General features: G+C 71.2%; 51 protein-coding genes and 2 CRISPR repeat arrays (1 of these 53 running past the window's edge). Of the genes, 27 read left to right on the top strand and 24 right to left on the bottom strand.

Translation table 11 applies throughout. From position 1 onward, the window contains the following. Positions 1–250, top strand: partial view of a TetR/AcrR family transcriptional regulator gene (locus J5X75_RS39030; protein ID WP_208472755.1) — the final stretch only. The gene continues 371 nt to the left of window position 1, outside the view; the window shows 250 of its 621 coding nt (coding positions 372–621); the start codon falls outside the window, past its left edge; it ends in the stop codon at positions 248–250. Positions 251–257: 7 nt separating this feature from the next. Here the strand turns inward: J5X75_RS39030 and J5X75_RS39025 are convergent, their stop codons facing one another. From J5X75_RS39025 to J5X75_RS39015, 3 genes are all read right to left on the bottom strand, one after another. Further along, positions 258–1886, bottom strand: a complete 1629-nt coding sequence (locus tag J5X75_RS39025) for an ABC transporter ATP-binding protein (RefSeq protein WP_208472754.1) — start codon at positions 1884–1886, stop codon at positions 258–260. Beyond that, positions 1883–3514 (bottom strand): ABC transporter ATP-binding protein, encoded by a 1632-nt coding sequence (locus tag J5X75_RS39020; RefSeq protein ID WP_208472753.1) that lies wholly within the window; start codon positions 3512–3514, stop codon positions 1883–1885. Before J5X75_RS39020 ends, J5X75_RS39025 begins: the two co-directional genes overlap by 4 nt. Before the next feature lie 127 nt (positions 3515–3641). Further along, positions 3642–3830, bottom strand: coding sequence for a tautomerase family protein (locus J5X75_RS39015; RefSeq protein ID WP_208472752.1), 189 nt, complete (start codon positions 3828–3830; stop codon positions 3642–3644). A gap of 176 nt (positions 3831–4006) precedes the next feature. On the opposite strand from J5X75_RS39015, the gene J5X75_RS39010 reads away from it, so the two are divergent. The 6 genes from J5X75_RS39010 to J5X75_RS38985 are packed head-to-tail and all read left to right on the top strand — an operon-like array spanning position 4007 to position 9101. Continuing rightward, on the top strand, positions 4007–5524 hold the full coding sequence (locus J5X75_RS39010) for a sodium:solute symporter family protein (protein WP_208472751.1): 1518 nt from the start codon (positions 4007–4009) through the stop codon (positions 5522–5524). Then, on the top strand, positions 5524–6324 hold the full coding sequence (kduI, locus tag J5X75_RS39005) for a 5-dehydro-4-deoxy-D-glucuronate isomerase (protein ID WP_208472750.1): 801 nt from the start codon (positions 5524–5526) through the stop codon (positions 6322–6324). The genes J5X75_RS39010 and kduI overlap by 1 nt, the downstream gene beginning before the upstream one ends. Further along, positions 6321–7079 carry an SDR family oxidoreductase gene (locus tag J5X75_RS39000; RefSeq protein ID WP_307798556.1) on the top strand — a complete coding sequence of 253 codons (759 nt, stop codon included), beginning with the start codon at positions 6321–6323 and terminating at the stop codon, positions 7077–7079. Before kduI ends, J5X75_RS39000 begins: the two co-directional genes overlap by 4 nt. A gap of 44 nt (positions 7080–7123) precedes the next feature. Beyond that, a complete protein-coding gene (locus J5X75_RS46280) occupies positions 7124–7885 on the top strand; it encodes an IclR family transcriptional regulator (protein WP_208472749.1) in 762 nt (253 codons plus the stop codon). Positions 7886–7942: 57 nt separating this feature from the next. Continuing rightward, positions 7943–8197: a hypothetical protein gene (locus J5X75_RS38990; RefSeq protein ID WP_208472748.1), complete on the top strand. Its 255-nt coding sequence runs from the start codon at positions 7943–7945 to the stop codon at positions 8195–8197. 49 nt (positions 8198–8246) lie between these two features. Further along, positions 8247–9101, top strand: a complete 855-nt coding sequence (locus J5X75_RS38985; protein WP_208472747.1) for a DUF4253 domain-containing protein — start codon at positions 8247–8249, stop codon at positions 9099–9101. Positions 9102–9308: 207 nt separating this feature from the next. Here the strand turns inward: J5X75_RS38985 and J5X75_RS38980 are convergent, their stop codons facing one another. The 5 genes from J5X75_RS38980 to J5X75_RS38965 all read right to left on the bottom strand — a co-directional run bounded on the left by J5X75_RS38980 (position 9309) and on the right by J5X75_RS38965 (position 14139). Next, positions 9309–9905, bottom strand: coding sequence for a hypothetical protein (locus J5X75_RS38980; RefSeq protein WP_208472746.1), 597 nt, complete (start codon positions 9903–9905; stop codon positions 9309–9311). 165 nt (positions 9906–10070) lie between these two features. Then, on the bottom strand, positions 10071–11867 hold the full coding sequence (locus J5X75_RS38975) for a flavin-containing monooxygenase (protein WP_208472745.1): 1797 nt from the start codon (positions 11865–11867) through the stop codon (positions 10071–10073). A 100-nt stretch (positions 11868–11967) separates the two neighbouring features. Beyond that, on the bottom strand, positions 11968–12627 hold the full coding sequence (locus J5X75_RS38970; protein ID WP_208472744.1) for a TetR/AcrR family transcriptional regulator: 660 nt from the start codon (positions 12625–12627) through the stop codon (positions 11968–11970). A gap of 164 nt (positions 12628–12791) precedes the next feature. After that, complete coding sequence (locus tag J5X75_RS45770; RefSeq protein ID WP_274383800.1) at positions 12792–12923, bottom strand: hypothetical protein; 132 nt, start codon at positions 12921–12923, stop codon at positions 12792–12794. A 25-nt stretch (positions 12924–12948) separates the two neighbouring features. Further along, on the bottom strand, positions 12949–14139 hold the full coding sequence (locus J5X75_RS38965) for a TDT family transporter (protein WP_238490741.1): 1191 nt from the start codon (positions 14137–14139) through the stop codon (positions 12949–12951). A gap of 112 nt (positions 14140–14251) precedes the next feature. Here J5X75_RS38965 and J5X75_RS38960 point away from each other — a divergent pair, with 112 nt between their 5' ends. After that, entirely contained in the window at positions 14252–15178 is a 927-nt protein-coding gene (locus tag J5X75_RS38960) for a LysR family transcriptional regulator (RefSeq protein WP_238490740.1), read from the top strand. A 518-nt stretch (positions 15179–15696) separates the two neighbouring features. Here the strand turns inward: J5X75_RS38960 and J5X75_RS38955 are convergent. The 3 genes from J5X75_RS38955 to J5X75_RS38945 form a co-directional block, all read right to left on the bottom strand. Further along, positions 15697–16428, bottom strand: coding sequence for an endonuclease/exonuclease/phosphatase family protein (locus J5X75_RS38955; protein ID WP_208472742.1), 732 nt, complete (start codon positions 16426–16428; stop codon positions 15697–15699). 21 nt (positions 16429–16449) lie between these two features. Next, positions 16450–17124 carry a response regulator gene (locus tag J5X75_RS38950; protein ID WP_208472741.1) on the bottom strand — a complete coding sequence of 225 codons (675 nt, stop codon included), beginning with the start codon at positions 17122–17124 and terminating at the stop codon, positions 16450–16452. Positions 17125–17565: 441 nt separating this feature from the next. Continuing rightward, on the bottom strand, positions 17566–18735 hold the full coding sequence (locus J5X75_RS38945; protein WP_238490750.1) for a sensor histidine kinase: 1170 nt from the start codon (positions 18733–18735) through the stop codon (positions 17566–17568). A gap of 140 nt (positions 18736–18875) precedes the next feature. Between J5X75_RS38945 and J5X75_RS38940 the strand changes: the two genes are divergently transcribed. Next, on the top strand, positions 18876–20981 hold the full coding sequence (locus tag J5X75_RS38940; protein WP_208472739.1) for an MMPL family transporter: 2106 nt from the start codon (positions 18876–18878) through the stop codon (positions 20979–20981). A 410-nt stretch (positions 20982–21391) separates the two neighbouring features. On the opposite strand, the gene J5X75_RS38935 is transcribed toward J5X75_RS38940, so the two are convergent. Next, positions 21392–22360, bottom strand: coding sequence for a DUF5937 family protein (locus J5X75_RS38935; protein WP_208472738.1), 969 nt, complete (start codon positions 22358–22360; stop codon positions 21392–21394). Positions 22361–22427: 67 nt separating this feature from the next. On the opposite strand from J5X75_RS38935, the gene J5X75_RS38930 reads away from it, so the two are divergent. Beyond that, positions 22428–23627, top strand: coding sequence for an MFS transporter (locus J5X75_RS38930; RefSeq protein ID WP_208472737.1), 1200 nt, complete (start codon positions 22428–22430; stop codon positions 23625–23627). 304 nt (positions 23628–23931) lie between these two features. Here J5X75_RS38930 and J5X75_RS38925 read toward each other — a convergent pair whose 3' ends face one another. The 3 genes from J5X75_RS38925 to J5X75_RS38915 form a co-directional block, all read right to left on the bottom strand. Further along, positions 23932–24216 carry a hypothetical protein gene (locus J5X75_RS38925; RefSeq protein ID WP_208472736.1) on the bottom strand — a complete coding sequence of 95 codons (285 nt, stop codon included), beginning with the start codon at positions 24214–24216 and terminating at the stop codon, positions 23932–23934. A gap of 124 nt (positions 24217–24340) precedes the next feature. After that, positions 24341–24922: a hypothetical protein gene (locus tag J5X75_RS38920; protein ID WP_208472735.1), complete on the bottom strand. Its 582-nt coding sequence runs from the start codon at positions 24920–24922 to the stop codon at positions 24341–24343. A gap of 59 nt (positions 24923–24981) precedes the next feature. Further along, the gene (locus J5X75_RS38915; RefSeq protein ID WP_208472734.1) at positions 24982–27156 is read right to left on the bottom strand and encodes a hypothetical protein; all 2175 of its coding nucleotides are present in this window, start codon (positions 27154–27156) and stop codon (positions 24982–24984) included. A 371-nt stretch (positions 27157–27527) separates the two neighbouring features. Between J5X75_RS38915 and J5X75_RS38910 the strand changes: the two genes are divergently transcribed. From J5X75_RS38910 to J5X75_RS38870, 9 genes are all read left to right on the top strand, one after another. Further along, the gene (locus J5X75_RS38910; RefSeq protein ID WP_208472733.1) at positions 27528–28172 is read left to right on the top strand and encodes an alpha/beta fold hydrolase; all 645 of its coding nucleotides are present in this window, start codon (positions 27528–27530) and stop codon (positions 28170–28172) included. A gap of 480 nt (positions 28173–28652) precedes the next feature. Beyond that, a complete protein-coding gene (locus J5X75_RS38905) occupies positions 28653–29414 on the top strand; it encodes a FadR/GntR family transcriptional regulator (RefSeq protein ID WP_208472732.1) in 762 nt (253 codons plus the stop codon). An 818-nt stretch (positions 29415–30232) separates the two neighbouring features. Beyond that, positions 30233–31060, top strand: coding sequence for a sterol desaturase family protein (locus tag J5X75_RS38900; RefSeq protein ID WP_208472731.1), 828 nt, complete (start codon positions 30233–30235; stop codon positions 31058–31060). A 5-nt stretch (positions 31061–31065) separates the two neighbouring features. Next, the gene (locus tag J5X75_RS38895) at positions 31066–31692 is read left to right on the top strand and encodes a lysoplasmalogenase family protein (protein WP_208472730.1); all 627 of its coding nucleotides are present in this window, start codon (positions 31066–31068) and stop codon (positions 31690–31692) included. A 73-nt stretch (positions 31693–31765) separates the two neighbouring features. Further along, the gene (locus J5X75_RS38890) at positions 31766–31936 is read left to right on the top strand and encodes a hypothetical protein (RefSeq protein WP_208472729.1); all 171 of its coding nucleotides are present in this window, start codon (positions 31766–31768) and stop codon (positions 31934–31936) included. 44 nt (positions 31937–31980) lie between these two features. After that, complete coding sequence (locus J5X75_RS38885; RefSeq protein ID WP_208472728.1) at positions 31981–32571, top strand: hypothetical protein; 591 nt, start codon at positions 31981–31983, stop codon at positions 32569–32571. Beyond that, the gene (locus tag J5X75_RS38880; RefSeq protein ID WP_208472727.1) at positions 32568–33464 is read left to right on the top strand and encodes a DUF6895 family protein; all 897 of its coding nucleotides are present in this window, start codon (positions 32568–32570) and stop codon (positions 33462–33464) included. Before J5X75_RS38885 ends, J5X75_RS38880 begins: the two co-directional genes overlap by 4 nt. Then, positions 33461–34384, top strand: a complete 924-nt coding sequence (locus J5X75_RS38875) for a serine hydrolase domain-containing protein (RefSeq protein WP_208472726.1) — start codon at positions 33461–33463, stop codon at positions 34382–34384. Before J5X75_RS38880 ends, J5X75_RS38875 begins: the two co-directional genes overlap by 4 nt. 165 nt (positions 34385–34549) lie before the next feature. Beyond that, positions 34550–35731 carry a zinc-dependent alcohol dehydrogenase gene (locus tag J5X75_RS38870; protein ID WP_208472725.1) on the top strand — a complete coding sequence of 394 codons (1182 nt, stop codon included), beginning with the start codon at positions 34550–34552 and terminating at the stop codon, positions 35729–35731. A 78-nt stretch (positions 35732–35809) separates the two neighbouring features. On the opposite strand, the gene J5X75_RS38865 is transcribed toward J5X75_RS38870, so the two are convergent. After that, positions 35810–37447 (bottom strand): sodium:solute symporter family protein, encoded by a 1638-nt coding sequence (locus tag J5X75_RS38865; RefSeq protein ID WP_208472724.1) that lies wholly within the window; start codon positions 37445–37447, stop codon positions 35810–35812. Continuing rightward, positions 37440–37646: a DUF3311 domain-containing protein gene (locus J5X75_RS38860; protein WP_208472723.1), complete on the bottom strand. Its 207-nt coding sequence runs from the start codon at positions 37644–37646 to the stop codon at positions 37440–37442. The genes J5X75_RS38865 and J5X75_RS38860 overlap by 8 nt, the downstream gene beginning before the upstream one ends. A gap of 214 nt (positions 37647–37860) precedes the next feature. Between J5X75_RS38860 and J5X75_RS38855 the strand changes: the two genes are divergently transcribed. Both J5X75_RS38855 and J5X75_RS38850 read left to right on the top strand, forming a co-directional pair. Further along, the gene (locus tag J5X75_RS38855) at positions 37861–39771 is read left to right on the top strand and encodes a helix-turn-helix domain-containing protein (RefSeq protein ID WP_208472722.1); all 1911 of its coding nucleotides are present in this window, start codon (positions 37861–37863) and stop codon (positions 39769–39771) included. Between the two features lie 99 nt (positions 39772–39870). Then, positions 39871–41205, top strand: coding sequence for an MFS transporter (locus J5X75_RS38850; protein WP_208472721.1), 1335 nt, complete (start codon positions 39871–39873; stop codon positions 41203–41205). A gap of 3 nt (positions 41206–41208) precedes the next feature. Here the strand turns inward: J5X75_RS38850 and J5X75_RS38845 are convergent, their stop codons facing one another. Together J5X75_RS38845 and J5X75_RS38840 are read right to left on the bottom strand one after the other, a co-directional pair. Further along, a complete protein-coding gene (locus tag J5X75_RS38845) occupies positions 41209–42012 on the bottom strand; it encodes a class I SAM-dependent methyltransferase (RefSeq protein WP_208472720.1) in 804 nt (267 codons plus the stop codon). A 32-nt stretch (positions 42013–42044) separates the two neighbouring features. Continuing rightward, on the bottom strand, positions 42045–43697 hold the full coding sequence (locus tag J5X75_RS38840; protein WP_208472719.1) for a DEAD/DEAH box helicase: 1653 nt from the start codon (positions 43695–43697) through the stop codon (positions 42045–42047). Between the two features lie 445 nt (positions 43698–44142). Then, a CRISPR array of direct repeats spans positions 44143–45024; the repeat unit is 28 nt; unit sequence CTGCTCCCCGCGTACGCGGGGGTGATCC. 582 nt (positions 45025–45606) lie between these two features. Then, a CRISPR array of direct repeats spans positions 45607–46123; the repeat unit is 28 nt. 475 nt (positions 46124–46598) lie between these two features. Between J5X75_RS38840 and J5X75_RS38835 the strand changes: the two genes are divergently transcribed. Beyond that, complete coding sequence (locus tag J5X75_RS38835) at positions 46599–47231, top strand: DUF4291 domain-containing protein (protein WP_208472718.1); 633 nt, start codon at positions 46599–46601, stop codon at positions 47229–47231. Here J5X75_RS38835 and J5X75_RS38830 read toward each other — a convergent pair. Further along, on the bottom strand, positions 47197–47589 hold the full coding sequence (locus J5X75_RS38830) for a TIGR03668 family PPOX class F420-dependent oxidoreductase (RefSeq protein ID WP_208472717.1): 393 nt from the start codon (positions 47587–47589) through the stop codon (positions 47197–47199). The two genes, J5X75_RS38835 and J5X75_RS38830, sit on opposite strands and share 35 nt — an antisense overlap. Positions 47590–47650: 61 nt before the next feature. Between J5X75_RS38830 and J5X75_RS38825 the strand changes: the two genes are divergently transcribed. Next, the gene (locus J5X75_RS38825; protein ID WP_238490746.1) at positions 47651–48961 is read left to right on the top strand and encodes a glycoside-pentoside-hexuronide (GPH):cation symporter; all 1311 of its coding nucleotides are present in this window, start codon (positions 47651–47653) and stop codon (positions 48959–48961) included. 3 nt (positions 48962–48964) lie between these two features. Further along, complete coding sequence (locus J5X75_RS38820) at positions 48965–49627, top strand: TetR/AcrR family transcriptional regulator (protein ID WP_208472715.1); 663 nt, start codon at positions 48965–48967, stop codon at positions 49625–49627. On the opposite strand, the gene J5X75_RS38815 is transcribed toward J5X75_RS38820, so the two are convergent. Together J5X75_RS38815 and J5X75_RS38810 are read right to left on the bottom strand one after the other, a co-directional pair. Then, positions 49621–50478, bottom strand: coding sequence for a DUF4394 domain-containing protein (locus J5X75_RS38815; RefSeq protein WP_208472714.1), 858 nt, complete (start codon positions 50476–50478; stop codon positions 49621–49623). The genes J5X75_RS38820 and J5X75_RS38815 overlap by 7 nt on opposite strands. A gap of 95 nt (positions 50479–50573) precedes the next feature. Further along, the gene (locus J5X75_RS38810; protein WP_307798553.1) at positions 50574–53579 is read right to left on the bottom strand and encodes an AfsR/SARP family transcriptional regulator; all 3006 of its coding nucleotides are present in this window, start codon (positions 53577–53579) and stop codon (positions 50574–50576) included. A 150-nt stretch (positions 53580–53729) separates the two neighbouring features. Here J5X75_RS38810 and J5X75_RS38805 point away from each other — a divergent pair, with 150 nt between their 5' ends. Beyond that, positions 53730–54116, top strand: coding sequence for a cellulose binding domain-containing protein (locus tag J5X75_RS38805; protein WP_208472712.1), 387 nt, complete (start codon positions 53730–53732; stop codon positions 54114–54116). 75 nt (positions 54117–54191) lie between these two features. Here the strand turns inward: J5X75_RS38805 and J5X75_RS38800 are convergent, their stop codons facing one another. Next, positions 54192–54734, bottom strand: coding sequence for a phospholipase (locus J5X75_RS38800; RefSeq protein WP_238490739.1), 543 nt, complete (start codon positions 54732–54734; stop codon positions 54192–54194). 215 nt (positions 54735–54949) lie between these two features. Here J5X75_RS38800 and J5X75_RS38795 point away from each other — a divergent pair, with 215 nt between their 5' ends. Next, positions 54950–55552: an MOSC domain-containing protein gene (locus J5X75_RS38795; protein WP_307798552.1), complete on the top strand. Its 603-nt coding sequence runs from the start codon at positions 54950–54952 to the stop codon at positions 55550–55552. A gap of 94 nt (positions 55553–55646) precedes the next feature. Continuing rightward, on the top strand, positions 55647–56222 hold the full coding sequence (locus J5X75_RS38790; RefSeq protein WP_208472711.1) for a dihydrofolate reductase family protein: 576 nt from the start codon (positions 55647–55649) through the stop codon (positions 56220–56222). On the opposite strand, the gene J5X75_RS38785 is transcribed toward J5X75_RS38790, so the two are convergent. Further along, entirely contained in the window at positions 56204–56914 is a 711-nt protein-coding gene (locus J5X75_RS38785) for a helix-turn-helix domain-containing protein (RefSeq protein ID WP_208472710.1), read from the bottom strand. The two genes, J5X75_RS38790 and J5X75_RS38785, sit on opposite strands and share 19 nt — an antisense overlap. Positions 56915–57137: the final 223 nt, after the last annotated feature.

Here is a 57137-nt window from a genome sequence, read left to right as displayed (position 1 = left end):
GGCCGCCGACCACGGGTGCTCCGACGACGACGCCGTCTACGTCTACCGGACGATCTGGTTCTACATCGTCGGCGACCTGGTGATCCGGGTCGCCCGCCACGGCCGGGTCGGCGAGACCGAGACGGTCGCCGCCCTGACCGCGCACGCGCATCCCCGGCTCGCGGCGGTCGCCGGGCGCTGGGCCGAGCTCAACGCCCGCGACACCCACCGCCGGGGCATCACCGCGATCGTCGACGGCCTGCTGGCGTGACGCCTCGTCACCGGTTCGCCGGCGTGACCCCGCAGAACTCGGCGTAGCGGCCACCGAGGGCCAGCAGCTCCTCGTGGGTGCCGTCCTCGACGATCCGGCCCTCGTCGAGGAAGACGATCCGGTCGGCGCGGCGCACCGTGCCCATCCGGTGCGCGACCATCACCACGGTCCGGCCCGCCATCAGCCGCTCGATGCCGTCGTGCACGGCCGCCTCGTTCTCCGGATCCAGCGCCGAGGTCACCTCGTCGAGCAGCACGATCGGGGCGTCCTTGAGCAGCGCCCGGGCGATCGACACCCGCTGGCGCTCACCACCGGACAGCCGGGCGCCGCCCTCGCCGACGGTGGTGTCCGCGCCGTCCGGCAGCCGGGCGGCGGTCAGGGCGGCCCGCACCTCGGCGTCGGTGGCGTCGGGGCGGCCCAGCCGTACGTTCTCCTCGATCGTCGCGTCGAACAGGTAGGTGTCCTGGAAGACGATCGCGATCCGCGCCATCAGCTGGTCCGTGGCGATGTCCCGGACGTCCGCGCCGCCGACCCGTACGGTGCCTTCTCCGACGTCGTGGAACCGGGCGACGAGCTGCAACAACGTCGTCTTCCCGGCGCCGGACGGACCGACCACGGCCAGGCGCTGACCCTGCGGAACCGACAGCGACAGCCCGTCGAGGCCCCGGAAGTGGACGCCGTCGAACTCCAGGTCGTCGCGGTCCGGGCGGACCGGATGCGCGGCCTCCGGCAGCGGCGGGGTGCACAGCACCCGGTCCAGGCGCTCCAGTTCGCTCCGCGCGGCCCGCAGCTTGCCGCCGAGGTCGGTCAGCGACAGCAGCGGGTCGGCGGCGCGGGCGGCCAGCACCAGGATCGCCAGCAGTTCGGCCACGCCGAGGTGACCGCCGAGCGCCAGGTACGCGCCGAGGGCCAGCACGACGGTGAAGGCCGTCTGCACGGTGAAGGCCATGCCGACCGCCCCGGGCAGCACCGACAGCGCCCGGCGGCGCGACGCCCGTTCGAGATCGCGCAACGCGCCGTCGAGCAGCGCGAACCGCTCGCCGGTCCGCCCGCCCGCTCGCAGCACCGGCTGGGCCTGCAGGAACTCGACGACCCGGGCGGCGGCCTCGTCGCTGAGGTCCGCGTGCTCGCCGGTGGCTGGCGGCCTCCGGACGGCGAGCGCCACCAGCGGGGCGGCGGCGAGCGCGGCCGCACCGAGCCGCCAGTCGTAGCAGGCGATCACCACGACGATCGTCAGCGGGGTCACGCACGCGGCGATGAACGGGCCCAGCAGGTGCGCCGACACGCCCAGAGCGGCGAGCAGGCCCCGGCCGGCCAGGCCGGACACCTCGCCGACGCGGGCCTTGTCGTACCAGCCCAGCGGCAGCCGGGCCAGATGGTCGCCGAGCCGGTGGTACATGTCGCGCAGCAGCGTGGTGCCGGCCCGCATCCCGGACAGGTCGGCCGCGTAGCGCAGCACACCGAGCGCCGCCACGGCGGCCGCGAAACCGAGCAGCCACGGCCCTGCCGCCGCCGGGTCTTCCAGGATCGGCACGATCAGGGCGTAGAGCAGACCTTCCAGGAAGGCGGCGGCGGTCATCAAGGCGACGGGTACGGCGTACGCGGCGCCGCCCACCCGCAGCAGGGTGCGAATCACCGGATCACCCCGTTCTCCAGGCGTACGACGGTGTCGGCGGCCGCGATCGTCTCCGGCCGGTGGGCGATCACCAGAACCGTCCGGCCCCGCAGACCCGCGAGGGTGTCCCGGATCGCCCGGTCGGTCAGCGGATCGGCGAAGGCGGTCGCCTCGTCCAGCACCAGCACCGGGGTGTCCGCGATCAGGGCCCGGGCCAGGGCGATCCGCTGCGCCTCCCCGCCGGAGAGGGTGGCCTGCTCACCGAGCACCGTGTCGTACCCGTGCGGGAGCCGCAGAATCCGGTCGTGGATGTGCGCGAGCCGCGCGGCCCGCACCACGTCGGCGAAGCTCGCGTGCGGAACGGCGAGCGCGATGTTGTCGGCCACCGGGGCGCGCACCAGCCGCACGTCCTGGAAGACGAACGCGATCCGCCGGTACAGCTCACGGGATCCGATGTCGCGCAGGTCGGCGCCGCCGAGCAGCACCGCCCCGCCGGCCGGGTCGAAGAACCGCGGCAGCAACCGCACCAGCGTCGACTTGCCGCCACCGGACGGCCCGGTCAGCGCCGTGACGGTCCCGGGTTCGAGCACCAGGTCGACGCCGCGCAGCACCTCGGGCCCGTCGTCGTAGGCGAACCGCACCCCGCGGAACTCGACCCGGTCGCCGTCCGGCAGCACCGGCGTCACGGGTTCGGGCAGCGCCGGTGTCGCCAGCACCGCCCGGATCCGGCCGACCGCCCGCCCGGCCGCCTGCAGGTCGTCGAACCCGTGCCCGAGCGCCGCCACCGGGGCGGTCAGGCCCAGCCCGAGCAGCAGGAACGGCAGCAGATCGGCGGGCGCCAGCCCACCCGAGGTGATCAGCATCGTGCCGCCGGCCAGCACGGCCAGCAGCACCACCGGCGGCGACAGCGCCAGCTGCATCCCGGCCGCGACCGCCGACACCCCGCGCACCCAGCGGGTGAACACCCCGGTGAACTCGTCGGCCGCCGCCACGAACCGGCGGTGCGCCCGCCCCGTGCCGCCGAACGCCTTCACCACGGCGATACCCTGCACGAACTCGACCGCGGCGGCCGCGATCCGCCCCATCGCCGCGTCGTAGGCGTGCTGCTCGCGCACCCGGGCCGGCAGCATCAGCAGCGGCACGAGCGCCACCGCCACCAGCACCGGAACCAGGGTGATCAGGGTGAGCCGCCAGTCGACGCCGAGCAGGTAGACCAGCGACACCAGGGGCACGACGAACGGGGCCGTCAGCTCGCCGGGCGCGTGCGCGATGAACGGGTGCACCGCGTCCACGTCCTCGCCGGCGATCCGGGCCAGTTCCCCGCTGCGGCGCCGCCCGAGCCAGCCGATCGGCGCGCGTCCCAGCGTGGCGGCCAGCTGTCGCCGCAGCCCGAGCTGCACTTGACCGTCGAGCACGTGCCCGAGCCCGGCCGACGCGCCGGTGAACGCGAGCCGCGCCAGCAGCCCCGCGGCGCCGGCCAGCACGACGGTCGCGACGTGGGTCCTGTCGTGCGGGCCGGGCGACAGCAGGACGCGGCCCAGCTCGGCGACGGCGAGCAGCGGCGCGAGCCCGGCCACCGCCCCCGCCACCTGAAGGGCCGCGACCAGGGCGAACTTCGGCACGTGGGGGCGCAAGACCTCGGCGACCATCATTCTCTCCTATTTCCGTACGCGTACGAAAATGAAGAGTAGCGTCTCGCGTCGAGCCGTGCCAGGCGCTGTGTGGGGTCCGGGTCCGTCCCGGGCGGCCAGAGGTTCTCCCCGGCCGCCCGGGCGCTCAGGCGCGGTCGGACTCCAGGGTGCCGCCGTTGGCGACGTCCTCCCGCTCGATCTCGTCGAAGCGGATGCGCACCGCGGCCCGGCGCGCCTTGAGGATGTCGACCGCGGCCGCGGTGACGGCCTCGGCGAACTCCCGTCGCTGATCCAGCGTGCGGCCGGACAGCAGTTCAACGGTGATGTTGGGCATTGACCCTCCTGCTTCCCGTAGACAGGAACATTGTTCCGTGACACGGAACGCTGTCAAGGCGTACGCATGGATCTGCATCTTTGTGTTCCGTGTATTGACAAGCTGTTCCATGTAGCAGAACATCCACGGAACGAAACGTCCCTGTAACCCGCGCCACCCACCGGAGGGGGGAACACGTGACCGCGCTCGACTGGTCAGTACTCAGCGGGTACTTCCTGGTCATGATCGGCATCGGTCTCTGGGCCAAGAGCCGCGTCCACAACGTCGCCGACTTCTTCACCGCGAGGGGCATGATCCCCTGGTGGCTGTCCGGGATCTCGCATCACATGTCCGGATACAGCGCCATCATGTTCGTCGCCTTCGCGGCCGTCGCCTACAACTACGGGCTCGCCATGTACGTCTGGTGGGCACTCACCATCGGCCTCGGCGTCGGCATCGGCGCCTTCGTCTTCGCCGCCCGCTGGAACCGGCTGCGCTCCAAGCACGGCGTGGCGTCCCCGCTGGAGTACCTGGCCCGCCGCTACAACGTCCCCACCCAGCAGGCGCTGGCCTACAGCGGCGCGCTGCTCAAAGTGGTGGACATCGCCGCCAAATGGGTGGCCATCGCCGTACTCCTGCGGGGTTTCGCCGGTGTGCCGATCCTGGGCGGCATCCTGATCACCGGAGCGGTCACGCTCGTCTACATCACCCTCGGCGGGCTGTGGGCCGACGTGCTCACCGACTTCGGCCAGTTCGTCATCCAGGGCGTCGCCGGCGTCGCGATGTTCTTCGCCTTCCTGGCCCACCTCGGTGGCGTCTCCACACTGTGGACCATGTGGGGCGACCTGCCGGAGGGGCACGGCGATCCGTTCAGCGGGCCGTACACCCTGACGTTCTTCCTGGCGCTGCTGTTCATCAAGACGTTCGAGTACAACGGCGGCATGTGGAACCTGGCGCAGCGGTACATGGCCGCCCCGACCGGCTCGGCCGCCAAGCGCTCCGCACTGCTGTCCAGCGGGCTGTGGCTGGTCTGGCCGTTGATCCTGTTCATGCCGATGTTCGCGGCGCCGCTGATCGTGCCCGGCCTGGCCAACCCCGAGCAGGCGTACGTCGAACTGGCCAAGACCCTGCTGCCCCCGGGCGTGATCGGCCTCGTGCTGGCGGGCTTCTTCTCGCACACGATGGCGATGGTGTCCTCGGACGCCAACGTGATCTCCTCGGTGGTGACCCGGGACATCGCCCCGAGGCTGGTGCGCCGGGTGCGCGACCTCAGCGAGAAGGGCGCACTGACGTTCGCCCGGATCACCACGTTCACGTTCGTGGCGATCAGCATGGTGATCGCGATCAGCACCGAGGGCCAGGGCGTGGTCCTGAAGATCGTCATCGACCTGGTCGCGGCGACCATGGGCCCGATCTCGATCCCGCTGATGCTCGGGCTGCTGCCCTGGTTCCGGCGCAGCGGGCCGACCGCCGCACTGGTCTCCTGGGCCGCCGGGCTCGGCGTCTGGGCGGTGATCAAGTGGGTGCTGGAGGAGACCAGCCAGACCATGGTGGTCGGCGTTCCGCTGGTCACGTCGCTGGTGCTCTACGTGGCGATCGGCCTGCTGCGGCCGGAGCGCACGGCGCCGCGCGACGAACTCATCGATTCGCTGGACACCGATCCGGCGCCGGAGACCGAGCCGGTCTCCCCGGTCACCGGACGCGAGGAGCGCTGATGGAGTCACGACCCGCCACCGCCCCCGACCAGCTGGCCGGCATGGACACCGAGCGGCTGCGGAAACGGTTCCTGGTGGAGGACCTGTTCCGGCCCGGAGAGGTGCGGCTGACCTACTCCCACGAGGACCGCATCGTGGTGGGCGGCGTGGCCGGCCCCGCCGAACTGCCCTGCCCCGGCGAACTGCGCTCGGCGTACTTCCTGGAGCGCCGCGAGATGGGCGTGGTCAACGTCGGAGGACCGGGCACGGTGACCGTCGACGGCGTGCGGCACGAACTGGACGCCAGGGAGGTCCTCTACATCGGGCGCGGCGCCCGCAAAGTGAGCTTCGACGGCCGGTTCTACCTGGTGTCCACGCCGGCGCACACCGGCCACCCGACCGTCAAGGCCACCCTCGACGACGCGGAACCGGTCCGCCTCGGCTCCCGCGACGGCTCCAACGAGCGCACCATCTACAAGTTCATCCACCTCAAGGGCATCCAGAGCTGCCAGCTCGTGCTCGGCGTCACCGTGCTCGAACCGGGCAGCATGTGGAACACCATGCCGTGCCACACCCACGAACGCCGTACCGAGGTGTACTTCTACTTCGACCTGCCCGCATCCGACCGGGTGGTGCACCTGATGGGCCCGCCCGGCGCGACCCGCAACCTCATCGTCGCGCCGGAGCAGGCGGTGATCTCGCCCTACTGGTCGGTGCACTGCGGATTCGGCACACGCAGTTACGCGTTCGTCTGGGCCATGGGCGGGGAGAACCAGGCGTACGACGATGTGGAGCCGGTCGCGATCGGCGACCTGCGGTGACCGGTCCGGCCCCGTCGATGTTCTCGCTGCACGGCAGGACCGCGCTGGTGACCGGCTCGCGCGGCGGCATCGGCCGGGCCATCGCGGTCGCGCTCGCCCGGGCCGGCGCCGACCTGGTGCTGCACGGCCACACCGACGACCTCGCCGGCGTGGAGAAGGACGTCCGCGAGGCCGGCGGTGACGCCACCCGCTGGGTGTTCGACCTGTCCGACACCGCCGCCATCCCGGCGGCGGTGGCCGGCCTGCCCCCGGTGGACATCCTGGTCAACAACGCGGGCATCATCCGGCGCGCGCCGGCCGCCGAGCACACCCTCGACGACTGGCGCGCGGTCCTGGACGTCAATCTGGACGCGGTGTTCCAGCTGAGCCGCGCGATCGGCGTACGCATGCTGGCCCGCCGGCGCGGCAAGATCATCTCGGTGGCGTCGATGCTGTCGTTCCAGGGCGGCGTACAGGTTCCCGGCTACACCGCCGCCAAGCACGGTGTTGCCGGGCTGACCAAGGCGCTGGCCTGCGAGTGGGCCGCGGAAGGAGTGCAGGTCAATGCCGTCGCTCCGGGCTACATCGCCACCGACAACACCGCCGCGCTGCGCGCCGACCCGGTCCGCGAACCGGAGATCCGGTCGCGGATCCCGGCCGGGCGGTGGGGCCGGCCCGACGACGTGGCCGGCGCCGTCATCTTCCTCGCCTCCGCCGCGTCCGACTACGTCAACGGGCACGTGCTCGCCGTCGACGGCGGCTGGCTCGCCCGGTGACCGCTGCGCCGGATCCGCCCACCCGCTGCCAGTAGGCTGAATCGGTGGCTAGGGAAGGCAGTTCCATCGACAAGACGCTGGCGGTGCTCGAGGCGCTCGCCGAGCACCACCGTGTCACCGACATCGCCGTCGCGACGGGCGTCTCCAAGTCGACGGTGCACCGGATCCTCCAGGCGCTCGTCACGTGGGGCTTCGCCCGCCCCGACGGTCTCGGCACCTACGAACCCGGCCCGCGGATCCTCACCCTGGCCGGCCGGGTGATGCACCGGTTCGACCCCGCCCGGCAGGCGTCCAGCGCGCTGCTGGCCCTGCGCGAGACCACCGGCTTCACCACCCACTTCGCGATCCGCAGCGTCGACGAGGCGGTGTACGTCGACAAGCAGGAGGGCCGCCGGCCGTACCAGATGCCGTCCCGCATCGGCATGAGCGTCGCGCTGCACACCACGGCCATCGGCAAGGCGATCCTGGCCGAACTCAGCGACGAGGAGGTGCTGGCGATCTGCCGGCGCACCGGCCTCGCCCCGCGGACGCCCCGCACCCTCACCAGCGAGGAGGACCTGCTGACCCACCTCGCCCGGGTCCGGGCCGTCGGCTACGCGGTCGACGACGAGGAGAACGAACCGGGCATCCGCTGCGTCGGAGCGGCCGTCTTCGACCACACCGGGCAGGTGCTCGGCGGCATCTCCGTCTCCACCCTCGCCATGGACATGGACATGGCCGGTCTGGAGGCGCACGCGCCCGAGGTCATCGCCGCCGCCCGGGATGTCTCCGCCGCCCTCGGAGCCATCGAGCGGACCGCCCGCTGACCGCTCGGATGCGGCCCGATGACTTGTCCGCCGGACCTGATGGCCGATACTGCAGTCGTGACCTCGATCAACGACGACTCTCCGGAGCCGCGGGACACCGGTGCCCGCAAGCCGCTCAACAGCAGCTGGGTCTTCACCCTGGCCGGCCTGGTCGCCGGCGCCTATTTCATGATCAATGGAGCGGTGATGCTCCGCGAGAAGCACGGTGACGGTGTGTTCGCCCTGGTCGTCGCAGGGACCGTGGCGGTCGTCGCGGTGATCGGCGGCGTGATGCTCCGGGCCTACCTGGCGGAACGAGCGGCCCGGAAGTAGCCTCCGCCTCGGGCTCACCCGCTGAGCGCTTCGCATCGATACTTTCATCATGGGACACGACCTCGACCGGATCGAAGCCGCCTTCGGCGGCACACTGCTGGCCGGCCTGCCGATCGGGCACGGCCCGGCGGGCACCGTCCTGGTCACCGACGTGGATCCCGATCACCTGTACGAGGTCTGGCAGGCCGCCGAGACACTGGCGCCCACCATCGGATGCCGGCCCGTCCTGGTCACCGGCGACTTCAACCCCACGCTGGGGATCCAGCCCCGGCCCGCGCCGGGTCCGCCGGAGCCGGAGCTGCGCGCGTTCGCCAGGGCGGCCGAGTCGTCGGAGCCCTGGACCACCTATCGGCACTACAGCGAGGACGAACTCGTCCACGCAGGCGAGCTCGAGTCCTACGCGCGCGGCATGACCGGCATCGACGCGACGGCCCTGGTGGCCGATGTCCCGCTGCCGACGTCACTGCCGGAGCTGGAGCGAGCCCTGTACGACCGTCTGCTCGCCGACGCCGGCCTGCACGCCCGCGTGCTCGACCGGGTGCGGCTCGTGACACAGACCGAGTACTGGTACACGCCGGACAGCGTCACGCTCATGCTGACGCCCACCGTCGACGTGCGCACCTCGGGATACTGGGTCGACTTCTACGGCGCGCTCACCCGGGAGTGCCGGGAGAAGCTCGCCGAGGTGCTGGCGCGGTGGCGTCACCGGTGGGACGCCCGCCTGGTCGCCGCGTGGGGCACCATGCTGCAGTTCCAGGTGGGCCGTCCGCCCACGCCCGGTGACGAGGCGTGGATCGCGGCCGGTCAGCTCAAGGCCCTCGCCCCGAACCTCGAGCTGAGCCGGTGGGAGGTCGCCGTCGCCCTGCCGTCGGGGGACGCGTGGTTCGTACACCATCGTCCCTGACCGGCCGGGTCTCGCCGTCGCTAGCTGAGCGAGCGCCCGCCGCGTGCCGTGGAGGACACTCGTGGCCGGAGCCGGACTGGCACCGGCGCGTCGCGGTCCTCGGAACCTGCACTTCCTGGCCTGGCGCCGATGTCGCAAGCAAGAAGAGTTCGGAATGGGTTCGGGTCTCAGCCGGTATCGGGCTCCGAGGTCCGCGACGCCGGTGGGTTACAGGCTGGTCGATGTGGCCCAGTCGGCGTTCGCCGTGTGGCCCAGGGTGGCGTACCAGTTGTTGGGAGCCGGATGAAGCTGGAGGTAGGGCAGATCCGGGACCCCGTAGGCGTGCAGCACGTCCCACACGTTGTCGGCGCAGTTGTTGCCGATGACGTCGTAGCCCCGGCCGGCCGAGGCTGCCGCGACCGCGTCGGCGGGGCCGGTGTCGAAGGTCGCCCGTGCGCTCGTGATGGTCTTGTAGGCGTTGTAGCCGCGGGACCTCATCGCGGCCAGCATCTGCGCCTCGGTGCCGTTTCCGCGCCAGAAGCCGTTGTCGGAGCCCTTGTCGATGTGCGCCTTGCCGGTGGGGTTCTCCACCGATCCGAACGCGTATCCGCCGTCGCAGGTGAGCCGGTAGCTCCAGCCCACGTGGCCGAGACCGTTCGCCCCGGCGGTCCGGACGAACACGTAGGCACCCTTGGCGGGGCCGCATCGCAGGGTGGCCGCGTTCGCGAATGCCGTCAGCGGCCCGATCGACGCCGCCAGCAGTGCCACGGTCAGCGCGCAGAAGACGAGGAAGCGGGGGCGTCGGACGGCGCTCGCCATGGACATGAGTGACTCCCTGCACCGATGTGTGAACGTGCACACATTATGATCGCCGTTGATCTTCGTCAAGAGCGCCGACCTGTTCGGTGGGTGTCCCGAGCCCGTGCCGTGCCCGGGCGGACGCGGCTGCCGGCCGCCTGAGAGACGACCGGCAGCCGCGAAGCGTGCGAATCAGTTCGTGACCAGGACGTCGTCCATGCCCTCGGCGCGCCACGTGCGCAGCAACTCGTGGAAGACGACCGGCCCGGGCCCGTACGAGAAATTCACCGGCCGCGGGTTGCCCTCGCCGTTGTAGTAGCCGGGCGTGCACTCGGCCTGGAAGGTGAAGTTGTTCGGCGCGGTCTCGAAGATGGTCCGCACCCAGCCCTCCTCCGCCTCCGCGGTCGGCTCCACCCGGATCGCGCCGCGCTTGGCGGCCTCGGCGACCACGGCGCCGATGTGGGTGGCCTGCTCCTGGAGCACGTGGACGAAGTTGACCGCCGCCGCGTTCTGCAGGGCGCCCAGGTGGAACAGGTTCGGGAAGCCGTGGCTGTAGAAGCCGTGCAGCGTACGCGGGCCGTTGCGCCAGTGCCCGAGCAGCGGCATCCCGCCCCGGCCGGTGACCGGCAGCGTCCCGGACACCACGCCGGAGATGCCGACCTCGAAGCCGGTGGCGAAGATGACGCAGTCCACCTCGTACTCCTGCTCGCCGACGACGACGGCGTTCGCGGTCATGCGGGTGATGCCGCCGTGGTCGGCCGTGTCGACCAGGGTCACGTTCGGCCGGTTGAACGTCTGCAGGTAGAAGTCGCTGAACGTGGGCCGCTTGCACATGTACCGGTACCAGGGCTTGAGGATCTCGGCGACGGCCGGGTCCTCGACCACCTCGTCGACCCGGGCGCGGATCTCGTCCATCGTCCGGAAGTCGGCGATCTCGTCGAGGTACTCGCGCTCCTCCGCCGAGATCGTCGGGTCCAGCGTGCCGGTCAGCATCTGCCGCTGAAGTTTGGCGGTCGCCGTCCAGCGGTCGCCGATCAGGTCCTGGTCGACGTGGCCGCCGGTCACGATGGTCAGGAAGTTGTCCATCCGCTCCTGCTGCCAGCCCGGCTGCAACGACGCGGCCCACTCCGGGTCGGTGGGCCGGTTGCCGCGGAAGTCCACCGTCGACGGGGTGCGCTGGAAGACGTACAGCTGCTGGGCCGCCTCGGCCAGGTGCGGAACGGCCTGGATGGCGGTGGCGCCGGTGCCGACCACGGCCACGCGCAGGCCGGCCAGCTTCGACAGGTCGTCGCCGGTGTAGGCGTAGTCCCACCGGCTGGTGTGGAACGTGTGACCCTGGAAGTCCTGGATGCCGGGGATGCCGGGCAACTTCGGCTGGGTCATGGTGCCCGACGAGATCGCCACGTAACGGGCCCGGAAGTCGTCACCGCGGTCGGTGGTGACCTGCCACTCGTTGGCGGCGTCGTCCCAGGTCAGCGACGTGACGCGGGTGTGGAACAGGGTGTCGTCGTACAGATCGAACCGCTTCGCGATGGCGACGCAGTGGCGGCGGATCTCCTCACCGGGGGCGTAGCGCCACTGCGGGACGTGGCCGACCTCCTCCAGCAGCGGCATGTAGACGGTCGCCTCGATGTCACAGTGGACGCCCGGGTAGCGGTTCCAGTACCACGTACCGCCGAAGTCGCCCGCCTCGTCGATCATCCGGAGCTGCTGTACGCCGGCCTGCCGCAGCTTCGCGCCGGTGAGCAGGCCGCCGAACCCGCCGCCGATCACCAGCGCCTCGACCCGGTCGGTCTTCGGGTCCCGTTGCGTGAACGGCGTGTACGGATCCTTGGCGTAGTCGCCGAACTCGCCGGCCGCCCGCTGGTACTGGGTGGCCCCGTCCGGCCGTATGCGGCGGTCCCGCTCGGCGCGATATCTGGCGCGCAGAGCGGTGAGTTCCTCGGGGGTGAACCGGTGGGGTGTAGCGGGGATGCCGGAGGGGGACATGCGTGGGACCTTTCGCGGGGAGCTTCCGGTGCGGCACAGCCAGGCGATCAATTTAAAGCAACTGACTGATGTAGATGGTGAAGCGGGGCCGCCTGTCGCGTTAAAAACGGTCCTCAATGCTCTGACAGGGGGCGCCGTAGAGCCCTTCGAGGGCGTCGATCAAACTCGTCGCGGTCGCCGCCCATACGGAACGTGAGTCCACACCCGGCGGCATGGCCCGTTCCCGCCGCGCGCAGAAGTGCATGATCAGGGTGTGCGCCATGTCGTCGCGTTCCTGCCACACCTCGGGGGGCAGGTGCGGCAGCCTCTCGTGCAGACCGTCCAGAACCGCGTGCAGCGTCGGCGCCGCGCCCACCTCGGCGGCCGCCATCTGACGCAGGTTCGGCTCGGTCATCAGCTGGGCCGCGAACCGGGCGTACCAGCTCGGATTGCCCAGCGTGGCGAGATGGTCGGTGATCGGCCGGACCACGCAGGTCACCCAGTCCCGCAACCGGTCACTGTCGCCGTGCTCGGCCAGCAGGCGCTCCCGGACCGCCTCCGTCGGCGTGGCATGCCGGCGCACGATCGCCCGGACCAGCTCTTTCTTGCCACCGAAGTGGTAGCCGACGGCCGCGTTGTTGCCCTGCCCGGCCGCCTCGCTGACCTGCCGGTTGGACACGGTGAAGACACCGTGCTCGGCGAAGAGCCGCTCCGCCGTATCCAGGATCCGCGCGCGGGTCGTCTCCACCTGCTCGGCGCGCGCCCTCCTGGCGTTACTCATGCTCGTTGCTCCGGTGCGACGTGCGGAGTGGTGACCGACAGGATAAGGCCAGGCCAAACCCGACGATCAAACCCGCTGATCGTACGGCCCCGAGCACCCGGATCACGATCGGCCACCCGTCGATCGCGCCCCACGAGACAGCGCCCACGACCAACGGAACACGGTCAGGCGGCCGGTGCGGTGGCCGTGACGGCGGGCAGGGTGAAGGTGGCGGTGCGCAGCAACGCCGCGCGGATACCCGCCGTCACCGTCCCCGTCGCACCGGTCGTGGCATCCGGCTCGCTGCGGACAGTCATCCCTCGCTCCTCCGTCGGACGTTGCTCACCAGCTGTTTCGGCCGGCGGCCCAGGCCCACCGAGAACCGGTCCGCCCGTCTGCCCGGGTCCGAGGTCCCGAACCGGACAGCACGGTGTCACGCGCCGGCGGGCGGAAGACGCCGTCACGGAGGGTGCGTGCCCCGACCACCGCCCACGCGACCACCAGGGCGGCGTAGAGGGCGACGGCGCAGACCCGGAACAGGGCCGCTCCGGTGTGCAGGGCCAGTCCCGACGTACCGGTGACCACCGTGCCGACCGGGAAGGTGAACGACCACCAGGTCAACGAAAAGGGCAGGTGGTGGCGGGCGGTGCGGATCGTGACGGCTGCGGCCAGGGCCGCCCACAGCAGCGTGAAACCCCAGACCGGTACGCCGTACAGCACCGCGAACGCCGCCATCGCTGTCGCGTACGGGTCGGGCAGAGCGTTGGCGGCCACACCGCCGAGCAGACTCGCGGCGGTGATCGACTGTCCGAGCGGGCCGAGAACGATCCACAGGGTGGGCACCATCCGCGCCGGCCCGATCTCGTGATGAACCAGCCGGGCCCAGATCATGCTGATGATCACCAGTGACGCGAGCAGGCTGATCCCGAACATCGCGTAGCAGGCCAGGTACATGGTCAGGCGAGGTTGACCGGCCGGCGTGTACGGCACGAGCAGCGCACCCGTCGACGCCGACACCATCGGTGGCACGACCGCCATCAGCCAGCCGCCGAACGCGCTGCGCGGGTCCACGGTCTCGTGCCGGGTGAACTGCAGGTACGGAATCGCCACCGCGGTGACCAGGCCCGCGAGCGTACCGGCGGACCACAGCGCCCAGCCGCCCGCGACGGCCGCCCGCGTGCCGATCACCGTCGGGCCGGCCAGCAGCGTTCCCGCACCGACCGCCATCAGCGCCATCGGTGGGGCACCGTAGAAGTGCGCCATGACCGGGTCGAGGTGGTGGCGCCGGGCGGTCCGGGGATGACGGCGCCAATGCGTCACCGTCGCCGCCGTCAGCACGACCAGCAGCAACACCGCGAGCACCCACACGGCGGTGGCGAACAGGCGCAGGCCGGCGGACCGCACCGGCAGCGACAGGGCTGCGGTGGCCACGATGCCGGTCCCCATGACCGAGGCGAACCAGTTCGGGGTCAGATTCGCCAGTACCCCGGTGCCGTGTTCGCCGGTCGCCGCGCGGGTCGGAATCGTGTTCATGGCCATCACGATCGTGGTCCGGCGGACCGGCCGGTAGCTGCCACAACCTTGTGAGGTCACAAACGGCCTTTGTGGCTGTGTACGATTCTGGCTTGTGGCATTGAGCGCGCGGATGCCGGACCTCGCATCACTGGAACTGCTGCTGGTGATCGCGCGTACGGGGAGCCTGAGCGCCGCCGGACGTGAGCTCGGCCTCACCCAGCAGGCCGTCTCCGCTCGTCTGGCCGGGTTGGAGGCCCGCACCGGGATCCGCCTCGCCGTCCGCACCACCCGCGGCGCCGTCCTCACCCCGGCCGGCACCGTTCTGGCCGGCTGGGCCGACCGGCTGCTCCAGGCCGCCCACGAGGTCGACACCGGCATCGCGTCGTTGCGCGCCGACGCCCAGGGCCGGATGCGGATCGCGGCCAGCCTGACCATCGCCGAGCAACTGCTTCCGGGCTGGCTCGTCACGCTGCGAGCGCAGGCCCGTCGCCAGGGAAAGGAGCCGATCGAGGTGGTGCTCCAGGCCACCAACAGCGACACCGTCGTCGATCAGGTCCGGACCGGTGACGCCGACCTCGGCTTCATCGAGGGCTCCGGCACGCCGCGCGGGCTGCGCAGCCGGGTCGTCGCCCACGACGAGCTGGTCCTCGTCGTCCTGCCCGATCACCGCTGGGCGCGCCGCAGCTCCGGGGTCACCGCCGAGGAACTCAACGACACGCCCCTGGTCACCCGTGAGGCGGGCTCCGGGACCCGCGAATTCCTGGCGACCGCACTGCGGAGCCGCCTGGGCGCCGGCACCCGCCAGTCGAAACCGGCGCTCGAACTGTCCACCACCGCATCGGTGCGCGCCGCCGTCCTCGCCGGCGCCGGCCCCGCCGTCCTGAGCCGGCTGGCCGTCACCGACGACCTGCGCGGCGAACGGCTGCGCCACGTCGCCGTCATCGACCTCGATCTGCGCCGCGAGCTGCGCGCGATCTGGGACGGGCCACGAACGCCGCCGGCCGGAGCCGTCCGGGCCTTTCTGGCCCATCTCGGCGCCCGGACCGCACCGCGGTGACCCGGGCAGCGCATCGCCGGGCCCTCGACGGTCACTCCGCCGGCATCAGGATGGTGGTCAGCATCCGGCGGGTGCGGCCCTCGGGTGGCAGCGCCATGCGCCGGGCGAACACCCCGGCCAGTTCGGTGATCCGACGTCACCCACCTGCTGCGTACCCAGCACGGCCCGCCGTCGCTTCGCGCGTACAAGGAAGAGGTCCGCCGCCCGGTCGAGCCCGCCGTCCTCGACCGCGCCACCGACTGGCTGACCAGCCAGGTCCCAGCCGACGACCACAGCGCGGCTACCGATTCCCCGGAATCAGCCATGGCGCACCCGCATGCCCACTGAATCCGTTCCCGGACCTTCCCGTACGGATGATCACTGGGATACATAGGCATAGATCAACTCAGCCGCCCCAGCCGGGGCCGTCTTCGATTTCCCAGGTGTCCGAGCGTTCGAACCCGTAGCCCAACCGGTCGGCGAACACCCACCGCTCCCGCGACGATGCCCTGACTGGTGCGAATGATCGAACGGCGGGCTCAGCCGGTCGGGTGGAGGGCGAGGTCGACCTCGACTCCGTAGTGGTCGGAGAGGTAGGCCCGCCGCCCGTCGGCGAGAGTGACCTCGTCCTGGAGGACCAGGCGGGCGGCCCCGGTCATCGGAGGGCGCACCAGGATGTGATCGAAGGCGGGCGGGTTCGGCCACCCGGGCGTCGGCCGATACGTCGGCCGGGTGTCACCAGCCAGCACATCCCGGAGCCCGGTCTCCTCCAGGAACTCCCGCAGCACGACGGAGTCACGCGGCACGTTGAGGTCACCCATCACCACGACCGGCACCGCCGGGTCGACCGTCGCCGCCTGCTCGGCCAGCACCCCGAGTTCCGTCCGCGCGATATCCGTGTACCGGTTCTCCGCCGACCAGTCATCGTCCCGGTTGGCCGAGAGATGAGTGTTGATCACGACTACTTCGCCGTCACCGGTATCGACGGTCACGACCAGTGCACCCTTGCGCATCAGGTACTCCGGCCGGGCCGGCGCCGTCAACGGGAACCGGACGAACCGTGACCGCGTCACCGGCCACCGAGACAGCACCACCAGGCCACCCTTGAGCAGAACCGTCCCGGCCGAGACCCGATGCGGATACCGCGGGATCAGATGCCGGTACATGACCTCCTGCAGGCAGACGACGTCGTACCGGGACTTTTCAAGGATCTCGCCGAGAACCCGTAGCCGTGGCCGGACATCCCCTTTGAACAGTGCGTTCAACGTCAACAGTCGCAGTGTGATCTCACCTCATCGAGCGTTCTCCCCGGGTCGGACCATACCGGTCTCGTAGGCGAGAATCACCGCCTGCACCCGGTCGCGAAGCTTGAGTTTGGGCAGGATCCGCTTCATGTGGGTCTTCACCGTCGACTCCTCGACGAACAGCTCCGCCGCGATCTCCGCATTCGACAGCCCCCGCGCCACCAGCGTCAACACATCCCGCTCCCGGGCGGTCAGAACTCTCAGCCGCCGAGCTGTCTCCGGATCCGGCGGTGTGGCCGTCGTCATCCGGTCGATGACCGTTCGCGTAACCGACGGCGACAGCAGCGACTCCCCGGCCGCGACCGTGTGAATGGCTTCGATCAGCTGTTCCGGCCGGGTCCGCTTGAGCAGAAACCCGGACGCTCCCGCATTGAGCGCCCCGAACACGTAGTCATCGTCCTCGAACGTGGTCAGGATCAACACCCGAACCTCAGGTGCGACGGCACTCAGATCCCGGGTGGCCGCGATTCCGTCCTGCTGCGGCATCCGCACGTCCATCAGCACCACGTCCGGCAGAAGCGCCCGAGCCCGCGCCACCGCCTCCCGCCCGTCGAAGGCCTCACCGACCACCGAGATCCGGTCGTCGCTGGAGAGAACGGCCCGCAGCCCGGCCCGCATCAGGTCATCGTCATCAGCGATGAGCACCCGAAGGACCTCGCTCACCCGTCCACCCCCGTCCCGTCACCTATCGCCCTCACACCGCCGCTTAGCGGTCGTTCCCGCCTCACACCGGTTCGCGCTCGCTGTCGCCTTGCACCCGCTTGGCGGTCGGTCTCGTCTCCCGACGTTTCGTGCTCGCTGTCGTCTTGCACCCGTTTGGCGGTCGTTCTCGTCTCGCGCCGGCCTGGCGGTCGTTTTCGCCTTGCACCGTTTCGGGGAGATCAGTCAACCTCGCGAACTTAGCTCTCTAATGCCCGGTCTGCTACCGCCCCGATTCGGACCGCCGGTTCGCTGCCCGCGCGGTGGCTCTGTTGTTCCACAGCCTGGTCGCTGCGTTCCGGTTCTCACACTTACCCGGCTCGCTGTCGTCTGATTTGCCGACCACCCGGTCTCCCGCGCCCCGAGGCCTCACTCTGCGCGGCTGACCGCATCATCACTTTCGCGCTATATGGCGGCCTCCGTGGCCGCGATCGGAAGGCGGGCGTGCAACCGGAACAGATCTGGTCCGCTCGTGTCCGCCTCCAGAGTGCCGTCCAGCAGAGCGACCCGTTCACGCATCCCTACGATGCCCATCCCGCCGCCTGGCTGTGGGACCGATCCGACCGGGTTGCTCACCTCGATCTCCACCTCCGAACTCCCGTAGGCCATCCGAACATCGGCGGTCCCGGAACCGTGCCGCGCCGCATTCGTCAGCGCCTCCTGCAGGATCCGATAGGCCGCCCATGCCACCCCACTCGGCAGGCCCCGCGGTGCCCCGTCGAACGTGGTCGACACCCGCAACCCACCGGCGCGGTGCCGATCGACCAACTGCTCCAGCGCCGCCGTGTCGGCGGGCGCGGGATCGACCGGCCCCGACTCCTCCCGCAACGCCCGGACCAGCCGGTCGATGTCGGTGATGGTGCTCTGCGCGACCTCTTCAATGGTTTCGATGGCCTGCCGTGATCGCTGCGGATCGCGCTCGTGCAGCAGCCGCGCCGCACCCGCCTGCACCAGGATCACGTTGATCGCATGCCCGGCCGAGTCGTGCAGCTCCCGGGCGATCCGGGTGCGTTCCTGGGCCGCGGCGAGCCGCCGCTGCGCAGCGATGTCCAGCTCGCGCAGCCGCGCATGCTCCTCCAACTCGGCAATCCGCTCCTGCCGGAGCCGGTTGCGGTCGCCGGCGACCCACACCAGCAGGAACATCGTGATCCATGCGGCGAAACCGGGAGCGATCGACAGCATGGACCGGGCCTGATGGTTGACGGCCATCAGCGCGATCGACAGCGCTGGGAACAGCATGACCCCGGCCCATGCCGCATACCGAGGGCCGCGGCTCGCCCCTCCGAACGTCTCGGCCATCGCATAGGTCGCGATAAGAGCGCCCGGGGGAACGTCCAGCGGATAGTCGAGGACGAGCAGGCCCAGAGAGGCCACCGCCGTGATCGCGTAGACCGCGGCCGGAGCCCGGCGAGCGAAGATCAGAGGCAACGTCGACGCGAGTGTCAGCGTCACCCCCAACACATCCAGCTGCCGGTAGGCGCTCTCCTGGGAGCCGAGACCGCCCTGCTGGAGCATCACCAGCGTGAACACGGCGGCGAACAACGCCACCATGCTGTCGACCAACCACCGCCTCATCGTCACGCGACCAGCGTACGGCGGCCCTACCGCCCGGCGGATCCTTCACGAGAGGCATGCCTCGTACCTCTCAAGGGGTACAAGGCATGCCCTCTCCGGAGCGATTCGGCTGAGTGTTCATCGCTCCTACCGTCTGCCGCATGACTTCGGTATCGGTGCACAGAGCCAGCGTCTTCGAGCGGCTGGCCGGATGGTCCTATCGGCATCGCTGGCCTGCGCTGCTGCTCTGGGTGCTGGTTCTGGCCGGCGTCACGGCCGGCGCGGGCATCGCCGGCGACGACTACCACAACGACTTCAGCCTGCCCGGGGCACCATCGCAGCAGGCGCAGGACGTGCTGGCCGACCGGGCGCCGACCCGGGCCGGCGCCACCCTGGAAATTGTCGTCCAGGATCCGGCGGGAGCGGAGCGGCCAGCCACCCGGGCCGCCGTCGACGACATGCTGGCCCGGATCCGGAGCCTGCCGCACGTCGCCGACGCGGCGAAGCCGGAGGCGGTCTCCGCGGACGGCACGATCACCTATGCGACGGTTGCCCTCGACGTCACGGCCGAGGCGATGCCGGCCGAGGCTTCTCGGAAGATCATCGAAGCGGCTCAGGTTCCCGGTCTCACCGTCGAGGTGGGTGGAGAGGCGGCCCGCGCCGCCGAAGAAGCCGAGGGCGGTGCCGCGGAGGGTGCCGGCATGCTGGCCGCGCTCATCATCCTGGTGTTCCTGTTCGGCTCGCTGCTGGCCGCCAGCCTCCCGATCGTGATCGCGGTCTTCGCCGTCGGCTCGGCGATCGGCCTGGTCACGCTCGCCTCGCATGTGGCCACGGTCGCCGACTTCACGGCCCCGCTGCTGATTCTGGTTGGCCTCGGCGTCGGCATCGACTACGCGCTACTGGTCTTCTCACGCTTCCGCAGTGAGCTGACCGCCGGAGCGGACCGGGAGACCGCGGTGCGCACCGCCCTCGACACGGCCGGCCGGACTGTCTTCTTCGCCGGCACCACGGTGATCCTCGCCCTCCTCGGCCTCGTGTCGCTCGGGATCGGCGCGCTCCAGGGCGTCGCCGTCGCCCTTGCCGTCACGGTGCTGGTCACCATGCTGGCCGCGCTGACGCTGCTGCCGGCCCTGCTTGGCCTCTTCGGCGCACGGCTGGAGCGCACGCTGCGAAAACGGCGCCGACCGGAAGGGCGGATCTGGCGACACTGGAGCGACGCCGTCGGCCGTCGCCCCTGGCCGATCGCGATCGTCACGCTGGGCGTTCTGCTGGTGTTGTCCGCGCCCGTGCTGGACATGCGGCTCGGCTTCGCCGACGCGGGCAGCGACGCCGCGAGCAAGACCAGCACCAAGGCGTATGAGCTGCTCGCCACCGGGTTCGGTCCAGGGTTCAACGGTCCGCTCGTGATCGTGGTCGACGCAGCCGGCCATCCGGCCGAGGCCGCGGCACACGCGGTCCAGCGTGCGGTGACCACCACGCCAGGGATCGCGGCCACTCTGCCACCGATTCCCGCTCCCGGCGGTGACGTGGCCACGGTGATCGCCTACCCGGCGTCCGCTCCACAGGACGAGGCCACCGGTGAGCTGGTCGGCACACTACGCGACGACGTGCTTCCGGCGGTCGCGCGGGAGAGTGGGGCGACCGTCCTGGTCGGCGGCCCCACCGCCGCGGTCATCGACTTCTCCGACGCGGTCGCTGCCCGGCTGCCCCTGTTCGTGGCCGTGGTGGTGGGCCTGTCCGCTCTGCTCCTGCTGGTGGTGTTCCGGTCACTGCTGATCCCGCTCAAGGCCGCCGTGCTGAACCTGCTCAGCGTCGGTGCCGCGCTCGGCGTCGTCATCCTGGTGTTCCAGGAGGGCGCCTTCGGTATCCCGCCAGGCCCGATCGAGGCGTATGTCCCAGTCATGATCTTCGCGATCATTTTCGGCCTGTCCATGGACTACGAGGTGTTCCTGCTGGCCCGCATGCACGAGGAGTGGGAACGCACCCGCGACGCCGCCGGTGCGGTCCGGGAAGGCCTGGCCACCACCGGCCGGGTGGTGACCGCCGCGGCAGCCATCATGATCGTCGTCTTCGGCGCCTTCCTCATGTCCCCCGACCGAATGCTCCAGCAGTTCGGCCTGGGCTTGGCAGTCGCCGTCCTAGTTGACGCCGTGATCATTCGCTGCCTCCTCCTGCCCGCGCTCATGCACCTGTTCGGCCCCCGCGCTTGGTGGCTTCCGAGCCCGCTGGCCCACCGCCTACCCCGCCTGGCGCTGGAATACCGATGAAATGCTGCGCCAGCGTGGACCCGACGCCTGCCCGGCGCCCGGGCAGGCGGGGATATCAGCTGCAAGACCGCGCAAGCGGCGGGATCGCAAGGTGTCTGGCGCCGCGCGGGGTGCGGATGTCGTCTGGATGGCCATGCCAGCGGTGGGCTGTCCGGGGCTGGGCAGTGGTTCGGCCGGGCGGGTGTGCCAGCGGTGGGCTGTCCGGGGCTGGGCAGCGGTTCGGCTGAGCGGCTGTGCCAGCGGTGGGTTTGTTCGGTGCCCACGGCTGGGCAGCGGTTTGGCTGAGAGGTTGCCCTAGCGGTGGGCTCACACGGTGCCTGGTGCCAGAGCGGGGCGCTGACGTCGGCACGGAGGCTGCGCCAGCGGATGCTGCAGTGTCGCAGGCCCGGGCGCCCTGGTGGAACGCGATGTCACCGCACCAGGGCGTCACCCCGGGACGTTCGTCGATAGAGCACGGATCGACCCGCCCGGGCCTTCTCCACCACACCGGCACGAAGGAGTACGCCGAGATGATCGCCCACCGCACCGACCGCCATACCCAGGGCGCGGGCCAGCTGACTCGTGCTCGCCGGATCGGCCAGCATCATCAGGATCAGGGCGCGGGAGCGTCCGATCAGCGCGGCCAGATGCTCCGGCGCCTCGGGTGGACCCTGTTCGAGCAGGGTCGCCACACCCCGTACCGGATAGACGATGGCCTTCGGCCACGGCTCGTCGGCGAAGACGGCGAACTCCGGCCAGATGAACACCGACGGCACCAGCAACAGGCCCGCGCCGTCCAGCATCGTTGCGCGGCCGCCCCGGCCGATCAGGTCGATTCCGCCGTCCCGCCAGCGCAACTTCGGATGGAGGCCGGACAGGGCCGCCTCCCAGCCGGCGCGGCTCAGTTCGCCGGATCGGTGGACGACGTCGCGTTCGCAGAGCAGGCGCAATTTCGGCCAATCCTCGGCGAGCAGGACAGACCAGGCGGCGGCCAGGAAGACGGCCAGCCGGTCCAGGACGTCTGGAGCGGTCAGCACCGCACGGGCGGCCGCCGATGACGACGACCGTGCCAGGTAGTAGTCGATCTCCTCCCGCACGAGCGCGGGCGGTGCGGCTCGCAATGCCGCGAGGTCGTCCTCGATGCTCTGTCCGATCCGCTGCGGTGGGGGACAGATGAACGTCGCTCCTGACTTGTCCAGATGCAGCGCGTGAATGGCGTCGAGCACCGGATCGGCCGTCAACGGCTCGAACAGGGGGCGCAACCGGGCCAGCCACGACGCCGGAACACCCCGCCCATGCGGACCGGCCACCGCGCGGATCAGGTTGATCAGATCGAACACCGGCGACAGCGCGAACCGTGTCCGCAACAGGTCCTCGGTGCCGACGACGAACCGCAACACCCCCACGACCTTACGCCAGACGACGAAACATTGGTCCGCCATGGTGCCCGAGCCGCAAGCTCACGGCATGACCGTCACCGATCGCCCGGCCACCTATCGCGAGGTGTTCGCGGAACCCACGTTCCGCACGCTGTTCGTGGCCCGTACCCTCGCCATCAGCGCGAATTCCCTCCAGATCTTCGCGCTGTCGGTGCTGGTCTACGCGAGCACCGGCTCCCCGTTGCTCAGCGCGCTCGCCTTCGGCGCCGGGTTCCTGCCGCAGTTCGCGGGCGGCCTGCTGCTCGGCTCACTCACCGACCGGCTCCCGGCCCGTCCGCTGATCGTCGCCGGTTACGCCGTGGAGGCCGCGCTGGCCGCCACCCTGTGCCTGGCCGGCCTGCCGGTCGTGGTCAACCTGCTGCTCGTGGCTGCGGTCGCCTGCTTCACCCCGGTCTTCTCCGGCGCCGCGTCGAAGGTGATCGCCGAACGTCTCACCGGCGACGCGTACGTCCTGGGCCGCTCGTTGACCAGCATGTCCTCCTCCGCCGCGCAACTTCTCGGCCTGGCCGGCGGCGGCGTCGCGGTGGCGACGCTCGGCGCCCGCCCGGCCCTGCTCGTCGCCGCCGTCTGTCACCTGCTCGCCGCGGCCGCCGTCCGCATCGGACTGCCCGCCGACCGCGGCGACGCCGGCTCCAAGACCGGGGGAGCGGTCCGCGACAGCTGGACGGGTGCGATCTCCATGCTCACCAACCGCACCATCCGGCGCCTGCTGCTCGCCCAATGGTTGCCGTCCGCGTTCGTCGCCGGCTCCGAAGCCCTGCTCGTCGCCTACGCCGCCCGGCGTGGCTTCGCTCCCGGTGCCGGCGCGATCCTGATGGCGGCCCCCGCGGTCGGCATGCTCATCGGCAATTTCGCCGTCGGCCGCCTGCTGCGCCCGAGCGTCCGTGAACGTCTCTCCGCCCCGTTGATCATCCTGCTCGGCACCCCGTTGATCACCCTGCTGGCGCCGCTGCCGCTTCCCCTGGTGGCCGCGGTCCTGACACTCGCCGGAACCGGCTTCGCCTACGGCCTCGGTCTACAGCGCGAGTTTCTGGAAGCGGCCCCCGCCGACCGGCTCGGCCAGCTGTTCGCCCTGCTCTCCACCGGTCTGATGGCACTGCAAGGCGTAGGCCCGCTCGTCTTCGGTGCGCTCGCCGAACTGACCGCACCGGCGACCGCTATCGCGGCCGCGGGCATAGCCACGTCGCTGGTCGCCGTCCCCGTCCACCTCCGCCGCCGCGTCGGCTAAAACCCATTCGCTGGTACGAAGTCCGCCGCCGCTGTCACCGAAGTCGCCCGACTGGATCCGGGGACTGTCCGGACAGCGGCTGATCTTGTCCAGCCGGTTCCCAGCGCTGAGTCGGCGCCGTTGGGCCAGCACTGAGCGCCGGCCGGAGTGGCCGCCCGGTGGCCCGGGTTGGTTGGGGCCCATGCCGGCCCGAGTAGGCGACCAGGGCACATCCGACCGGCAATCTGCGGCAGGACCCGACAGTGAGCCGCCCCACCGGGCCTCACCCTGCTCAGGTGACGACCCGCGGGCGAGACTCGACCGCTCAGGCGACGAGGGCCCAGCGCTGCTGTGGGCGCTCCGGACGTGGCCGGCGTGCCGGGTACAGAAGCTCGACGACGCTCAGCGCCCACCGCATCCGGGGGACGGCCAGCTCGGGGTGGTCGCCATACTCGGCGGCAACGTCGGCTGCACAACCGCGGACGCCACCGTGCGCGCGCACCGCGACGCGGATCGCCTCGTCGACGACCTCGTAGGCCGGTCGGCTTCCGGTGGCCAGAGCGGTGGTGAACAGCGCCTCCGCACGGGCGGCGGTCAAAACGGCAGTCATGGTGCTCTCCTCCTTCGCGCGACACTCTCGACCGGTAGACCCTCAAGGTAGCCGTGGGATACGACAACTTTTTGGGGTGTCCTCTTCGCAGGGGTGAACACCGCCGGACCGCCGACGGTTCACCTCACACGGTGTCGTAGGCGACCACCGGGCTCGTCGTCATCCGGTCCGGACCGGGCAGCAACGCCGGGTTCTCGCCGTCGAGCAAGCGCGTCGACATGATCGCGTCACCGATCTCCCGCAGCGAATCCGCCGAGGTGGCGAGGTGGACGACGGCGAACTTCGCGTCGCCGGGATGCCACAGCGTCAGCGTCCGGACCAAGCCGGGAAGGCCATGCAGCGCCGGGCCGATCCGTTCCGCGCCGGCCCGGCGGATGGCGGCGAGCCGGTCCGCGTTCAACGGCCCGTCGAAGTAGCCGATCCATCCGGCGGCGGCCGGCCGGCCCGACGCCGTACCGGGCCGATCGTCCTCGATCTGATAGATGTCGTCGGTCTGGATCGTCACCGGGCGTGGCCCGCGACCGGCCTGCGAGCGTTCCGAGGCCAGTTCGGCGTCCTCCCGGCTGGTCCACAGCGTGATCAGGGAGCCCTCGAGCAGGATCAGGCCCGCGTACCCCGGATGTCCGGAGATCATTTCGACAAGCTCGCGGGCGAGCTTGTCGGCGTTGTCGGGCCGGGACGCGGTGGTCTGGATTCGGGCGTACATCGTCGGTCACCTCCGGTAGTCGTTACCGATGATGTTCGGCCGGCCTCCGGTTCCGCACATCAGTGGAAGTACTGACCGCCGACGTCGGCCTCGACCTCACCCAGGGTGAGCGGGTCGGGAAGCGGATGCCGTTGCGGGATGGCCCGCAGCGCGCGCGGGAACTCGAAGAACGTGCCCGGATCGGTCGGATAACGGCGTGGCGAGACTCCGGCGAACGCGCCTTTCACGCCGGCGCGTCCCAGCAGATCGCGCCATTCGGCGGCGCTCACCGAGCCCGGCGACTCGACGCCGTGGCAGAAAAGGCCCAGATGCAGGAAATCGTACGTGTCCGCGCCGTCCAGATACCGGTGCAGCCGGTCGAGCGACGGCCGCACCGGGAACAGCGTCCAGTACGGGACACTGCCGGTGCGTAGCGTCCACCACGGGTCCATCAGCATGAACGACTCGATCAGCAGCCGGTTCGCGGGCAGCCCGCGCCGCCGGTACCAGCGACGATAGAGATCGGCGACGAGCGGACTGAGATCCTCCGGCCGGTCGTGGACCAGCCGCGCCACCCGATAGCCGCGTTCCTTCGCGAACCGTTGAACGTCGTCGCGGAGCCCCGGCTCGAATCCCCACTCGGCCTCCGGGGCCGTGCCGTCCACGGGCGGCGCCTCCCACCGCTCGGCCGGAACGCGGTAACGGCGCAGATAATCACGGACGCGTGCGCTGCCGTCGATGTACTCGTGTGGCGGTAAACCGCCGACCGCGCCGAACTGGAACACGTGCCGCTCGCCCCGTGACGAGATCGGCCATGTCTGCCCGCATTCCGCCAGCAGCACGGTTCCGCCCGGCTCCAGCACATCGGCCAGGAACTCCTCGTAGGCGCGCCCGAGCCGGGTCCGTTTCACCCGAAAATACGCGATCCGCCGTAGCGTCAGACGGTCCTGAACCGGGTCGTGCATGTGGTGGAGCACCAGGTCGGGGTTTGCGTCCAGCAGGGCGCGAGCGGTGCGATCGAAGACTTCTGCCGCGCGTCGCGGTTCGTCCGGAGTCAAACCCCTTTGGCGTACGGGTATGAGCACGGTCTGCGGCAACCACGGCACGCCGAGTGCCGCGCACAGGTGGATCATGGCCCCACCCGAGGAACCGATCACCACGACGGGGTACCGACGGCGTGGATAGGCGCCGGCGATCCTCCGGAACACGTCGTCCGCGTCGAGCGTGGCGATCTCCTGTTCCGGCCGGCCTTCCGCGCCGCTGAACATGCTGTACACGAACTGCCGCATCCCGACCGGAGCCCGTCCGAGCAGGGCGGCCGCCGGGCGCAGCAGCCGCATCCTTGGATCGCCCAGTGGCGGGGTGCCGAGCCCGTGCAGGAATCGCGCCAGCGCCACGACCATCCCGGTCGCGGAGTCGAATCCGGCGACCTCACGCGGCATCCTCATGCGCCGGTTGATGCCCCGATCCGCCGGGTACGAACCGGTGGCAACCGCTTCTCCGCCGACGATCGCTGCCGCACCAGCCGCCACGTTCAGGCACGACGTGTTCGGGAAAGCAGAGTGCGAATTCGCGCCCCTGACCAGATTGCCGGCCTTGCAAGCGAAATGGTCGGAGCGCGAAGGCGGAAGCCAGATGGTCAGGGCTGTTCTGGTCATGACGGATCCGCTCAGCCCAGCCACAAAGGCAACACCGGAGTCCGCGACGCCGACGCCGGATGCGGCAGCGCGGGGGGTTCGGATATCGGGGTCGGCTGCGGTGGTGCGGTGGTGCGGTGGTGCGGTGGTGCGGTGGTGCGGGGTCTGGGGCGTCGGGGTTGGGTGCGGTATGCCCGGGTTTGAGGCGGTGGAGCCCAGCGCGGCTGTGGCGAGGTTCGGGGCAGTAGCGCCGGGTGCGGCAGCGCCGGAGGTCGAGTTGGTGGAGTCCAGTGCGGCTGTGGCGAGGTTCGGGGCAGTAGTGCCGGGTGCGGCAGCGGCGGAGGTCGGGGTGTCCGGGTTGGTTGCGGCAGCGCCGGTGGTCAGGGTGGTGGAGTCCAGTGCGGCTGCGGCGGGGTTGGGGCGTCGAGGTTGGGTGCGGTATGCCGGGGTTTGGGGCGGTGGAGTCCAGTGCAGCTGCGGCGGGATTTGGAGCGTCGAAGTTGGGTGCGGTAGTGCCGGGGTCTGGGGCGTGGGGATGGGGTGCGGCAGCGCCGGGGGCCGGGACGGTGGAGTTTCGTTCGGTAGCGCAGGAATCTGAGTCGCCGGCGTCGGGTCCAACAGCGCCGGGATCCGCGGCGACTGAGTTGGGTGTGGCGGTGCCGGTGGTGCAGTGGTGCGTGGTGACTGAGCTGGGTGTGGCGGTGCCGGTGGTGCGGTGGTGCGTGGTGACTGAGCTGGGTGGGGCGGGTTCGGTGGTGCGGGGGTGCGCTGTGACTGAGCTGGCTTCGGTGTGCTGGGGTGCGGGGTGACTGATTTGGGTGTGGCGGGTTCGGTGGTGCTCGGGGTGCCAAGTGACTGAGCCGGGTGTGGCGGGATGGACGGTGCCGGGGGCTGGAGCGAGGGAGCCGGGTGTGGTTGGGGCGGTCGTCACGTCGTACCACCGAGGGGCTTTCGGGGTTGTGCGCAGCCGTTCCGTGGGGGTGCCGCGGGTGGGAGTCCCGGAGATCGTGCTGGTGCAGGGCCTGGCGGTGGCCGACTACCTGTTGCCCGGCCTCGCCGCATTGAGTTCCTTCACCCGTGCGCATCTGCTCGAACTGCCGGCGGAGCGCCTACCGGTCGCCGACTACGGGCGGGCGGTTGCCGACTGGCTGGCCAGAAAGGTGCGGGATCCCGTGATTCTCGCCGGGCACTCCAGCGGAACACAGGTGGCCGCCGAGGCCGCGAGCCGGGATCCGTACGTGGCCGGGCTGGTGCTGGCCGCGCCGATGACCGATCCTGCCTACCGGCGTACGGATCGTCTGTTTCGTCGCTGGTTGCTTGCGGGACGTCGAGAGGCACCGGGCGTTTTGGCCACGCAGTGGCCGGAATGGCGGCGTGCGGGCCTCCGCCACATCGCCCATCTGGTGCGCGTCCATCGGCGGCACGTCATCGAGGAGTCGTTGCGCAGGGTGACGGTGCCGATTCTGGTGCTGCGCGGTCGGCGCGACCCGATGTCCACGGCCCGGTGGGCGCGCGGCCTCGCAACCGGCGGATACATCGAGCTGTCCGGCGCGCACGACTTCGCCTGGGGCGATCCGAACGGTTGGTCGGCTCCGATGCGCGGATTCACCGAGGCCGTCACGCGACGCCTTTGACAGCGTTTCGGGGCCGCGACCGTGACGGAATGTTGCTGGTCGAGCGAAGCCGTTGACGGTCTCTGAGGATGCGGCGGGGATGTTGCTGATCGATCAGGGACGTTGAGGGCGTCTTAGATCAGCGACGGAATGTTGCGGTCGATCGCGGTGACGCCGGTGGAGCGGTGACCGTTTCGATGTGGCTGCGGCTGTTCGAGCCTGAGTGCTTGTTGTCGAAGGCGGTGGTGAGCTGTCCAAGATCGAAGTTCGATCGGTGCGGGGTGCGGGGTGCGGGGTGCGGGGTGCGGGGTGCGGGGTGCGGGGTGCGGGGTGCGGGGTGCGGGGTGCGGGGTGCGGGGTGCGGCCGCGCGCATGTTCGCGGAAGGGGCCTTGTTGCGGTTTGGCTCGGTGACGGCGGGGCGCTGGATATTGCCAAACATGCTTGAGTCAACTGGTCCAACCAGTTGACGGGTTGATGTGAGGGCGGGCACACTTCCGGGCATGACGTTCGAGCCGATCTCCCGGCAGTCCGTGTCGGATCAAGTGTTCGGGCGGCTGCGCGATGCCATCGTCAGCGGTCGCTACGCTGCCGACGAAGCGCTGCCCAGTGAGCGTGAGCTGTCCGCGACGTTCGAGGTCAACCGGCATGCGGTCCGTGAAGCGCTGCGGCGGTTGCAGCAGCTCGGGCTGGTGCGGGTGAGTCAGGGCGGGGCGACCCGGGTGCTGGACTGGCGGGCCACCGCGGGCCTCGACCTGGCGATGGCGCTCGTCGGCGCCGAGGATGTGTTGCCGGTCGCCACGCTCGGGCGGGACGTACTCGAGATGCGGGCCTGCATCGGCGCCGACGCCGCCCGGCTGTGCGCCGAGCGGGCTGCCCCCGGGGCGCGGGCGGCGATCGCCGAGGCCGTTGACCGGTATGCGGCGGTGGTCCCCGATCTGGCCAGGATGGCTGAGGCCGACCTGGCACTGTGGCGGCGGATCATCGAGGGTTCCGGGAACATCGCCTACCTGCTCGCCTTCAACAGCCTCACCGCCGGGGCGATCGCGGTCGGTCACATGCCTGCTCCCCGGCGTACCGCTGAGCTCTTGGACGTGGGCGCCCACCGTAGGTTGTCCGATCAGATCGCCTGGGGCGACGCGGCCGGCGCGCAGCGCACGGCTCGGGCGCTGCTCGCGCTGACCGCGACCGGCGAGGCCGCTGCCCATGACAGAGCCGCCACTCAGGGTGAAGCCGGCGCCCACGACGAATCCGCCGCCCCATGACAGAGCCGACGCTCAAGTAAGCCACTTCCGAACGCAGCTGAGGACATGCGAGCCCTGCCTACCCATCGAAAGCCGTGAATTCGGGGGCGTCTGGATGGCGGCGATCTTGTGTAGTCAGCCGGGCAAGATCGACCACAGTGCACAGGCACTTTAGAACGGACGCACCGGCGAATCCCGGTGACGTCACTCGCCATCGCGTGACGACGCCGCTTCCCGTGGCGTGCGCGATAGTCGCCGATCCATGACCGGCGGGGAGCAACGGACCCAGGGGCCGTGAAGTTGGGGGGCTCGTGCGGAAGCGGAGTGCGGGGCCGATGTGCCTTAGCGGAACGCGGGACCTAGGTGCGGAAGCGAAGTGCGGGACCGAAGCGCGGGGGCGAGTGCGGAAGCGGAGCGTTGGGCCGAGGTGCGGAAGCGGGGCGCGTGGCCGATGTGCGGAAGCGGGGCGCGGGGCCGAGGTGCGGAAGCGAAGTGCGAGAGCGGAGTGCGGGGCCGAGGTGCGGAGGCGAACTGCGGGGCCGAGGTGCGTGAGCGGAGTGCGGGCCGAGGTGCGTGAGCGGAGTGCGGGGCCGAGGTGCGGAGGCGAACTGCGGGGCCGAGGTGCGTGAGCGGAGTGCGGGCCGAGGTACGGAAGCGGAGCGCGGGCTGAGGTACGGAAGCGGACCGCGGGACTGAGGTGCGGGGGCGGAGTGCGGAAGTGAAGTGATGAGGCTGCGCCGCCCGGCTGGGCGGGAACGCGGCGATGACCCGGATCCGGCCAGGGCGGTGACCACCGTAGACCGCCCCGGCTCACCCCAGAGATTGGACGAACAGCCCGAATGATTCCCGCCGTCCTCTTCGCCGTCCCGGCGTTCCTGCTACTGATAGTCATGGAAGTCCTGTCGTTCCGATTCCTGCCGGACGACGAGGAACGCGGCTACGAGGCCCGTGACACCGCCACCAGCCTGTCCATGGGCGTGGGCAGCCAGATCATCGGCGTGCCGTGGAAGCTGGTCACCGCGGTGCTGTTCGCCGGGCTCTACGTGCTCAGCCCCATCAAGCTGGACCCGCACGACTGGTGGGTCTGGGTGCTGCTGTTCGTCGCCGACGATGTCGCCTACTACTGGTTCCACCGGCTGCACCACGAGGTGCGGCTGCTCTGGGCCGGCCACGTGGTGCACCATTCCAGCCAGTACTTCAACCTGTCCACGGCGCTGCGGCAGAGCTGGACGCCGATGACCGCGCTGCCGTTCTGGCTGGGGCTGGCGGCCCTCGGATTCCCGCCGTGGATGATCTTCCTCCAGCAGTCGGTCAGCCTGGCCTACCAGTTCTTCCTGCACACCGAGCGGATCGACCGGCTGCCCCGGCCGATCGAGTGGTTCTTCAACACCCCGTCGCACCACCGGGTGCATCACGGCTCCAACGACCCCTACCTGGACCGCAACTACGGCGGCATCCTGATCGTCTGGGACCGGCTGTTCGGCAGTTTCGAGCCGGAGGGGGAGCGGGTCAGCTACGGCTTGACCACCAACATCCAGACGTTCAACCCGCTCAAGGTCGCCACCCACGAGTACGCGGCGATCTGGCGGGATGTGCGTGCGGCGACGAGTTGGCGCCACCGCGCGGGGTACCTGTTCGGCCGTCCGGGCTGGCAGCCGGCCGCGTGAGCACGATGACGGCGCGGCGCCTGGACCTGCCGCTCACCCTGTTCGCCGTCGCGGCGGCGGTCGAACTCGTCGCGGTCGCGGCGGACGTCACCGCCCTGCAATGGTTGGCGAAACCGCTGCTGGCGCCGCTTCTCATCGCCCATCTGCGCCGGCCGGGCCCGGTCACGCTGGCGCTGGTCCTCGCCACCGCCGGGGACATCGCGCTGCTGATCCCGGGGCAGACCGCGTTCCTGGTCGGGATGCTGTTCTTCCTCGGCACGCAGATCACCCTGACCGTGGCGTTCCTGCGCCGGTCGCGGCCGCCGGTCGCGGCGATGATCGGGTACGGGGTGGTCTGGGCGGGCGCGAACGTTCTGCTGTGGAGCCGGCTGGGCGCTCTGCGCGTACCGGTGATGATCTACAGCCTGGCGCTGACCGCGATGGCGGCGGCAGCGGCGGGGGTCTCCCGGCGGGTCGCCGCAGGTGGCGCGTGTTTCCTGGTCTCGGACGCGCTGATCGGCCTCGGCGCGGCCGGGTTCGAACGGCCGGGCCGCGGCGTGCTGGTGATGGCGACCTACATGGCGGCCCTCTACCTGATCGCCACCGGTGATGATGCGCGCGGACCCGTCGGGGCCGGAGCGCGAGATGAATAGATTTACAGCTTCTTGCCGTATTTGATTCATTAGGGTGATTCGCGGAGTCCAACCTCCACGAAAGGAGTGCACGATGAGCACCCACACCCTGATCAGGGTGGACGAGACCGTCGACCGGGCGGCGGTGACCGAGTTGTCGCGGCGGCCCGAAGCCCCGGTGAGCGGCATCCCAACCGGCCCGACGATGGCCGGAGGTGACGTGCTGCTCGCTCTGCTGTCGGCGCCACCGAAGGCGGCCCGCTGACCGCCGGCTACGAGCAGGCGGTCAACGAGTTGGCGACCCGTGTCGTGGACGGACTCGAATCCGGCCACGACACGGGTTCGACCGCACAGTTCGTGGCCGTGTGCCCGTCCCGTTCCCGCGCGCTCGCCGCGATCCGCATCCTCGGCGCGGACACCATGGCCGGCGTCGCCTCGCCGGGCCCGGACGACCGCGCGATTCTCACCGAGGCCGTCAGCACGTTCGCCCGGCCGGACCCGGATCCGGTGGCCGACTGGCAGGAGTGGGCGATGCACCGCGCCGCGGGCGTCGCCCACCGGATTCCGGCCGGCCTGCCCTTTCACGCGGGTGACTCCTGGAAGGTTTTCGCCGGTGCGCTCGTGGCGCTTTCCGCCCTGGCCACGCCGAAACTCGACGGTCCGCTGCACGACGCGGTCCGGGATCGGCCCGCGGACATCGCCCGAGGAGCGGCGCGAGCGACGATGCGGCGCGATCATCCGACGGCGGCGGCGCTCACCCGCTGGTTGATCCTCCTTCAGCGGTACGGCGTGCGTGTGCCGCTCGACACCGGCGTCCTGCTCGACCACCTCCGGGTGCTGGGCGGCGCCGACGCCCGAACCGCCCTCGACGTGGCCGTATCTGATCGGATGCGGCGATGACCGCCACCGCGGCCGCCCACCGGCTGGCGGAGTCGGCCACCGGCTGGCTGAGTGGCGGCATCCACCACCTGCGCCTGGATCCGGACGATGACGGAACGTACAAGGCGCTCGGCGAGACGGCGCTGGCCGCGGCGATCATCTTGCGTGAAGGGGTGGCCGGATCGGGCCAGCGGCTGGCCGCCCGCGATCTGCTCGAGCACGCCTGGCGGGAGCTGGGCCGCGGCGACGCGCTCTACCTCTGCCAGGCGGAGAATCCGGCATCGACCGACCCGCTGGAGATCTACGCTCATTTCGCCCGGGCCGGTCTACGGCATCCGGCCCTCGAGGAGCTGCTGCGGCATCTTCGGCGGACACGACCGGAGCAGACGAGGGAACTGCTGCCGAACCGGCGCCTCGCGGTGGCGAACGCCGCCCGGGTCACCGGCCTGGAGCCGTCCGCCGACATGACGGCACTCGCGGCGGGAACCTGGCTGGGCACGGCCACCGCGCCATGGCTCATCGACCGGGCAACCGCCTACGCCATGACCCACACGGTCTTCCATCTCACCGACTGGGGCGCCGACCCCGGCGGCCTCACCCCGCAGATGGTCGGCTACCTGGAACTCTGGCTGCCGGTGTGGCTCGACGTGTGGACCGAGGTCGCCGAGTGGGACCTGGTCGGCGAACTGCTGATCGTCGACGCCTGCCTGCCGGCGCCGGTGTGCCCGCCGGAGGCCTGGACCGGGCTGGCCGAAGTGCAGCGCCCCGACGGCCGTCTGCCACGCGACGCCGAACCCGGCCCGGACGAGCCCGGCGAGGCCTTCCGGCACGACCACCACCCGACGGTGGTCGCCGCGATCGCCGGCACCCTCGGCCTGTCCCGGCGCCTGCACGCGCCGGCGACCGTCTCGTGATCGCCCTACCGGCCGGGGCCACCGCGGTCAGCACGGTCACCGTCCGCGACGGTCAGGCTTCCTTCACCCATCGGGGTACGGGACACGCGCGCACCCGGTACGAGATCGGATCGATCACCAAGACCCTGACCGTGCTGCTGCTCTGCGACCTGGCCGCCGCCGGCCTGGTGAGCCTCGACGACCCGGTGAACCGCCACCTGCCGCCGCCGGCCCGTCTGCCCGGGCCGCACGGTCCCGAGGTGACCCTGCGCCATCTGGCCGCGCACACCTCCGGCCTGCCTCGCCTGCCCCGCGACTTCCTCCTGCGTGCGCTGCCCACGCTGCGGACCGCCCCGTACGCCCGCTACCCCGGCAGGCTGGTGCTGAGGGCGGCGGGCCGGTGCCGGATCCGCCACGCGCCGGGCAGCCGGACCGGTTACTCGACGTTCGGTATCGGGCTGCTCGGCGTGGCGCTGTCCCGGGCGGCCGGCACCGGCTGGGCGGATCTGATCGCGGCCCGCGTCACCGGTCCGCTGGGGCTCGCCGACACCGGCTGCGAGCAATGCCCGGAGCGCGACGCCGTCGGGCACAGCGTGCGCGGGAAGGTCCGGCCGCCGTTGCGCATTCCCGGCCTGGCACCGGCCGGCGCCCTGCGCAGCACGGTCACCGACCTGGGCCGCTACCTGGCGGCCTGGGCGGATCCGGACGGCACGCCGCTGGCGGCCGCCATGCGCCTGGCCACCACCGCCCGGCTCGGCTGGGAACGCGACGGCGAGCTGCGCTGGCATTCCGGCGCGACTCCGGGCTTCACCGCCTTCGCCGGCTTCTGTCCGTCCCGGCGTACCGCTCTCGCGGCGCTGACCGCCGTCACCCCCGGCCGCGGCGGCATCGTGACTCCGGCCTTCACAGCGCTGGAGGGGACGGCGGGCGCCGAAACCTGACCGGCGCGGCATCGATGCGATGGCCGGACGGCGGACGGCGAAACCTGACCAGCGCGGCACCGATGCGATGGCCGGACGGCGGACGGCGAACCCGGCCGGCGCGGCACCGGTGTGATCGCCGGGCGGGACGTGGTTGACCGGGATGTGAGCGGGCATGCATCGACCATGCGAGCTTTGACATGGCAGGGCACCGGCAAGGTCTCGGTGGAGACGGTGCCCGATCCCCGGATCCAGGAATCCACCGACGCCGTCGTGCGCATCACCTCGACCGCCGTCTGCGGCTCCGACCTGCACCTCTACGACGTGCTCGGGATGTTCATCGACAAGGGCGACATCCTCGGGCACGAGCCGATGGGCGTCGTCGAGGCGGTCGGCGCCGACGTCACCCACATCAAACCGGGTGACCGCGTGGTCATCCCGTTCAACATCTCCTGCGGGCACTGCTGGATGTGCACCCGCGGCTGGTACGCCCAGTGCGAGACCACCCAGGTCACCGCCGAGGGCAAGGGCGCCGCCCTGTTCGGCTACACCCGCCTGTACGGCCAGGTGCCCGGTGGGCAGGCCGAGTACCTGCGTGTCCCGCAGGCCCAGTTCGGCCCGATCAAGGTCCCGGACGGCCACCCGGACGAGCGTTTCCTCTTCCTCTCCGACGTGCTGACCACCTCGTGGCAGGCCGCCAAGTACGCCGACGTCCGCCCGGGCGACACGGTTCTGGTCACCGGCCTCGGCCCGATCGGCCAGATGAGCGCCCGCATCGCCCGGCACCTCGGCGCCGAGCGGGTGATCGCCTCCGACAACGTGCCGGAGCGGCTCGCCATGGCCCGCCGCCACGGCATCGAGGCCCTCGACACCGGCGACACCGACGTGGCCGAGGCGGTGCGCGAGCTGACGCACGGCCGCGGCGCGGACTGCGTGATCGAGGCGGTCGGCATGGAGGCGCACGGCTCCCCGATTCAGGCGGCCGCCGTGAAAGCGGCCGGGATGCTGCCCGATCCGCTGGCCCGCAAGGCGGTCGAGAAGGCCGGCATCGACCGGATGGCGGCTCTGACCACGGCCTTCGAGGCGGTACGCCGGGCCGGCACCGTCTCGATCATCGGCGTCTACGGGGGCAACGCCGACCCGATCCCGATGCTGGACCTGTTCGACAAGGGCGTGACGCTGCGGATGGGACAGGCGCACGTGAAGCGCTGGGTCGACGACCTGATGCCGCTGCTCACCGGTGACGAGGATCCGTTGGGTGTGGACGATCTGGTCACCCACCGGATGCCGTTGGAGGAGGCGCCGCACGCGTACGAGATCTTCAAGAAGAAGCAGGACGGCTGCATCAAGGTGGTCCTCAAGCCCTGACCGGCGGTCGGACGTGGACGGTGGAGGAATTCGGGCCGCCGGGGTGGTGGAAGGTCTGGCCGATCACCACCCCGGGGCCTACCTGACGCCCTCCCGCTGCCGTCCCGGGTGCTCGTCGGCCCGGGGCAGGCCGTCGATCAGCTGGTCGAGGCGTTGCAGGTACGGGTCGCCGGCGTCGGCCAGGTAGTCGTCCGGCCGGGTCGCGTCGGCGCCGGACGGCACCTTGGCGGCCCGCAGGACCAGCGTGACCACGACGGTGACCGCCAGGTTCACCGCGAGCGCGACGATGCCGACGTAGATGCTGCGGCCGTCGCCCAGTGACCAGCTGGAGCCGCCGAAGTGTTCGGCCACGGTCCGGCCGGCGCCGTCGAGCCTCGGCGTCAGGTAGAGCATCACGACGCCGACGGCCAGCCCGGTGATCAGGCCGCTGATCAGGGCGGCGCGGTGGAACCAGCGGGTCATCAGCCCGAGGAACACGGTCGGGATGGTCTGCAGGATGACGACGCCGCCGATCAGTTGCAGGTCCACCGAGAAGGCCGGGTCGACGGCGAGGATCAGGGCGGCCGCGCCGAACTTGACGATCAGCGACACCCACCGGCTGACCTTCGCCTCGGTCGCCTGGGTGGCGTGCGGGCGCAGGTACGGGCGGTAGAGGCTGCGGGTGAAGGTGGTCGCCGCGGCGATCGACATGACGGACGCCGGGATCAGGGCCGCGACGCTGAGGGCGGCGTACGCGATCCCCGCCGACCAGGGCGGGAAGAACTCGTGGATCATCTGCGGCACCACGGTGTTCAGGTCGCCGTCGGCCGGCCGGACGCCGCGGGCCAGGGCGAAGAACCCGAGCATCGCCATGATCGCCAGCGCTATGCAGTAGACCGGCAGGGCCGCGGCGTTGCGGCGGATCGTCGCCCGGTCCTTGGCCGCCAGCATGCCGAGCAGCGCGTGCGGGTACGCGAAGATCGCCAGTACCGAGCCGATGACCAGGGTGAGGAACCCGAGGTGGCCGGTGTCCGGCAGCAGCAGCCCGTCGGCCGGGTTCGGGGTGGCTGCGAACCGGGTGGCGGCGCCGTCGAAGGCGCTGTCCCAGCCGCCGTACATGGCGACCATCAGCACGGCGGTCAGCAGCATCCAGGCGAGCAGCACGTCCTTGACGATGGACAGCAGCGCCGGGGCGCGCAGCCCGGACCGGAACGTGCAGATCGACACCACGGTCACGGCGGCCAGCAGCGGCCACTCCCCGCCGAACCCGACCGTGCGCAGCACCGCCTGCAACGACACCAGCTGTACGGCGACGTACGGAATGGTGGCGAGAATGCCGGTGACCGCGACCAGCGCGCCGAGGCCGGGTGAGCCGAACCGGGCGGTGGCGAACTCGCTGTGGGTGAGGAAGCCGTGCCGCCGGGCCACCGACCAGGCCTTCGTCGTGAAGGCGAAGGTGATCGGGGTGGTGATGACGGCGAACGGGACGGCGAAGTAGCCGATCGCGCCGACGCCGTAGGTGAGCGCCGGCACCGCGATGAAGGTGTACGCGCTGTACATGCTGCCGCCGAGCAGGAACCAGATGGTCCAGTTGCCGAACGCGCGGCCACCGACGCCCCACTCCTCGAGCGTGTGCGGGTTGTCCGGGGCGCGCCAGCGGGCCGCGCCGAACCCGGCCAGCACGACGACGGCCATCAGGGCGACGAAGACACCGACCTCGATGGTGCGCTCACTCATGGTCGTCCTCGCGGCTGACCAGGTGGACGAAGGTGATGACCACCATGGCGAGCAGGGCGCAGGCGATCTGGTACCAGAAGAAGAACGGCACACCGGCCACGCGGGGCTCGATGCGGTTCGCGTACGGGGTGAGCAGTGGCGCGGCCGCCGGAACGACCAGAAGCCACTGCCAACGGCGGGAGCGGGCGGGTGCGGGCATCGATATGTCTCCTGGCGTCGTGTGGCGCGTCAAGATCAACAATTTGCACTTGGTGTGCCGAAACCGTGGCACCCGTTCTACTCGTAGAGATCCAAATAAGAAAGGCTTAATACGAGACGGTTACCGGCTATGTAGGCTCCGGCCACCAGGCCCCGGAACCACATGTCACCGCGGCACATATCGAAAACGGCCGACCGCCTCTAAGGTGTCGCCCATGCCGCACGGGTGGGAATACCTCGATCTGCTGGCGCGCGAGGCCGCGGTCGTCGAGTTCGAACGGCCGCTGGTCGCCGCGCGTACCGCCGGCCTGTCCGGGGCCGAACTCGCCGACCTCGAACAGGCCAAGGCCATGGCGCTGCGGGTGCGGGCACTGCTGGAACGCCGCCGGCGGCGCGAGGAGGAACTGTCCGCCCTCTACGAGACGGCCGGCGACCTGGCCGGGCTGCGCGACGTCGACGCCGTGCTGCGGGCCATCGTGCACCGGGCCCGGACACTGCTCAACGTCGACGTGTCCTACATGACCCTCAACGACCCGGAGCGCGGGGACACCTACATGCGGGTCACCGACGGCTCGGTGGCGGCCAGCTTCCAGCGACTGCGGCTGCCGCACGGCTACGGGCTCGGTGGGCTCGTGGCATCGACCGGAACCCCGTACGCCACCGCCAACTACGCCACCGACGAACGCTTCCAGCACACGGCCGAGATCGATCAGGGAGTCGGCGAGGAGGGGCTGGTCGCGATCCTCGGCGTACCCATGCGGCTCGGGTCCACCGTGATCGGCGTGCTGCTGGCCGCCAACCGCACCGAACGGCCGTTCGCCCGCGAGGAGGTCGCGCTGCTGCTCTCCCTGGCCGCGCACGCCGCGGTCGCGCTCGACACCGCCCGGCTGCTCAGCGAGACACAGTCCGCCCTGGCCGAACTGTCCGCCGCCAACGCCGTCATCCAGGCGCACAGCGAGTCGGTCGAACGGGCCGCCGCCGCCCACGAGCGGATGACCTCGGTCGTGCTGCGCGGCGGCGGGGTCGGCGACGTCGCCGCCGACCTGGTCGACGTCCTGCACGGGGCGCTGCTCGTGATCGACGCCGAGGGCCGGCCGCTGGCCACCGCCGCCAGCCCCGGCTGCGCCACCCTGGACGGGCCCGGCGACGCCACGGTCGGCGAGGCGGTGGCCGCCTCCCGCGGCGAGGGCCGCAGCGTGCGCCGCGGCGAGCTGATCATCGCGGCGGTGGTCGCCGGCGCCGACAACCTGGGCGCGCTCGTCTTCCGGCCCGACCGGCCGCTGTCCGAGATGGACCAGCGCATCCTGGAACGCGCCGCCCAGGTGACCGCCCTGCTGCTGCTCTTCCGGCGCACCGTCGCCGACGCCGAGGCGCAGGTCCGCGGCGACCTGCTCGACGACCTGATCAGCCGCCCGGTCCGCGACCCGGCCGCCGCCCGCTCCCGGGCCGCCCGGCTCGGCCTCGACCTGGACGCCCCGTTCGTCGTGGTGGCCGCCGGCGACGACACCGGCGACGGCCTCGGCCAGCGCGCCACCTCCTGGGCCCGGACCTTCGCCGCCGGCCGGCACGGGCTCGCCCTGACCCGTGACGACCGGGTGGCGCTGCTGCTACCCGGCGACGACCCGGCCGGCACCGCCCGGCAGGTCGCCCGCGAACTCGGCCGCGCCCTCGGCCGCGCGGTCACCGCCGGCGGCGCCGGCCCGTCCCGCGGCGCCGCCGCCGTCGCCCCCGCCTACCGGGAGGCCGGCCGGTGCCTGAGCGCCCTGGTCACCCTCGGCCGCGCCGGCGCCGGAGCCGGCACCGCCGAACTCGGCTACGTCGGCCTGCTGCTCGGCGACCGTCGCGACGTCACCGGCTTCGTCGACGCCCTGGCCGGACCGGTGATCGACTACGACGCCCGCCGGGGCACCGCCCTGATCCGCACCCTGGAGGCCTGGTTCGACGCCGGCGGCGCCCTCGGCCGGGCCGCCGAGACCCTGCACGTGCACGTCAACACGGTCACCCAGCGCCTGGAACGGGTCGCCCAGCTGCTCGGCGACGACTGGGCCGAACCCCGCCGCGTCCTCGACCTGCAACTGGCGCTGCGGCTGCACCGGCTGCGCGGCCCGCTCGGGCACGTGGACTGACCACACCGTCACACCCCTCAATGTGTGGATCCGATCCATGGGCTGCCGGTGCCGGAAGACCTACGGTCGGCGATACCCCGCTGGAGAAAGGACCACCCCATGCCCACCACCGCAGCGGCGCGGGCCGGAACCGACCGTGCCCCCATCGTCAAGGTCGTCTTCGCATCCCTGGTCGGCACCGCCGTGGAGTGGTACGACTTCTTCCTCTACGGCTCGGCGGCCGCCCTCGTCTTCGGCGCCCTGTTCTTCCCGTCGTCCGACCCGGTCACCGGCACCCTGCTGTCCTTCGGCACCTACGCCCTCGGCTTCGTCGCCCGGCCGCTGGGCGGCATCGTCTTCGGCCACTTCGGCGACCGGGTCGGCCGCAAGAAGATGCTCGTCGTCTCACTGTTCGTGATGGGACTGGCGACCGTGGCGATCGGCCTGCTGCCGACGTACGCCTCGATCGGTGTCGCCGCCCCGATCCTGCTGCTCGCCTGCCGTCTCGCGCAGGGTTTCGCCGTGGGCGGCGAATGGGGTGGCGCCGTGCTGATGGCCGCCGAACACGGCGACGACGCCCGCCGCGGATTCTGGTCCTCCTGGCCGCAGGCCGGCGTCGCCCTCGGCAACCTGCTCGCCACCGGCATCCTGTGGCTGCTCGCCCTGGTCCAGTCGGACGAGGCGTTCAAGGCGTGGGGCTGGCGCGTCCCGTTCCTGCTCAGCGCGGTCCTCGTGCTGGTCGGCCTGTGGGTGCGGCTCAGCATCGAGGAGTCCCCGGTCTTCCAGCAGGCGCGGGCGAAGCTCGGCGACCGGACCCACCAGCCGCTGCTCGAGGTGATCCGCCGCTACCCGCGCGAGGTGCTCATCGCGATGGGCATGCGGCTGGCCGAGAACATCGGCTACTACCTGGTCACCGTCATCTCCATCACCTATCTGACGACGTACGCCGGAAGCGCCGCCGACAAGAGCATGATCCTTTCCGCCCTGCTCATCGGCTCCGGTGTGCAGTTCTTCGTCATCCCCCTGGTCGGCGCCCTCTCCGACCGGGTCGGCCGCCGCCCGCTCTACCTGATCGGCGCCGCCGGCCTCGCCGTCTGGATGTACGTCTTCTTCGACCTGATCGGCAGCCGCGACTCCGGGAAGATCGCGATCGCCGTCGTCGTCGGCCTCCTGCTGCACACCCTCATGTACGCCCCGCAGGCCGCCTTCTTCTCCGAACTGTTCGGCACCTCAGTCCGCTACACCGGCGCCTCCGTCGGCTACCAGCTCGCCTCGATCCTGGCCGGCGCCCTCGCCCCGATCATCGCGCTCAAACTGCTCGGCGACGTCGGCCAGCCGAACACCACGGCCGTGGCCGTCTACATGACGGTCGCGTCGGTGCTCACCATCGTGGCGGTGCTGGCCGCCCGGGAGACCGCCCGCTCGTCCCTGAACCACGACCGCACCCTCGACTGACCCTCAGCCGGCCGCCGTGGCCGTGACCAGGTACGCGGCGGCCCGCACCCACACCCCGCCGGCACGCTGCCGGGCGGCGAGCTCCCGCTGGATCGCGGCGCGGATCGGGCCGGCCCGGCCGTCACCGGCGGCGGCGAACAGCTCACCGACCCGGGTGGTGCCGGTGACGTACGCCAGCACGTCGGCCACGTCCGTACCCAGCCGGGCCGGCTCGGCGACCGGCCGCACCCGCACCGCGCCGAAGCCGGCGCCGGTAAGGATCGCGGTGATCCGCTCCGGGTCGGCCAACGGGTCGCCGTCCCCGCCGGGGAGCTCGTACCCGTACCCCTGAAAGACCCGCAACGGAATCGCGAAGACCTCGTTCGCCAGGGGATCCTGCCAGCTGAGGAAGGCCAGGCGGCCGCCCGGCCGGACAGCGGCCCGGAGGTTGCCGAAGGCCGCCACCGGGTCGTCGAAGAACAGCACGCCGAAACTGCTGACCACGACGTCGAAACCGGCCGGCGGCAGCGGATGGACCTGCGCGTCGCCGCGCACGAAGCGAACCCCGGGCACCTCGCGGCGCGCCACCGTCAGCAGCGGTTCGGACACGTCCAGGCCGACCACCGTGCCGGCCGACCGGGCCAGCGCCCGCGCCGTGTCGCCGCAGCCGCACCCCACGTCCAGGACCCGGTCGCCGGGGGCGACGGCCGCCGCGTCCAGCAGGTGCGGGATCAGCCGGTCCCGGACGGCGGCGTGCCGGGCCCGCTCGGCCAGCCACCGCCGGGCCGTGTCGCCGTTCCAGCGTTCGATCTCGTGCTCGTTGGCCACCCCGCCACCATGGCAGGCGCCGGCCACCCGCGTCAGCGGGCGAACCGCTCCCGGCGGACCGTCGGGCGCCGGCCCCGGATGGTGGCCCGCTGCATCGCCGCGATCACCCGGTCCGCGGCCGGCTCCGGCACCTCCACCAGCGAGAACCGGTCGGTGATCTGAATCGCGCCGATGTCCCGCGAGTGCAGCCCGGCCTCACCGGCGATCGCCCCGACCAGATCCTGCGGGCGGACCCCGGCCCGGCGGCCGATCCCGAAGAACAGCCGGGCCACCTTTCCGCCGGGCGCCCGGTTGTCGCGGGCCGCCGCCCGGCGGCCCTCCGGCGGCAGCGACGGCGTCGGGATCTCGTCCTCGTCACGGTCACCACCGGCCGCCTCGTGCAGCAGCTTCACCGCGGCCAGCGCCACGTCCTCGACGTCGAACTCGTCGGTCAGCGAATCCAGCACCACCCGGAACCGCTCCAGATCGTCGGTCTCCAGGCTGGCCTGCAACGCGGTACGCGTCACCTCCAGCCGCCGGGCCCGCAGATCGGTCACCGTCGGCAGCTTCTCCAGGGTGATCCGCTGCCCGGTGAGCCGCTCGATCGCCTTGAGCATCCGCTGCTCACGCGGCTCCGCCAGGGTGATCGCGGAACCCTCCCGCCCGGCCCGCCCGACCCGGCCGATCCGGTGCACATAGGCCTCCGGCGCCACCGGCACGTTGAAGTTGATCACGTGGGTCAGCTGCTCGACGTCCAGCCCGCGCGCCGCCACGTCGGTGGCCACCAGCAACTCGGTGCTGCCGCCCCGCAGCCGGCCCATCACCCGGTCGCGCTGGTCCTGGCTCATGCCGCCGTGCAGCGCCTCCGCCCGGTAGCCGCGCCCGTTCAGCGTCTCGGTGACCTGGTCGACCTCCTCCCGGGTCCGGCAGAAGACGATCGCCGCCGTCGGCGTCTCCACATCCAGGATCCGGCCCAGCGCGGCCGCCCGGTGCGCCCGCGCCACGACGTAGGCGCTCTGCCGGACCAGCGGCAGCTCACCCGGTTCGACCGCCTTGCGGCCCATCGTGATCCGCGTCGGGTTCCGCAGATGACGGCGGGCGATGCCGTCGATGCGGGGCGGCATCGTCGCGGAGAACAACACCGTCTGGCGGGATTCCGGCGTCTCGGCCAGGATCGCCTCGATGTCCTCGGCGAACCCCATGTCGAGCATCTCGTCGGCCTCGTCCAGCACCACGGTACGGATGTCGCCGAGCCGCAGCGTCTCCCGCTCGATGTGGTCCAGCACCCGACCCGGCGTGCCGACGACCACGTCCACCCCACGGTTCAGCACCTGCAACTGGCGGCCGATCGGCTGTCCGCCGTACACCGGCAGCACCCGCACCCCCAGGTCACGGCCGTACCGGTGGACCGCCTGCGACACCTGCTCGGCCAGCTCCCGGGTCGGCACCAGCACCAGCGCCGACGGCCCGGCGTCCCGCCCGGCGGGCTTGAGCCCCTGCAACAGGGGCAGCGCGAAGGCGGCGGTCTTACCCGTGCCGGTGGCGGCCTGACCGACCAGGTCGTGCCCCTCGATCAGCGGCGGGATCGCCCCCTGCTGGATCGGTGTCGGTTCCTCATAGCCCAGATTGGTCAACGCACGGAGCAGTTCCGCCCGCAACCCCAGTCCGGCGAAACCCGCTTCGGACTCAGACGGATCAGTTTCCATGCCCAAACCCTATTCCAGATCAAACCCCGACCCATCGGTACGGGGTGAAGCCGGCCCAGCCCCGGCGTCCGCTATGGGACTCGGAACCCGCACATCGGGCATAGCGGCGGCGAGGCGCCCGCCCTGGGCCGCCAAGCACCACGATCCTGTCTTAGGGCTCGGTCCTCTGCTCGACCACGCCGGCCTGCCATCGGGGTGCTGCTCGTCTCCGAAATCGGAGGCACTTCGGCCGTCTCCCTGAAAGTTCCGGGTAGTGTTCGAACTCAAGCCGAAGTGGAAATTCGTATCCGGCGAGGGGCATGGCCAGCCGTGATCAGGCATCGCCCTCAGTAGCCGGCATCGAACTTTTCATCGGCGCTCAGACCCAGCCTCACCTGAGATCGTGCAGGAGAACCGAGTGAATGAAATCGGCGATGTTGATCTATAGCAACGCAGGTAGATTAGCCTGCTCCCCGCGTACGCGGGGGTGATCCCGCTGCAACCACGGCAGCGGCGGCTATCCCACGCTGCTCCCCGCGTACGCGGGGGTGATCCTCGGTACTGGTCTTCGCGCTCGATCACGCATCCCTGCTCCCCGCGTACGCGGGGGTGATCCCTGAATGTCGTCTCGCCGACCTGGTGCCAGATCCTGCTCCCCGCGTACGCGGGGGTGATCCGTCGCCAGCGTGGCCCAGACCCGCGAGGCGATCCTGCTCCCCGCGTACGCGGGGGTGATCCTGAAAAGTCGGAAGCGTTTCCGAGTTCCGACTTCTGCTCCCCGCGTACGCGGGGGTGATCCGGTGAAGCCGGCCGCGCGGTCGGTGGTGTTCAGCTGCTCCCCGCGTACGCGGGGGTGATCCCTCCAGCGTGACCGTCGAGTCGGCGAGGCCGGCCTGCTCCCCGCGTACGCGGGGGTGATCCCTGTTCAATCCCGGTCGTCACCAAACGCGGTCCCTGCTCCCCGCGTACGCGGGGGTGATCCGGGCTGGAGGGGGACTGACCATGACGGGACCTGCTGCTCCCCGCGTACGCGGGGGTGATCCTAGGTCGCACCAGGGGCGAGAGTTACCGTGGTGCTGCTCCCCGCGTACGCGGGGGTGATCCCCGTCGCATCGCCTCGCGCTCGTGGGGTTGGACCTGCTCCCCGCGTACGCGGGGGTGATCCCGCCACGAACATTCCCGTCGGCGGCGTCTACCCCTGCTCCCCGCGTACGCGGGGGTGATCCGTACAACGACCTCTACGCCGCCCGCGGGTCGATCTGCTCCCCGCGTACGCGGGGGTGATCCCCGGGTGCCGATGAGCAGCTCGCTCTCGACGAACTGCTCCCCGCGCACGCGGGGGTGATCCGGCGCTGCATTGCCTCACTCATGGGCGTATCTCCTGCTCCCCGCGCACGCGGGGAGCAGGCAGCATCGCGGGCGCGGACCACGGCCATCGTGGGATCACCCCCGCGTGCGCGGGGAGCAGCCGGACGTCGCCGACGAGTCCGACGTCGCCGTGGGATCACCCCCGCGTGCGCGGGGAGCAGCAGGCCGGAGCGTGCGCGAGCTGGAAGACGACCGGATCACCCCCGCGTGCGCGGGGAGCAGGGCTTCCTGCGCCTCCCGGCGTTTGCAGGAGTACGGATCACCCCCGCGTGCGCGGGGAGCAGGCCGAAGGCGAATGGGGCCCACGCATCGAGGCGGGGTCACCCCCGCGTGCGCGGGGAGCAGCGACCCTAAGACGGTGAAGCGGTATTGGCAGCGAGATCACCCCCGCGTGCGCGGGGAGCAGGCACGCGCGTCGATCTTGGCGGTGAGCCACTTCGGATCACCCCCGCGTGCGCGGGGAGCAGACCAAGCCAGCGCTGAGGGCCTACCGAAGGGAAGGATCACCCCCGCGCACGCGGGGATAATCCGAAGTTCCGAAGCCGCGCCGATCTTACGGGCGTCTGCTCCCCGCGCACGCGGGGATGATCCGCCGTACACCATTCAGGGCGGCTATCAGCAGGTCTGCTCCCCGCGCACGCGGGGATGATCCCTGCGCCGCGTGCATCGCGCCGGCCTTGGTCTCCTGCTCCCCGCGCACGCGGGGATGATCCGCGACATCCGTGACGGGACCGGAGACGACCACGCTGCTCCCCGCGCACGCGGGGATGATCCGGTGCTGGACATCCTGCGGTGGCTCAAGTGGCTCTGCTCCCCGCGCACGCGGGGATGATCCGACGTACCGGAACAGGCAGTAGGCGCCTAGCTCCTGCTCCCCGCGCACGCGGGGATGATCCGGCGTGAGCGCGGGCGGCGACCGAGGTGGCCAACTGCTCCCCGCGCACGCGGAGATGATCCTCCACATGCGCACATTTCAGCAACGCACCTCGTCTGCTCCCCGCGCACGCGGGGATGATCCCGAGTGGACGCAGCGCACGTACCGCGGCGACAACTGCTCCCCGCGCACGCGGGGATGATCCCGACGTGTCCGCCGCCGATGAACTCGACATCACCTGCTTCCCGTGCACGCGGGATGAGCCGGGCACAGCAAAGACGGAAGAGCTCGGCTGGATCTGCTCCCTGCATACGCGGGGATGATCCGTACGGTAAGGGCTACGATGACACGTGGGCTACCTGCTCCCTGCGCACGCGGGGATGATCCGCAGGCCCTACTTGCCGCGGTCGCTGACCAGGGCTGATCCCCGCGCATGCGGGGATGATCAGCGTCGAGATCCTCGTCAACGGAGGTTACGACCCCGTTAGCGACGCCCGTCGGTGGCCCACCCAACCTGTCAGCTTCGGTGCCTTCGACGGGGCGACTGCTCGACACGTTCACCGACGCGATCCTCCGCCCGGGCTACGGCAGGAACCTGGGCGGACCCGCACCCTGACCGGCGTGCTGCCAGCCGTGCCGGCCGGAAATCCGGTCGCGGCCGGCGGCGCCGAACCTCGACCATGGGCGGCGTGAAACACGAGATCCGAGCGATGTACGACGACAGCACGATCACCGTCTATCAGGCCTACTCAGCGAGGATCGCCGTGCCGGCCGTCAGCGCGGGACGGTTCGTGCCGCCGTTCAAGCGGGATCGGATGACCTGGATCAAACCGTCGTTCCTGTGGATGATGTATCGCTGTGGCTGGGCCACCAAACCCGGCCAGGAACACGTCCTTGCCATCTCGATCACTCGGACCGGCTTCGAATGGGCGCTCGCCAACGCGGTCCTCAGCGGTTACAAGCGCGGCATCCACCCTGACCGGGCCACCTGGCAGCGTGCGCTCAAACGCGCCCCGACCCGGGTGCAGTGGGACCCGGAACGTGATCTGCACCTGCGTGAGCTGCCCTACCGTTCCCTGCAACTCGGCCTCGGCGGTGCGGCGGTGCCGCTCTACGTCGACGAGTGGATCACAGAGATCACCGACGTGACCCCACTGGTGCGCCGCATCCGGGGCCACCTCGACGCCCGTGACGTCGACACGGCGACGGCGCTTCTCCCGGCAGAACGGCTCTACCCGTACCCGCAAATCAACTTTGACGTGGGGGTTTCGCCGCCGGTCAGGGGCGCCAGGCGGACCAGCGGTCCACGGTGATCTCCAGGAACGGGCCGGGCGGTGGGGTGTCGCGGTACTGCGGGTAGCGGGCGGTCAGCGCGGCCAGGCCGGCGGGGGAGGAGTCGAGGACGCGGGCGGTGCCGTCGGCGCGCGCCCACCACAGGGCCGACCAGTCGTCGTCGTAGTGGTCGGCGAGCACGCACACGCGTGGGTTCGCCGCGATGTCGGCGAGCCGGCGCAGGTGGCGGGTGCGTTTGGGTTTGGCGTCGACCGCGGTGTGGATGAGGTCGCCGGTGACCGCGAAGACGATCGGAACCAGGCGGGGGACACCGTCGGCGTTGACGGTGGCGAGCCGTGCCACCCGTGCGGAGGCGAACAGTTCGGCGGCGGACTCCATGGACCGATCCTAGGTCGCATCCAGAAAATGTCACACGTGTGTTATTTTCCTGCCCGTGACGATGAGCTGGCAGAGCAAGCTGGCCTACGGCTGGGGAAGCCTGGGCAACAACATCCTCTACGGCTTCGTCGCGACCTATCTCGCGCTGTTCTACACCGACGTGCTCGGCATCGCCGCCGCCTCCGCGTCGCTGCTGTTCCTCGTGGTACGGGTGGTCGACGCGCTGTTCGACCCGGTCATGGGGATGCTCGTGGACCGCACGTCGTCGCGGTGGGGCCGGTTCCGGCCGTACCTGCTGTTCGCGCCGCCCGTGCTGGCGCTGCTCACGGTGGTCGCGTTCTCGGTGCCGCGGCTGGACCCGTCCACGACGCTCGCGCTGGCGTACGTGACGTACCTGCTCTGGGGGATCGCGTTCTCGGCGATGGACGTGCCGTACTGGTCGATGTCGGCCGCGCTGACCCTGGACGCCCGGGAGCGCACGTCGCTGGTGATGGTTCCCCGCACCCTGGCCAGCGTCGGCTTCATCGGCGTCAACATCGTCACGCTGCCGCTCGTGGCGGTCCAGGGCTGGCGCGACGTCGCGATCCTCTACGCGCTGATCGCCGTCGCGCTGACCTGGATCACCTTCGCCCGGGTGCGTGAGCGCGCCGACCACGTGCCGTCGCCGCGGTACCAGGTGGGGGAGATGCTGCGCCTGTTCGTGCGTAACCGGCCGCTGCAACTGCTGCTGGCCGCCATGCTGATGACCGAGATCGCCTTCACCGTCCGCAGCATCATCCCGGCCTACTACCTGCGGTACAACTTCGACGCCGAGGCCCTGGTGCCGCTGTTCGTCGGTGTCTTCGCCGTCACCACGATCACCGGTTCGCTGCTCAGCCCGCTCGCCGCACGGCTCAGGGGCAAACGCGGGGCGGCCCTGGCCGGGCTCGCGGTCACGACGGTCACCTCGGTGGGATCGTGGCTCACCGGCTACCAGTCGCTCGCGCCGATCCTGGGCTGGATCGCGGTGACCGGGATCGGCTACGGCGTCACGAACATCACGCTGCTGTCGATGCTCGCCGACACCGTGGAGTACGGCCACTGGCGGACCGGCCGCCGCACCGAGGGGCTGGTCTTCTCCAGCAACATCTTCAAGACCAAGGTCGCCTCGGCGCTGGGCGCCTCGCTGGGGCTCGCGCTGCTGGCCGCCTTCGGGTACGTGGCCGGAGCGCGACAGAGCAGTGCCGCGCTCGACGGCCTGCACGCCACGATGACGATCGTCCCCGGCGTCATCGGAGCCCTCGCCGCGGTCCCCCTGATCTGGTACCGGCTGGACGAACGCCGGCACGCCGAACTGGTGCGTGAACTCGACGTGCGGTCCGCGGGGGCCTGAGCCGTGGGCGTACGGGAAAGAAGGCGCGAGGCGCTGATCGCCGCCGCTTACGAGCTCTTCCTGGACCGGGGCGTCGACCGGGTCACGATCGACGACATCGCCGACCGGTGCGACGTCACCCGCCGTACCGTCTACCGGTATTTCGCCACCCGGGAGCAGGTCGCCCTCGCCGTCGAGGTGCGGATCCTCCAACGGTGGGGACGCCTGCTGCACGACCTCGGCACCGGCTGGCAGGGCACCGGCGCCGACCGTCTGCGGGCCGCGCTCGCCGACGTCGAGCAGCTCGTCGACGACGCCGCCGACGAGGTCCGGTTCACCCGGGTGTTCGACGCCGAGCCGGCGGGCGACGACGACAGCGATCTCGGTGGACAGTTCCGGGCCGCCGTCCACCATCTGCTCGCGCCGATCGTGGCGATCCTCCGCGACGGCAGCCGGGACGGCACCCTGATCCTGACCTCGTCACCGGAGCTGACCGCGTCCACGCTGACCAACGCCTACCTGGGACTCGCCCAACGGGTCTACGGGCTGGGCGACCGCCTCGCCGAGGAGCAGGGCATCGAGCCGCGCCGGATGCTGACCGAGCTGGCCCGCCTCTTCGTCACCGGGCTCAGCGCCGGTGGTGGGCACACGGCCCCCCACCGGCGCGACGGATCGGATGATCAGTAGGTGGTGTCGAGTGCCACCGCGATGTCCGACACGTCCAGTGCGAACTCGCCGACGATCGACGCCGCCCCGGTGAGCAGGTCCACCGTGTACAGCGTCTGGTAGCCGCTCGCCGGAGTGAGCACCGCGAACGCCGTCGACGACACGGTCTTGCCGTTGCTCAGGTCGCTGTAGATGTCGAAGCCGGTGTCCGGCGCGGCGTCGACGCCCAGGTTGCCGGTGGCGACCAGGAAGCCCTGGTTCGCCGGGGACTGGATGACCACCTGGTCGGACGTGGTGTTGATGGCGAACAGCGTGGTGTTGGTGGTGGCGTTCAGGTCGTTGTTCGTGTACGCCGCCGCGGTGACCCCCTTGGCCGGGCCGGTCGTCGGCGGGGTGGTCAGCGTGGTGTCCGCGGTGGTGGTGTGGTCGCCGAGGTTGTGGCGCAGGTTCTGGCCGTTGTCGCTGATCACGCGCAGCCGGTCGGCGGCCGGGTTGAAGTCGACGCCGAACCGGGTGCCGTACAGGGTCTCGGTCAGCTGGGACACCTTCGTCGCGATCGTGCTCGGGATCCCGATGGTGTAGATGCCGCCCTGGTTGCCGACGGCGTACAGGGTGTTGTCCTGGACCCGGATGTCGATCCCGATCACGGACGTGTCGCCGACCAGGCCGGTGATACGGCGTACCCAGTCCTGCTGTTCCGGGGTGTTGGTCTTGAAGGCCAGCATCCGGGTGCCGTTCTGGGAGATGCCGTAGGCCTGCAGGCCGGGGGTGGCCGCGGCCGAACCGCTGCCCGGCTGCGCGGCCACCAGGGTGGCGGTCGCGATCACCAGAACCGCCGCCGACGCGGCCCACTTCTTCATCCGTGCCCTCATGAGTGTTCCTCTCCGATTCCCTCGAGCGGCTTGCGCATCGAAAGTTAGGAATGCGGAATGGACCGGGACTGGACGCGGAATGGACCTCCGGACAGTCAGCGGTCGATGAGGCGGCGGATGTCCTCGGCCTCCGGGGCGCCGATCTCGGTGTAACCGGTCCACGCCTGGTTGCGGTGCTGCTCGGCGGTGTCCGGGTCGCCGAGCATCTCGGCCGCGCGGGCCAGGCCGGCGTGCGCCCGCGCCGACTCGTACCGGTCGCCGGTGCCGGTCGCCAGGGTGAGCGCCGCCAGATGCCGTTCCCGGCCGTCCGCCGGCCGGCCGGTGGTGGTGAGGGCCTCGCCCAGGCTGTTGGTGACCCGGGCCTCGCCGGCCCGTTCGCCGAGCTGCTGGAAGATCTCCAGCGCCTCGCGCAGGAAGACGACGTCGTGGGTGGCCGCGCCGAGCCCGTCGAGCGCCAGCGCGGTGCCGGCGCGTTCGTTGGTCCGGCGGAAGACGTCCAGGGCCTCGCGGTGTGCGCGGACCGCGCGCCGGCTGTCCCGCTGCCGTGCGGCGATGTCGCCGAGGCTGACCAGGGCGTACCCCTCGCCGACCGGATCGTCGATGTCGCGGCAGATCCGGACCGATTCGCTCAGGTACGCCGCCGCCTGCTCGTCGAGGCCCTGCCGCCGCAGCACCTGGCCCAGGTTGCCCAGCGCCCGCGCCTCGGCCGCCCGGTCACCGGTCTGCCGGCACAGTTCCAGTGCCTTGCGCAGGGCGTCGGCCGCGTCGTCGTAGCGGCCCTGCCACTGGTCGACGTGACCGAGATTGCCCAGCGCCCGCGCCTGGACGGCGTGGTCGCCGCACGCCCGGGCCAGCTCGACCGCGCGCCGTAGCACGGTTTCCGCCCGTTCGTAGTGGCCCTGCTGCACGTCCATGACCGCGAGGTTGGTCAGCAGTTGCGCCTCCGCGGCGGCGTCCCCGGTCAGCCGGGCGGCCCGCACCGCGTGCTCGTGCATGACGACGGCCTCCGGGTAGTGGCCGCCGCTCTCCAGGTAACGCAGCAGCGTGAGGGTGAGACCGACGGCGTGCGCGGGCCGATCGTGGACGGCCGCGTGCGCCACCAGCGCCACCAGGTTGTCGCGTTCCCGGTCCAGCCAGGCCTGGGCGCCCGCGCCGTCGCCGACCGGCGGGATCGGCGACCGCGGCCGGACGGCGCGGACCCGCCGGTGCCGCTCGGCCGGATAGAGCGTGTCCATCGCGGCGGTCGCGGTGAACAGGGTGGCGTCGGCGAGTCGCTCCCGTGCCCGGTCACTCTCCACCCCTGACCAACCAAGATCGATGGCGTACGCCCGGAGCAGGTCGTGCTGGCTGTAGCGGTCGGCCGTCACGTGCTGGACCAGATGGGCCCGGGCCAGCACCTCCAGCAGCTCACCGGCCTCGGCGACGCCGGTGTCCAGCAACGCGGCGACCGCGTAGCCCGCCACGTCCGGGCCGGGAACCAGGCCGAGCAACCGGAAGGCCCGCGCCGCGGCCGGGGAGAGCTGCCGGTAGGACCAGGAGAAGACGGCGCGGACCCCGGTCTGCGGGTCGCCGCCGGCGTTCAGCAACTCCAGGCGGCGGCTCTCGTCGGCGAGTTCGGCCACCAGGTCCCGCAACGGCGTCTCCGGCCGCCCGATCGCCAGTTCGGCGGCGACCCGCAACGCCAGCGGCAGGTGCGCACACCGCCCGATCAGGTCGGCCGCGGCCGCGGGCTCGTCGCGCACCCGGTCGCCGATCAGCCGGGTGATCAGGACCAGCGCCTCCCCGGCGGGCAGCAGCGGCACGACGAGCCGGCCCGCGCCGTGCCGGGCGACCAGGCCCGGCAGCATGTCCCGGCTGGTCACCACCACCGTGCAGGACGCCGTGCCGGGCAGCAGCGGCCACACCTGATCGACCGACACGGCGTTGTCCAGCACGACGAGCACGCGGCGGCCGTCGAGCAGGCTCCGGTAGGCGGCGGCGCGCTCGTCCCGCCCGGCCGGGATGTCGGTGCCGGCCATGCCCAGGGCCCGGAGGAACCCGGCGAGCGCGTCCTCCGGCGTCATCGGCTGTTCCGAGTCGTAGCCGCGCAGGTTCACGTGCAGCTGGCCGTCCGGGAACCGGGAGCGGGCCCGGTGCGCCCATCGCACCGCCAGCGCCGTCTTGCCCACGCCGGCCATGCCGGACACCGTCACGACCGTCTGCTCGCCGGCCGTGACCAGCCGGTCCAGTGCGGCGAGTTCGCCGTCGCGGCCGGTGAACCCCGGTACGTCCGCCGGTAGCTGGGCGGGCGCCGGTCGTACCGGATGCGGGTTTGTGGTGTTGGTCCGCGGCGCCGGAACGGCGACGGCCTCGCCGGGATCGCGCAGCAGGGACGCGTGCGCGGCGGACAGCTCCGGGCCGGGATCGACGCCCAGCTCGTCGGCGAGCAGCCGGCGCGTGTCATGAAAGGTCGCGAACGCCTTGGCCCGGCGCCCGGCCGCCGCATAGGCGCGGATCAGCCGGGCCTGCCCGGCCTCGTCGAGCGGCTGGGCCGCCGCGGCCTCCTCCAGGGCCGGCAGCGCCTCGGACACCGCGCCCAGCATGATCATGAGTTCGCCGTAGCGGCCCAGGGCGGCCCGCCGCTCCTCGATGAGGGCCAGGACCTTGGGATGGCCGGCCAGCATCGGCACGTCCATCAGCGGTGTGCCCTGCCACTGCGCGAGCGCCTCGGCGGACAGGTCGGCGGCGGTCCGCTGGTCGCCGTTCTGCCGCGCGGCGGTCGCGTCGGCGAGCAGTCGCCGGAAGCGCAGGAGGTCCAGGCTCTCCTCGGACACCCGCAGGGCGTAGCCGTCGCCGACGCGGGGGAGGCGGGCGCTGTGCGAACGGAAGGCCCGCCCGGGTTCCAGAAGCCGGCGCAGGTGCTTGACGTGTGTCTGGATGATGTTGGCCGCGCTCGGCGGGGGCCGGTCGCCCCACAGCGCGTCGATCAGCTCGGCCTGGCCCAGCGGCTGTCCGCCGGCCACCGCGAGCAGGCCCAGCACGGCGCGCCGGCCCGCCGAGGTGAGTGCCACCGGGTCGTCGCCAAGCCATGCGCGGACCGGGCCCAGCACTTGAATCCGCACGCTCTCACCCCCGGCAAAGGGTGGTGGAGCGGTGTCGTCCAGCCATCGTCCAGTCAGGATCCAGTCGGGTGCTCCACCCTGCTCAAGGAACCTTAGGTGGACCTGAACCGATCCCACAAGCACGGGAGCTGCATCGTCATGCATCGATCAATGGCGGTTGTCGCCGGCCTGGCCGCGGCCCTGCTCACGCCGTCCGCGCCGGCGGTCGCCGCGGAGCCCGCGGTGTGTCATGTCGGCTATGTGACCAACGGCGACTCGTGGTCGTTCAACGGGCAGATCACCATCACCAACACCGGTGGGCTCACCCTGTACGGCTGGACGCTGAGGTTCGCGCTGCCGGCCGGGCAGACCCTCCGCAGTGGATGGGAGGCGACCTTCACCGTCGACGGGCAGGAGGTGACCGCGAAGAGCCTCGCCTACAACAGTGACGTGCTATCGGGGAAGTCGGTGTCGGTGGGATTCCATGCCGCGGGCGACGTCAAGGGCCCGCGGCCGGCCGAGTTCCGGATCAACGACAACCGGTGCACCGTCGGCTGAGAACGTCGTGACCGTGACCGGGAGGGGCCCGGAGCCCGGCGGCCGGGACCGCCGCCGGGCTCTGGGCTGAATCGGTCAGCGGGCGGCGGCCTCGCCCGCGGCCTTCAACTCGGCGGCGGCTTCCAGGTCGGCGGCGCTGACGGCGGCGAGCGATCCGGCGATGGACACTGCTTCGTAATAGGTCCAGGCCAGGCTGTAACAGGCCGGTCGGACGGCGGCCGCATAGGTGGCGCACTTGCGCTTCAGGTCCTCGTAGAACATCGAGTCGAGCCGGCTCTTGTTGGCGCTGAACGCGCCGATGTCCTTGTAGTTGCGGTAGCCGAAGTCGTGGCGCCAGCAGGACAGCTTGAAGTCGAACCCGAGCGGGTTGTCCGGACTGGACGAGCAGTAGTCGGTGCTCCAGATGAACGCGTAGGCGGACCAGGCGCCCTGGTTCTGCCGCGCGGCGTTCCAGGAGTTGTAGCTGCTCACGCTGGTCTGGGTGAAGGAGGCGAGAACGGCCGGCTTGTCGGCGGGGGCGGCCTGCGCGGGGCTCGGCGCGCCCAGGACGGCCAGGACGGCGACCAGGGCGGCGAGGACGGTACGGAGGGGGCGGGGGATCGGGACTGACGGGTGCATCCGGCTCCTCATGAGATGCCCGCCCCGGTGGTGGGCGGGTGTTGGGGATGGCACCGCCGGGGAACCGCCGATTGTTGCCGGCGTGTTTCCCAAACGATGACTAAGTTGAATGCCTGATCGGCCGGATCCCGGTTACTCGATAGTAATTTGTCGATGTGTGCAAAAACGGACACTGTGCCAGGTTCTGGGAAACGGCGTGGAGCACCCTTGCGGGCGTGCGGCAGAGTGCAGTCGTGGACGACACCATCGCGGTACGGCATCGCTCGCTGGACGAGATCCTGGAAGGCCTGCACCTGGTGCGGCAGTCCCCGCGGGGCGCGGGGACCCTGGAGCTGGCCGTGCGCCGGCCCACCACCGGCGCCCGCGAAGTGCTGGCCCACGCGGAGCTGCACCGGGAGACCGGGTTGGTCGGCGACAACTGGAGCCGGCGGCCGAGCTCCCGCACGCCCGACCGCACGCCGCATCCCGACATGCAGCTCAACGTCATCAACGCCCGGTTCGTGGAGCTGATCGCCGGCCCCGATCGCGACGCCTGGGCACTCGCCGGCGACCAGCTCTACGTCGATCTCGACCTGAGTTTCGAGGCCCTGCCCGCGGGTTCCCGCCTCGCGATCGGCGACCAGGCCGTCATCGAGGTGACCGACCAGCCGCACACCGGCTGCGCCAAGTTCGCCGCCCGGTTCGGGCGCGACGCCCACAAGTTCGTCTGGACCGACGAGGCCAAGAGCCTGCGGCTGCGTGGCCTCAACGCCCGGGTGATCACCGGCGGGACGATCGCGCCCGGCGACACCGTGCGGCAGGTTCGCCCGCTCGGGTGACGCCGACTTCGCTGTCGTTTCCGTCCAAGACGGCCGTCCGGGCCACGTTCTAGCGTGGACCCGGCAGCCCGCCCCAGCAGGAGGAGACAGCATCATGCGCGATCTGGTCTACACCGGTTTCATGTCGCTCGACGGCGTCGTGGACTCGCCCGGCGGGCCGGAGGAGGGACACCGCAGCGGCGGCTGGGTGGTCAAGGACCTCGAGTTCGTCCCCGAGGCGTGGTCGCTCAAGGGCGAGGAACTCGCCGACACGACCGCGCTGATGTTCGGCCGCCGCAGCTACGAGGCGTTCGCGCCGATCTGGCCCGGGTCGGAGGACCACGCCCCCTACAAGGACCTCCCCAAGTACGTGGTGTCGGCCACGCTCTCCGAGGACGCCCTCGTCGACGGGTGGGGGCCCACGACGATCCTGCGCTCCACCGACGACGTCGCCGCGCTCAAGAACGGTGACGGCGGCGCCATCTTCATCCACGGCAGCGCCGAACTGGCCCGGCGGCTGTCCGACGCGGGCCTGATCGACCGGTACCACCTGCTCGTCTTCCCCGTCCTGCTCGGCGCCGGCAAGAGCCTGTTCGGCCGGGCCGACCGCGACAAGCACATGCTGACGCTGAGCGAGTCGCAGACCTACTCCAACGGCATCCTGAAACTCGTCTACGACGTCCGGCGCTGACCCAGGTCCAGGCCGATCGCGCCGCCCGTGCCGTCACGCAACTGCCGGGCGGTGCGGCCGACGTAGGAGCGCAGCGCCCGCGCCAGGTGCGGCTCGTCGAAGTAGTCGAGCTTGGCCACGACGTCGGCGGCCGCGTCGCCCCCGGCCAGCAGTTCCGCCGCCGTCCGGGCCCGCTCGATCTGCCGGACCGCGCCCCGCGTCAGGCCGGTCGCGGCGCGGAACCGGCGTTCGACGGTACGCCCCGAGACGGCCGGGAGATCACCTCGCAGCACCTCGGCGACGAGCGGATCACGAACCACGGTCCCGGCCCGGATCAGAGCGCCGACCAGCGCCTCGACGTCGTCGGGGCCCGGCGTCTCCCAGCGCACGCCGTCCAGCCGGAACGTGCGGCGTGTGGTGTCGGGCAGCTCGACACCAGCGTCGACCAGCGCCGGCGTGGACATGGTGCGCAGCGAGGTGCCCACCGCGAAGTCGATGCCGGTGAAGGTGGCGCCCTCAGGCACCGGTGCCGTCCGGGTCCGGGTCTCCGGGCCGGTGACACTCGCGTACGCCCGGCCCTCCCGCTCCCAGAACACCAGGCCCCAGCGCACTCCCGCGACCGACGTCATCGCGGTGACCTGCTCGCTCGCGCACGTCCACACGGCGTCGACCCATGGCGAGTCGGATCGGCGTGTCTCGAACCGCAGCCCCACGCGTGAAGGGTACGCGGGTTCGGTAAACCCGGCGTTCTCGTGGTCGATTACCCGTGGCGAGTCGTTCGCCCCGGGGCCTGGACGGTCGCAACCGCTCGGCACCGGTTCGGGCACTGGAGGTGCAACGCCCGCCCTGGAATCTCTTTCCCATGCCCGGCCGACAACGTGCCGGACAAACGGGGGAGATTGTTTTGCGACGCGCCAAGCTGCCGATGATGCTGAC

It is taken from the genome of Actinoplanes flavus (assembly GCF_017592555.1).
In the GTDB taxonomy this organism is placed as follows: domain Bacteria; phylum Actinomycetota; class Actinomycetes; order Mycobacteriales; family Micromonosporaceae; genus Actinoplanes; species Actinoplanes flavus.
This window is presented reverse-complemented; position numbering and strand designations above follow the sequence as displayed.

Excerpts from the sequence above, each read along its gene's own strand:
- J5X75_RS39020 (WP_208472753.1), bottom strand. The coding sequence starts at position 3,514 with ATGGTCGCCGAGGTCTTGCGCCCCCACGTGCCGAAGTTCGCCCTGGTC.
- J5X75_RS39015 (WP_208472752.1), bottom strand. The coding sequence starts at position 3,830 with ATGCCCAACATCACCGTTGAACTGCTGTCCGGCCGCACGCTGGATCAG.
- kduI (WP_208472750.1), top strand. The coding sequence starts at position 5,524 with ATGGAGTCACGACCCGCCACCGCCCCCGACCAGCTGGCCGGCATGGAC.
- J5X75_RS38985 (WP_208472747.1), top strand. The coding sequence starts at position 8,247 with ATGGGACACGACCTCGACCGGATCGAAGCCGCCTTCGGCGGCACACTG.
- J5X75_RS38980 (WP_208472746.1), bottom strand. The coding sequence starts at position 9,905 with ATGTCCATGGCGAGCGCCGTCCGACGCCCCCGCTTCCTCGTCTTCTGC.
- J5X75_RS38975 (WP_208472745.1), bottom strand. The coding sequence starts at position 11,867 with ATGTCCCCCTCCGGCATCCCCGCTACACCCCACCGGTTCACCCCCGAG.
- J5X75_RS38970 (WP_208472744.1), bottom strand. The coding sequence starts at position 12,627 with ATGAGTAACGCCAGGAGGGCGCGCGCCGAGCAGGTGGAGACGACCCGC.
- J5X75_RS45770 (WP_274383800.1), bottom strand. The coding sequence starts at position 12,923 with ATGACTGTCCGCAGCGAGCCGGATGCCACGACCGGTGCGACGGGGACG.
- J5X75_RS38965 (WP_238490741.1), bottom strand. The coding sequence starts at position 14,139 with ATGAACACGATTCCGACCCGCGCGGCGACCGGCGAACACGGCACCGGG.
- J5X75_RS38960 (WP_238490740.1), top strand. The coding sequence starts at position 14,252 with ATGCCGGACCTCGCATCACTGGAACTGCTGCTGGTGATCGCGCGTACG.
- J5X75_RS38945 (WP_238490750.1), bottom strand. The coding sequence starts at position 18,735 with ATGAGGCGGTGGTTGGTCGACAGCATGGTGGCGTTGTTCGCCGCCGTG.
- J5X75_RS38940 (WP_208472739.1), top strand. The coding sequence starts at position 18,876 with ATGACTTCGGTATCGGTGCACAGAGCCAGCGTCTTCGAGCGGCTGGCC.
- J5X75_RS38930 (WP_208472737.1), top strand. The coding sequence starts at position 22,428 with ATGACCGTCACCGATCGCCCGGCCACCTATCGCGAGGTGTTCGCGGAA.
- J5X75_RS38925 (WP_208472736.1), bottom strand. The coding sequence starts at position 24,216 with ATGACTGCCGTTTTGACCGCCGCCCGTGCGGAGGCGCTGTTCACCACC.
- J5X75_RS38920 (WP_208472735.1), bottom strand. The coding sequence starts at position 24,922 with ATGTACGCCCGAATCCAGACCACCGCGTCCCGGCCCGACAACGCCGAC.
- J5X75_RS38905 (WP_208472732.1), top strand. The coding sequence starts at position 28,653 with ATGACGTTCGAGCCGATCTCCCGGCAGTCCGTGTCGGATCAAGTGTTC.
- J5X75_RS38900 (WP_208472731.1), top strand. The coding sequence starts at position 30,233 with ATGATTCCCGCCGTCCTCTTCGCCGTCCCGGCGTTCCTGCTACTGATA.
- J5X75_RS38895 (WP_208472730.1), top strand. The coding sequence starts at position 31,066 with ATGACGGCGCGGCGCCTGGACCTGCCGCTCACCCTGTTCGCCGTCGCG.
- J5X75_RS38890 (WP_208472729.1), top strand. The coding sequence starts at position 31,766 with ATGAGCACCCACACCCTGATCAGGGTGGACGAGACCGTCGACCGGGCG.
- J5X75_RS38880 (WP_208472727.1), top strand. The coding sequence starts at position 32,568 with ATGACCGCCACCGCGGCCGCCCACCGGCTGGCGGAGTCGGCCACCGGC.
- J5X75_RS38870 (WP_208472725.1), top strand. The coding sequence starts at position 34,550 with ATGCGAGCTTTGACATGGCAGGGCACCGGCAAGGTCTCGGTGGAGACG.
- J5X75_RS38865 (WP_208472724.1), bottom strand. The coding sequence starts at position 37,447 with ATGAGTGAGCGCACCATCGAGGTCGGTGTCTTCGTCGCCCTGATGGCC.
- J5X75_RS38860 (WP_208472723.1), bottom strand. The coding sequence starts at position 37,646 with ATGCCCGCACCCGCCCGCTCCCGCCGTTGGCAGTGGCTTCTGGTCGTT.
- J5X75_RS38855 (WP_208472722.1), top strand. The coding sequence starts at position 37,861 with ATGCCGCACGGGTGGGAATACCTCGATCTGCTGGCGCGCGAGGCCGCG.
- J5X75_RS38850 (WP_208472721.1), top strand. The coding sequence starts at position 39,871 with ATGCCCACCACCGCAGCGGCGCGGGCCGGAACCGACCGTGCCCCCATC.
- J5X75_RS38840 (WP_208472719.1), bottom strand. The coding sequence starts at position 43,697 with ATGGAAACTGATCCGTCTGAGTCCGAAGCGGGTTTCGCCGGACTGGGG.
- J5X75_RS38835 (WP_208472718.1), top strand. The coding sequence starts at position 46,599 with ATGGGCGGCGTGAAACACGAGATCCGAGCGATGTACGACGACAGCACG.
- J5X75_RS38830 (WP_208472717.1), bottom strand. The coding sequence starts at position 47,589 with ATGGAGTCCGCCGCCGAACTGTTCGCCTCCGCACGGGTGGCACGGCTC.
- J5X75_RS38825 (WP_238490746.1), top strand. The coding sequence starts at position 47,651 with ATGAGCTGGCAGAGCAAGCTGGCCTACGGCTGGGGAAGCCTGGGCAAC.
- J5X75_RS38815 (WP_208472714.1), bottom strand. The coding sequence starts at position 50,478 with ATGAGGGCACGGATGAAGAAGTGGGCCGCGTCGGCGGCGGTTCTGGTG.
- J5X75_RS38805 (WP_208472712.1), top strand. The coding sequence starts at position 53,730 with ATGGCGGTTGTCGCCGGCCTGGCCGCGGCCCTGCTCACGCCGTCCGCG.
- J5X75_RS38800 (WP_238490739.1), bottom strand. The coding sequence starts at position 54,734 with ATGCACCCGTCAGTCCCGATCCCCCGCCCCCTCCGTACCGTCCTCGCC.
- J5X75_RS38790 (WP_208472711.1), top strand. The coding sequence starts at position 55,647 with ATGCGCGATCTGGTCTACACCGGTTTCATGTCGCTCGACGGCGTCGTG.